We start from the raw sequence: 57,671 nt of genomic DNA, 5'->3' as shown, positions 1-57,671 counted from the left end.
GCACGGACCCGGCGGAGCAGGAAAGCATCAGGATGATGCAGCTTCAGGAAGAAGAAAGGGAAGCGCTCAGGCAAGAGCGAGGGATGGCGTCAGGAGATGCCCAGGATGTTTCAGGATTGAAACCAAGGACACCTCCAGGACGGAGATTGAGAGCCGGCGCAGGACTGTCGGCGGGTCAGGAAGGCTGAGGAACCGCGTCAGGACGATGCTGCAGGATGATGCAAGGACCACTTGGTCAGGATGGCCGCAGGAAAAGTTTTCAAGGATTGAGCAGGGAGCATGCTGTGTAGCGGGATGGCTATAAAACGAACCGGGGGCACTGTTAACGCAGTGCCCCCAACTTTTTGTTCTATTCCGCCGCGCGTGCGCCCCGTCTCAATCCTTCTTCCGCGTTAACCAATCGCGCCCAGCGTATCGCCTGCGCCCTGTTTTTTCGGCAGCAGGAACAGCGTGGCGTAGATATCCAGCAGGTAAATCGCCGCCAACAGGCTGATGGCGGCGGTAAACGATACCTGCGTCACCAGCGCGCCGATCACCAATGGCCCCAGGCCGCCGACGCCGCGTCCCAGATTGAACAGGATGTTTTGCGCGGTGGCGCGTGCTTGCACCGGGTAGGTATCGGAAATCAACGCGCCGTAACCGCCGATCATGCCGTTGACGAACATGCCCATCACTGCGCCGGCGAACAGCATCAGCATCGGATCGCTCAACTGGGCGTAGCCGATCACCATCACCACCGCGCCGACCTGATACAGCACGAAAATCTTCCAGCGGGCGAAGCGGTCGGCCAGGACGCCGAACAGCCAGATGCCGAACGTCATGCCGACCACCGTCACCGCCGTCCACAGGCCGGACTTGGTGAGCGAGAAGCCGAAGTTTTTCGCCAGATAAGTCGGCATCCAGATCATCAGCCCGTAGTAGCCGAAGTTCTGCACCGAACAGAGAATGAAGATGCCGATGCTGGCCTTGCTGGTGGCGCGATCCTTAAACAGCAGGCGCAAACGCTGAAGGAAGGAGAGCGGCTGCCCGGCGTCTTTCTGCCGCACGAATTCCTCCGGTTCGCCCAGCGTGCGGCGGATCAGGAATGACGCCAGCGCCGGCAGCAGGCCGACCAGGAACATGCCGCGCCAGCCGATATGTTCCAGCAGCAGCGGCGTCAGGAAAGCGGCCGCCAGCACCCCCAACTGCCAGCCCATGCCGACGTAGGCCGAAGCGCGGTTGCGTTTCTCCGCCGGCCAGGCTTCGGCGATCAGCGCCATGCCGATGCCGAACTCGCCGCCCAGCCCGATGCCCGCCAGCGTGCGATAGGCGAGTAGATCCCAATAGCCTTGCGCCACGGCGCACAGGCCGGTGAACAGGGAAAACATCAGGATGGTGATAGTCAGCACCCGGATGCGGCCGAAGCGATCGCTGAGATGGCCGAAGATCACGCCGCCCAGCACTGCGCCGATCAGCGTCCAGGTGACCAGCGAACCGGCGGCCGATGAGGTTAATCCTAATTCGATGCTGATGGCCGGCAGCATAAAGCCGAGGATCAGCAGGTCAAACCCGTCCATGGCGTAACCGGTGACCGAGGCCAGCATGGCCTTACCGGGCGTCGCGTGATTTTTTTTCTCTGTTATTACGGACATGAATCTTTATCTGTGTGGTGAATTCGGTGGGCCTATTGTGCAGCGCGGCGGCGCACGCCACCAGATAAAAACGGCAGCCGGTCTCGGGCGCGCCAAATTTGGGCTATAAAAATGCTATGCTTTGCCGCCTTTCAGCCAGCGAGCTGAATATCATGATGAAAAGAGATCGGGAATGCAGATGAGTATACATAATCAGGTTCGCCGCAGTTTGCAGGCGATTGAACAATCCATGCGCGATTTGGCCTTGTGGCAGGCCGCGCCGCCCGAGCCTGAGGCTTTCTCCAGCACCGAGCCGTTCTGCATCGACAGCATGTCGGCCGAGGCTTGGCTGCAGTGGGTGTTTCTGCCGCGCATGTATGCGCTGTTGGACGCCGAAGCGCCGCTGCCGACGCGTTTTGCCATCACGCCTTACTTCGAGGAGGCGTTGAAGGAGCGTGAGCCGAGCAGTCTGCCGCTGTTGGTGCTGCTGCAGCAGTTGGATTTGATGTTGAATAAAGAGCCGTAATTCGCCGGCGGCGCGCAGATTTTTGCCGCCCGGCAGTGTAGAGTACTCGCGCGGATGCCGGGCAGGAGAGCCGACGGCGTCTTTCGGCTCGGTTAAACCGCGGCGGTTGACCGGGGGCTGCATTAGGATGATGAGGTGCTGCAATAATGGATTTATTAAGGTTTATCCTTCGTTTGCCTTTTACCCTGGTTAAGGGCGTTTGCCGCCTGTTGGGTGGGGTCTTGTCGCTGTTGGGGCGGTTGCTGAGACCGCTGGTCGGCAACCTCAGCTGGCGCGCGCCGGCCTGGTGGGCTGCGCTGCCGCGCGGTTTTCTGCGGCTGGAAAGCGGCGTGGATAAACATCCGAAAGCGATCGGTCTGGGCCTGCTGCTGCTGGCAGGCGCCGCGGGCGGCGCGTTTTACGGTTGGCACTGGTGGCAAAATCGGCCCCAGCCGATCGAACCGGCGCCGATGGTGGTTCAGGAGGTCAGCGCATCGCTGGCTAACCCCGCGCCGATAGATTACACCGCCGCCCGGCAAGCGCCACAAACGGTGAGTCTGGCCTTCAGCGGCTCGGTCGCGCCGATCGCCGCGGTGGGTAAAACCGTGAGCGCCGGCATCACCCTCAAACCGACGGCGGAAGGGCAGTGGGCGTGGAACAATGAATCGACGCTGGTGTTCACGCCGAAAAAGCCGCTGCCGATGGGCGCGAAATATGACGTGACCCTCGAGCCCGCTACCTTGCTGGCGCCGCAGGTCAAACTCGCTAAAACCCGCTATGCCTTCACCGTGCCTGCGTTCGACTACCGTCTGGGGCAGGCCGAGTACTACCGCGATCCGCAGAATGCGCAGAAACGCAGCGCGATTTTCAATCTGCAGTTCAACGCGCCGGTCGACGTCGCCAGCTTTGAAAAACAGATTTCGCTGGGATTGAAAGAAGGCAGCGCCACCTCCGAGAAGAAGCTGAATTTCTCTCTGGTCTATGACGAGAAAAAACTGAACGCCTGGGTGCATTCCGAGCCGCTGCAGGCGCTGGATCAGGGCGGCGCGGTACATCTGACCGTCGGCAAGGGCGTTAAATCGACGGCGGCCGGCAACGCGGTCGAAGAGGCGAAAAGCAACTGGGTCAAGGTTCCTACCCTGTACAGCCTGGCGCTGAGCGACGCCAGCGCCCAGGTGGTGGACACCGACGGCGGCAAAGGGCAGCGTGCGCTGGTGGTTGGTTTCAGCGATGCGGTGAAGGATAAAGAGCTGGCGCGGGCCGCGAAAGCCTGGCTGCTGCCGCAGCACGATCCGAGCGATGCCGAGGCCGCCAATGATGCTGAAGACTTTTACCCATGGACGGTAGACAGCGTCGGCAAGAACGTGCTGGCGCAGGCGACGCCGCTGCCGTTGACGCTTAACGAGGCGGAAGAGGCCTATCAGCCGCAGTTCAGCTTTCGTTTTGACGCCCCGGCGCACCGCTTTATGCTGCTCGAGATCGATAACCAGCTGATCTCCGCCGGCGGTTACAAAATGCCGAAGAAGGTTTATCGGGTGGTCGAAGTGCCGGAGTTCCCGAAATCGCTGCAGTTCATGTCGCAGGGCTCGCTGCTGTCGGTCAACGGCGACAAGCAGATCAGCGTGGCGGCGCGCAACGTGGCGGGCCTGCGGCTGGACATCAAGCGGGTGATCCCGAGTCAGCTGCAGCACATTGTTTCCTTCAAAAGCCGGGAATACTCGTCCACGGAATTCAACCGGCTCAACGATGAGTATTTCACCGAGCATTTCAAATACCAGACGTCGCTCAACAACGAGCGGCCGGGGGAAGTGAACTATCAGGGCATCGATCTTTCCCGCTATCTCTCCACCAACGCCAGTTCCCATCGTGGGGTGTTTCTGTTGACGCTGTCGGAATGGCAGCCGAATCGCAAACCGGCGGCGGAAGAGGCGGGTGCCGAGCAGGAGCAGGAACAGGACGAGAGCGCAGGGGAAGAACAGCCCGACGTCGGCGATTCGCGTTTTGTGGTGGTGACCGATCTGGGCATCGTCGCCAAGAGCTCGCAGGATAAGACGCGCGACGTCTTCGTGCAGTCGATCCAAAGCGGTGCGCCGGTCAGCGGCGCCAACGTATCGGTGGTGGCCAAAAACGGCGTGACGCTGCTCAGCCAAACCACCGGCGCCGACGGCCACGTGCGTTTCCCGGCGCTGGATGTGTACACCAACGAGCGCCAGCCGGTGATGTTCCTGGTGGAGAAAGAAGGGGATGTCTCCTTCCTGCCGACCGGCAGCTATAACGATCGCGGGCTGGATTTCTCGCGCTTCGACGTTGCCGGTGAACAAACGCCGACCGATCCGCGCACGCTCAGCAGCTACCTGTTCTCCGACCGCGGCGTGTATCGGCCGGGAGATACCTTCAATATCGGCCTGATCACTCGCGCCGCTGACTGGCGCGTTGGCCTCGCCGGCGTGCCGGTGCGCGCCGAAATTCGCGATCCGCGCGACAAGCTGATGTCCACCGTGCCGCTGACGCTGGGCGCCAGCGGTTTCAACGAACTGAGCTATACCACCGATGAAAACTCGCCCACCGGCGAGTGGAACGTTTATCTGTATCTGATCGGCAAAAACAACGACACCTCCACGCTGCTCGGCCATACCGCAGTCAATGTGAAGGAGTTCGAGCCGGATCAGCTGAAAGTGAAGCTGGCGTTGACGCCGGACCGCCAGCAAGGCTGGGTCAAACCGTCTGAGCTGAAGGCCAGCATCGATGTGCAGAACCTGTTCGGCACCCCGGCGCAAGATCGCCGTGTGACCACCAGGCTGACGCTGCGGCCAATGTATCCAAGCTTCGATCGTTTCCCGGATTATGCGTTCTACGAAAACCGACAAAACAGCGACGGGTTCGAAACCGAGCTGGAAGATCGCACCACCGATGAACACGGCGCGGCTGATATTCCGCTCGATCTGAAATCTTACGCCGACGCCACTTATCAGCTGCAGCTGTTGTCGGAGGCGTTCGTTGCCGGCGGCGGTCGCTCGGTGGCGGCGACCGCCCGTACGCTGGTTTCGCCTTACGATTACCTGATTGGGGTGAAGGCCGACGGCGATCTGGGCTACATCAATCGCGATGCGGAGCGGCATCTGAACGTGATCGCCATTGATCCGGCCTTGAAACAGATCGCCATGCCGAACCTGAAGCAGGTGCTGATCGAACAGAAATACATTTCGGTGCTGACCAAACAGGATTCGGGCGTTTACAAATACCAGTCGAAGATGAAGGAAGTGCAGCTCTCGGAACAGCCGCTGGCGCTGGGCGATCAGGGCGCGGATCTGCGGCTGGCGACCGATAAGCCGGGCGACTTCGTGCTGGTGATCGAAGATGCGCAGGGCAAGACGCTCAACCGCGTCGCCTACAGCGTGGCCGGCAACGCCAACCTGAGCCGTTCGCTGGATCGCAACGCCGAACTGAAGCTAAAACTCAACCAGGCGGAATACCAGCCCGGTGAAGAGATCGAGGTGGCGATTAACGCGCCCTATACCGGCAGCGGCTTGATCACCATCGAGAAGGACAAGGTTTACGCCTGGCAGTGGTTCCACACCGACACCACCAGCTCGGTGCAGACGATCCGCGTGCCGGCCGGCATGGAGGGCAACGGCTACATCAACGTGCAGTTCGTGCGCGACATGAACTCCAGCGAGATCTTCATGAGCCCGCTGAGCTATGGCGTGATGCCGTTCAAGATCAGTACCAAGGCGCGCCAAAACAGCCTTGAGGTGACGGCACCGGAGGTCATCAAACCGGGTGAAAACCTGACGATGACGGTCAAGACCGATGCGCCGCAGCAGGTGGCGCTGTTCGCCGTCGATGAGGGCATTCTGCAGGTGGCGCGTTATCGCCTGAAGGATCCGCTGGAGTTCTTCTTCAGCAAGCGCGAACTGAACGTGAGCAGCTCGCAGATCCTCGATCTGATCCTGCCGGAATTCAGCAAGCTGATGGCGCTGACCGCGGCGCCGGGCGGCGATGCGGGCGAAGGGCTGGATCTCAATCTCAACCCGTTCAAGCGCAAGCGCGATAAGCCGGTGGCCTATTGGTCCGGCATTACCGAGGTCAGCGGCGAGAAACAGTTCGTCTATCCGGTGCCGGATTACTTCAACGGCAAGATCCGCGTCATGGCGATTTCGGTGACGCCGGAGAAAATCGGCAAGGCGCAAACCGCCGCTACGGTGCGCGACAGCTTCATCATGACGCCGAACGTGCCGGCGATGGTGGCGCCGGGCGATGAGTTCGACGTCAGCGTGGGCGTCAGCAACAACCTCGAAGGGCTGAACGGCCAGTCGGCAGCCATCAACGTCCTGCTGACGCCGCCGCCGCAATTGGAGGTGGTGGGCAACGCGACGCAAAGCCTGACGCTGGCGGAAAAACGCGAGGGCGTGATCGCCTTCCGTCTGCGCGCCAAAGCCGTTTTGGGCGATGCGCCGCTGGTGTTCGACGCCCGTTACGGCGGCCAGGCCAGCCGTCGCACCGTCAGCACCTCGGTGCGGCCGGCGGCGCCGTACCGTACTCAATCGGTGATGGGGCGCATGAGCGGCGGCAGCCAGAATGTCGATGGCCTGCGCCAGATGTTCGACGCCTTCGCGCAGCGCCGGGCGGCGGTGTCGAATTCGCCGCTGGTGCTGACCAGCGGGTTGGCGCAATACCTGGCGGATTATCCGTATTACTGTTCCGAGCAGATCGTCAGCCGTTCCATTCCGTTGATGTTGCAGAGCCGCCATCCCGAGATGAAAAGCAGCCTGAGCCAGGCGGAAGTCAGCAAGCAGCTGAGCAACCTGCTGGGCGTGCTGCGCGCCCGTCAGAACGACAGCGGGGCGATCGGCGCCTGGCGTTCGTCGCCGGATGCCGATCCTTTCGTCACGCCTTATGTGGTGCAATATCTGCTCGAGGCCAAAGCGGCGGGTTACGCCCTGCCGGAAGGCATGCTGGACGAAGCCAACGGCGCGCTGCGGGAGCTGGCGGCCAGCGGTTTCGACGATCTGTATCTGCTGCGCCTGCGCAGTTGGGCGGTCTACCTGCTGACGCTGCAGGGCGAAGTGACCACCAACTCGCTGGCGGCCGTGCAGGATACGCTGCAAAAACGCTATGGCGAAGGGTGGAAAACCGATCTGAGCGCGCTGTATCTGGCCTCTTCCTATCGCCTGTTGAAGATGGACGACGAAGCCGCCGCGCTGTTGCAACCGAGCTGGCAGCAACTGAGCAAAGCCTATGACAGCGCCTGGTGGACGCAGAACTATTTCGATCCGCTGGTGCAGGATGCGACGCGGCTGTATTTGATTACCCGTCACTTCCCTGAGAAGGTGGCGTCGATTCCGCCGCAGGTGCTGGAGAATATGGTCAAGGCACTGAAGGAAGAGCGTTATACCACCTACTCCTCTGCAATGAGCATCCTGGCGCTGGAAAGCTATTCGGCCCAGGTGGCGGCGCAATCCGCCAATGCGGACGCGTTAGGCATCGTGCAGGTGGGCAAAAGCGGCGGCGACCCGCAGCGCATCAGCGAGCTGCAGGGGCTGTTCGTTCAGGGGCAATTTAACGCCGACGCTACCGCCGTGCGCTTCACCAACGGCGGCAGCGCGCCGGCCTGGTATGTGGTGACGCAGGCCGGTTACGATCTGAATGCGCCACAAAAAGCGCTGTCGCGCGGGATTGAGATCGTCCGCGAGTACACCGACGAACAGGGCAAACCGGTGACGCAGGTGACGCTGGGGCAGAAGATCAACGTCCATCTGAAGGTGCGCGCCAACTCGAAAGAGGGGCAGAGCAACCTGGCGATTGTCGATCTGCTGCCGGGCGGGTTCGAAGTGGTGCAGCAGACGCCGCCGGAACCGGCCGATGCCGGTGAGGAGAGCGACGATCGCGGCGGCTGGCAGTCGCCGCTGGCCGCCACAGGCTCCACCTGGGCGCCGGATTACAGCGACATCCGTGAAGATCGGGTGATTATCTATGGCAGCGCCGGCACCGAGGTGCAGGAGTTCGTCTATCAGATCAAGGCCACCAATACCGGCAGCTTTATTATTCCACCGGCCTACGGCGAAGCCATGTATGACCGAGAAGTGCAGGCCATGTCGGCCGGCGGCGGCAAGCTGGTGGTGGTGCCGGCGGGCAACGACTAGGCCGTATCCGGCGCCAGGCCAGCGTCTGGCGCCGGAATGCTGAGAACGTATGAAGATCCTGACCGGGCGCGTGCTGCAAAACGGCTTGATGGCGGTGTTTTTACTGGCGCTGCTGTTGACCGCAATTCGGCTGTGGCCGCATCCGCCCCTGTGGCAGGGGCTGCCGCAGTCTTCCGTTTATTACGACAGGCACGGCGCGCTGCTGCGCATTACCCTGGCCAACGACGATCGCTACCGGCTGTGGACCCCGCTGGAGCAAGTGTCGCCGCTGGCGGTGCGCGGGTTGCTGCTGCACGAAGATCGTTGGTTCTACTATAACCCCGGCTTTAACCCCGTCAGCCTGATGCGCGGTTTCTGGCGCAGCTATGTCGCCGGCGGCAAAATGCAGGGCGGTTCGACCATCAGCATGCAGCTGGCGCGGATGCGCTGGCATCTCAATACCCGTACGCCGGGCGGCAAGGTGTTGCAGGTGCTGCGTGCGGTGCAGCTGGAACTGAGCTACTCCAAGCGCGATATCCTGGAAGCCTATTTGAATTACGCGCCCTACGGCCGCAACATTGAAAGCATCGGCGCCGCCAGCCTGATCTATTTCGCCAAGTCGCCGCGGGAGTTGACTCTGCCGGAGGCGCTGACGCTGGCGGTCTTGCCGCAGTCGCCCAGCTACCGTCTGGAGCCGAAAACCGGCGTGCTCGGCGCGGCGTTGACGCAGGCGCGCAATCGTCTGTTCCAGCGTTGGCAGCGGGTTTACCCCACCGACGCCAGCCAGCAAACGCTGTTCCGCCTGCCGTTGGCGCTGCGGCAGCCTGAACAAGTGCCTTATATCGCACCGCACTTTATCGAACAGCTGCGCCTGCAGACGCAGCAACTGGTGCAGCGCGATACCCGCGTAGACACGACGCTGGACGCCGGGCTGCAGCGGCTGGTCGAACGGCAGGTCAACGCTTTTATCGCCCGCAACCGCAGCCGCGGCATCCAAAACGCCGCGGTGCTGCTGGTGGACAGCCGCGATATGGGGGTGCGCGCGCTGGTGGGCTCGGCGGACTATTACAATCGTCCGATCCAGGGGCAGGTGAACGGCACCAACGCCAAGCGTTCGCCGGGATCGACGCTGAAGCCGTTCATCTACGCGCTGGGCATGGAGCAGGGCGTGCTGCATCCGATGACCATTCTGAAAGACGTGCCTTCGTCGTTCGGCGCCTATGCGCCGGAAAATTTCGACCGGCGTTTTCTCGGCCCGGTGACCGCCACCGACGCGCTGAATTTCAGCCGTAACATCCCGGCGGTCTATGTCGCCTCACAGCTGCGTCAGCCGACCTTTTATCAGTTTTTGCGCCTGACCGGCGTCGCCAATATGGCCAATGAGAGCCACTACGGACTGTCGCTGGTGCTGGGCGGCGGCGAGGTGACGGCGCAGGAGCTGGCGAAGCTGTACGCGTTGCTGGCGAACCGCGGCGAGCTGCGGCCGCTGCGATTGCGGCTGAACGAGGGTGAACCGAGGCCGGTGCGGCTGTTGAGCGAGGAGGCCAGCTTCATCACGCTGGATATGCTGCGCCAGCACCGGCGGCCGGGCGATACGCTGGCGCAGCGTTCTTCGTCGCTGCCGGTGTACTGGAAGACCGGCACCTCATGGGGCTTTCGCGACGCCTGGAGCGTCGGGATTTTCGGCCCTTACGTGCTGGTGGTGTGGGAAGGCAACTTCGATGGGCGCGGCAACAATGCGTTGGTCGGCGCCGAGGCGGCCGCGCCGCTGTTTTTCAATATCATCGACAGCGTCAACGCCAGCTATCCCGCCCTGCGGGAACCGAAACATCCGTTCCCCAAGCGGCTGCGGCGGGTAGACATCTGTCTCGCCAGCGGCGATCTGCCGACGCCGTGGTGCCAGCAAAAGGGCAAGACCTGGTTCATTCCCGGCAAGTCGCCGATCAAGGTAGACAGCGTCTACCGGCCGGTGGTGCTGGATATTCACAGCGGCGAGGTTGTTTGCCCGCCGTATGACGCGGCGCAGACCCGCACCGAAATTTTTGAATTCTGGCCTTCCGATTTGGCCAACGTGTTCGCCCAGGCCGGGCTGCCGAAGCGGGCGCCGCCGGTCAATCGCTGCAAGGACAACGGCATCGCCGTCGGCGGCAACGCGCCGCGCATCACCTCGCCGTTGAAAAACACCACTTATACCCTGCGCCAGTCGCAACAGGGACGGGACAAAATCGCCTTCAATGCGGTGACAGACGCCGACAGCAAGACGGTGTACTGGTTCGTCGACGATATCTATCTCGGCAGCAGCGCCAGTAAAAAACCGATCGACTGGCGGCCGATCAACAACGGGCGCTACCGCATTCGGGCGGTGGACGATCGCGGCCGCGCCGATACGCGCCTGGTGACCATCGAATGGGTGAACTAGCGTTGCGTCTCATGCCTGTTATACTCGCGCCCGAAACGGCTATTGACCTGGGAATGCGATGTGATTGAGATTTTGTATCAGGATGAACACCTGGTGGCGGTGAACAAACCGTCGGGCTGGTTGGTGCACCGCAGTTGGCTGGACCGTCATGAAACTCGCTTTATGATGCAGACGGTGCGCGATCAGCTCGGGAAGCACGTCTTTACCGTGCACCGTCTCGATCGTCCGACGTCCGGCGTGCTGCTGATGGCGCTCTCCAGCGAGGTGGCGCGCCTGCTGTCGCAGCAGTTCGAGCAGCATCAGGTGCAGAAAACCTACCATGCGGTGGTGCGCGGTTACGTGCAGGAGGAGGCGACCCTCGACTACCCGCTGACGGCGGAGCTGGATAAAATCGCCGATAAACATGCCGATGCCGACAAGGGGCCGCAGCCGGCCGTGACGCACTACCGGCCGTTGGCGCAGGTAGAGATGCCGGTGGCCGTCGGCCGCTACGACAGCGCGCGTTACAGTCTGGTGGAACTGCAGCCGGAAACCGGCCGCAAACATCAGCTGCGGCGCCATATGGCGCACCTGCGCCACCCGATCATCGGCGACAGCAAGCACGGCGATCTGCGGCAGAATCGCGGGATGGCGCAGCATTTCGGTTGCCCGCGCCTGATGCTGCACGCCAGCCATCTGCAGCTGACGCACCCGGTGACCGGCGAGCCGCTGCAGGTAACGGCGCGCTGGGACGAGGCCTGGCAAGGGGTGATGGCGCAGTTCGGCTGGGCGGGGGTATTCCCTGAACTTGCCGGGGTTGAGTTTAGCGCGGCTAACGGTCAGGATAGCTGACAATTTTTAAAGGTAATGAAGGGAGTAGGAGCCATGGCTCAGGTTGGTATCTTCGTGGGAACGGTCTACGGCAATTCGCTGCTGGTGGCGGAAGAGGCGCAAAACATCCTCAGCGAGCAGGGCCATGAGGTCAAACTGTTCGAAGAGGGCACGCTGGAGGCCTGGCAGTTTTATCGTCAGCACTACGCGCTGGTGATCACCTCCACCACCGGGCAGGGCGATCTGCCGGACAGCATCGCGCCGCTGTTCCACGCTATCCGCGATCAGGTTGGCTATCAGCCGGAGCTGCGCTATGGGCTGATCGCCCTCGGCGACAGCAGCTATGACCACTTCTGCGGCGCCGGGCGCACGTTCGATGCGCTGCTGCAGGAACAGGGCGCCACCCGCGTTGGCGAAGTGCTGGAAATCGATGCGATGGAACAGCCGGAGCCGGAAGTGGCCGCCTGCCCGTGGGTCGAGCAGTGGGGCACGCTGCTGCAGTCATAACGTAAAAAGGCGCCGTAACAGGGCGCCTTAACGATGATGCGGGTCAGCCGATCCGCATTATTTGCCGCGGGTGAGTTTTTCCAGATCGGCTTCGATCTCGGCAATCTTGTGCGACACCACGCCTTCGAGATGGCGCAGGTCGTCGAGGATTTTACGCTTCAGATCCACTTCCACCTGATCGCGCTGGCACAGCTGATCCAGCTCGTCGATCACGTAACGCAGGTTCGGGTTGATCTCGTGAATTTCCTTGTAGCCCTGGCCGGCGTTGTCCGCCACCACGGTTTTACGCTGGCGCGGATACTTGAACTTCACGCTCTTGGCGAAGAACTCGCCCTTGTCCTTGCGGAAATAGATCTTGAGGATGTCGTTGTTGGCCTCTTGACGCAGGCTATAGCGATCGACGTCTTCCGGTTGATTGATGCCCAAACTCTTCAAGTTATCGTACATACTGCGCCCTCTTTAGATGTGATCGTTATATTCCACGACTGCGATTATGGCGGAAAGCGAGATCTGCGACTGTGACTGCCAGCGAAACGCAGACAAAAAAATAGCGGGTGAATCACCCGCTATTTCAATTTAGTCGATAGTACGCAATAACTCATTAATGCCGACTTTACCGCGCGTTTTGGCGTCGACTTTCTTGACGATCACCGCGCAGTACAGGCTGTAAGAACCGTCTTTCGACGGCAGGTTGCCGGAAACCACCACCGAACCCGCCGGCACACGGCCGTAATGGATTTCGCCGGTCTCGCGGTCATAGATGCGGGTGCTCTGGCCGAGGTAGACGCCCATCGAAATCACCGAGCCTTCTTCCACGATCACGCCTTCCACCACTTCGGAACGCGCGCCGATGAAGCAGTTGTCTTCGATGATGGTCGGATTGGCCTGCAGCGGCTCCAGCACGCCGCCGATGCCGACGCCGCCGGACAGGTGAACGTTTTTGCCGATCTGCGCGCAAGAACCGACGGTGGCCCAGGTGTCGACCATGGTGCCTTCGTCGACGTAGGCGCCGATGTTAACGTAAGACGGCATTAGCACGGTGTTGCGAGCGATGAACGCGCCCTGGCGCACGGTGGCCGGCGGCACGACGCGGAAGCCTTCCTTCTGGAAGCGCGCTTCGTCGTAGTCGGCGAATTTCATCGGCACTTTGTCGTAGTAGCGGGTTTCCGCGCCGTCCATCACCTTGTTGTCGTTGATGCGGAAAGAGAGCAGCACGGCTTTCTTCAGCCACTGGTGGGTGACCCATTGACCGTCGATCTTCTCGGCGACGCGCAGGGCGCCGCTGTCCAGCAGGCCGATCACCTGGTTTACCGCTTCGCGCGTTACGGTGTCTACGTTCGCCGGGGTGATGTCCGCACGGCGTTCGAAGGCGCTTTCAATAACGTTCTGTAATTGCTGCATGCTGTTCTCTTTCCTGATGTTGTCGGTAAAAAGTTACTTGTATCACATTTTATCGTTTGGGGTGAGGGCCTCTGTCAACCGTTGCTCCAACTTTCTGCGCGTTTCTTGGTCGAGCGCGCGCCGCTCGCCGTCGGCCAGGATAAACAAATCCTCGACCCGCTCGCCGATGGTGGAAATGCGCGCGCCGTGCAGCGACAGCCCCAGATCGGCGAACACTTCGCCCACCCGCGCCAGCAGGCCGGGTTGGTCGAGCGCGGTCAGCTCCAGGTAGCTGCGGCGATCGGTGTGGGTCGGCAGGAAGGTGACCTCGGTCGGCACGCTGAAGTGGCGCAGCTTGGAAGAGGGGCGGCGCACGCGCGGCGGCTGGTACTCACGCTGGGTGATGGCCTGCAGCAGCGCCTGGCGGATCGCCGCGTGGCGATCCTGCGCCAGCGGGCTGCCGTCCGGCTCCAGCACGATAAAGGTGTCCATCGCCATACCGTCGCGGTTGGTGAAGATCTGGGCGTCGTGCACGCTCAGGTTGCGGCGATCCATCTCCCCGGCAACGGCGGCGAACAGATAAGGACGATCCGGGCTCCAGATGAAGATCTCGGTGCCGCCGCGCGTCGCCTGGCGGCTGACCAGCACCAGCGGCTGGGTGGAATCGTGGGCCAGCAGATGGCGGGCGTGCCAGGCCAGCTGATTCGGCGAGTGGCGCAGGAAATAGTCGGCGCGGCAGCGGCTCCAGATGCGGTGCAGCGCCTCTTCGTCGATGTTGTCCATGCGCAGCAGCGCCAACGCCTGCAGCCGGTGGTGGCGCACGCGTTCGCGCAGATCCGGGCTGTTTTGCATGCCGCGGCGCAGCTGTTTCTCGGTGGCGAAATACAGCTCGCGCAACAGGCTCTGCTTCCAGCTGTTCCACAGGGTTTCGTTGGTTGCGCAGATATCCGCCACCGTCAGGCATACCAGGTAGCGCAGGCGAGTTTCGCTCTGCACTTCGCTGCTGAACTGCTGGATCACCGTCGGATCCTGGATATCGCGGCGCTGCGCGGTGACCGACATCAGCAGGTGGCAGCGCACCAGCCAGGCCACCAGTTGGGTTTCTCGCGAGTTGAGGCCGTGCAACTCTGCGAACTCCACCACGTCCTCCGCGCCGAGGATCGAGTGATCGCCGCCGCGCCCTTTGGCGATATCGTGGAACAAGGCGGCCAGCAGCAGCAGTTCCGGGTGCGGCAGGCGCGGATACAGCTCCACGCACAGCGGATGGCGCGGCCGGGTTTGCGGATCGGCGAAGCTCTCCAGCTTCTGCAGCACCCGGATAGTGTGTTCGTCGACGGTATAGGCGTGGAACAGATCGAACTGCATCTGCCCGACGATCTTGCCCCACTGCGGCATATAGGCCCACAGCACGCTGTGACGGTGCATCGGCACCAGCGCGCGCGACACCGCGCCGGGATGGCGCAGGATGGCCATGAACAGATCGCGCGCTTCCGGGATGGTGCACAGCGGCTGTTTCAGGTGGCGGCGCGCATGGCGCAGCTGGCGCACGGTGGTGGAGTAAATGCCTTTGATCTCGCGGTTGCGCACCATCAGGTAGAACATGCGCATGATGGCTTGCGGCTCGCGGATGAACAGCGTTTCGTCACGCAGATCGATCAGATCGCCGCGCAGTTGGAAATCGTCGTTCAGCGGACGCGGTTTTTCGGTGGCGTCCAGCGCCAGGATGGCCTCGTCGAACAGCTGCAGCAGCATGTGGTTCAGCTCGCTGACGCGCCGCGTCATGCGGTAGAAGTCTTTCATCATGCGCTCGACCGGCTCGTTGCCTTCACCTTCATAGCGCAGCAGCTGCGCGACGCTGAGCTGGCGATCGAACAGCAGACGGTTGTCGTAACGCGGCAGCACCAGGTGCAGCGCAAAGCGGATGCGCCACAGGAAGCTCTGGCATTCGTTCAGCTCGTTGCGTTCGGCCTGGGTGAGAAAGCCGAAGCCGACCATTTCGTCCAGCGAGGTGGCGCCGAAGTGGCGGCGCGCCACCCACAGCAGCGTGTGGATGTCGCGCAGGCCGCCGGGGCTGCTTTTGATATCCGGCTCCAGGTTATAGCTGGTGCCGTGGTAGCGCTGATGACGTTCTTGCTGCTCGTTGATCTTGGCGTGGAAAAACTGCGGCGAAGGCCAAAAGCCGTCGCTGAAGATATGTTTTTGCATCTGCAGGAACAGCGCGACGTCGCCGCAGATCATGCGCGATTCGATCAGGTTGGTGGCCACGGTCAGATCCGCCAGCCCTTCCAGCAGACACTCTTCCAGGGTGCGCACGCTGTGGCCCACTTCCAGCTTGAGATCCCACAGCAGGGTGATGAATTCGCCGACCCGCTGCGACTGTTGCTCCGTCAGCCGGCGCTGGCTGAGCACCAGCACGTCGATATCCGACAGCGGGTGCAGCTCGCCGCGGCCGTAGCCGCCGACCGCCACCAGCGCGGTTTCCGGGATATCTTCAAAGCCGTAGAACGTCCACAGCCGGCGCAGCAGGCGATCGATGAAGTCGCTGCGCGCCGCCACCAGGCTTTCTGCGCTGGAGCCGGCGTCGAACGCCGCCGCCAGCCACAGCTGAAACTGTTCCAGCCGCTGTTTCAGCACCGGGCAGGTGAGCTCGTCGTCGCCGTAGGCGCTGGGGGAGGCGGGCGGCATCGGCACGGCCGGGGCCGCCTGTTGAAGAAGATTGTCAGACATAGTGCGCAGCCCATAAAAAAGGCCGGCATAAGCCGGCCTGGTGATATTCTGCACGCGGCGTTCGCCGCGGTGCTTACATCTCGTGCGTAATGATGTTGGGGATGGTGTCATCCTTGCGCAACGTCATTATCTCGCAGCCGTTATCAGTCACCACAATAGTATGCTCATACTGCGCCGACAAGCTGCGATCTTTGGTTTTTACCGTCCAGCCGTCTTTCATGGTGCGGATGCGGTAGTCGCCGGCGTTGACCATCGGTTCGATGGTGAAGGCCATGCCCGGCTGCAGCACCACGCCGCCGTCGTCCGCGTCATAGTGCAGCACCTGCGGCTCTTCGTGGAACACTTCGCCGATGCCGTGGCCGCAGTACTCGCGCACCACGGAGAACTTCTCGGCTTCGACGAATTGCTGGATAGCCTTGCCCAGGGTGCGCAGACGGATGCCCGGTTTGACCATCTTCAGCGCCAGATACAGGCTTTCCTGAGTAACGCGGCACAGGCGCTCGCCCAGAATGGTCGGTTTGCCGACGATGAACATCTTCGAGGTGTCGCCGTGGAAACCGTCTTTAATCACGGTCACGTCGATGTTGACGATGTCGCCGTCTTTCAGCGTTTTGTCGTCGCTCGGGATGCCGTGGCACACCACTTCGTTCACCGAAATGCACACGGATTTCGGGAAGCCGTGATAGCCGAGGCAGGCGGAAATGGCCTGCTGCTCGTTGGTGATGTACTCGTGACAGATACGGTCCAGCTCGCCGGTGGTCACGCCAGGTTTGACGTGCGGCTCGATGATCTCCAGCACTTCGGCGGCCAGGCGGCCGGCCACGCGCATTTTTTGGATGTCATCAGGTGTTTTAATTGAGATTGCCATGAAATTCGTCCGCAGGTGTCGTTATCGTCGACAATAAGAAGCAGTGACTTATGGTATCAGCCCGGCCGGGGGCTGCCAAATTTCATTTCCTGACGCCCGGCGAAACGCAACAAAAGTTGGTGTCGGCGGCGGGTTTATGGTATAAAGCGCGCCGGCGATCCGTGTCTTGGTTCTTGTGACCTGGCGGGAATGAGCCGAAAATACTTTAACTGCACTCATTTTGTGTAAATAACACACACGTATCGGCACATCCGCCGGGGTGCCCTGAGGTGACTTGTCGCCGCCAGGGTCGGCGTTATGGGATACGTGGAGGCATAACCCCAATTAATCTATAGAGGTTTAATCATGGCAACTGTTTCCATGCGCGACATGCTCAAGGCTGGTGTTCACTTTGGTCACCAGACCCGTTACTGGAACCCGAAAATGAAGCCTTTCATCTTCGGCGCTCGTAACAAGGTTCACATCATCAACCTGGAGCAGACCGTACCAATGTTCAACGCCGCTCTGGCTGAACTGAGCAAGATCTCTTCCCGTAAAGGCAAGATCCTGTTCGTTGGTACCAAACGCGCAGCAAGCGAAGCGGTAAAAGACGCTGCGAACAGCTGTGACCAGTTCTTCGTGAACCACCGCTGGTTGGGTGGCATGCTGACTAACTGGAAAACCGTTCGTCAGTCCATCAAGCGTTTGAAAGATCTGGAAATCCAGTCTCAAGACGGCACCCTGGACAAGCTGACCAAGAAAGAAGCGCTGATGCGCACTCGTGAACTGGCCAAGCTGGAAAACTCCCTGGGCGGTATCAAAGATATGGGCGGTCTGCCAGACGCACTGTTCGTTATCGATGCCGATCACGAGCACATCGCGATCAAAGAAGCCAACAACCTGGGTATCCCGGTATTCTCTATCGTTGATACCAACTCCAACCCAGACGGCGTTGACTTCATCATCCCTGGTAACGACGACGCAATCCGTGCAGTAAACCTGTACCTGACTGCTGTTGCTGCCGCTGTGCGTGAAGGTCGTTCTCAAGATCTGGCCGTTCAGGCGGAAGAAGGCTTCGTAGAAGCTGAATAATAAGGCAAGCTCGTCACTGAGCCCTTATTAACCAGGTATTGACATATGTTGGTTAGGGGGGCCTGTAAAGGCCCCCTTTGCTTATCTGAATGAGAACTGTCTCCACGCGAGATAACCGAGGAAAAATAAATGGCTGATATTACCGCTGCCCTGGTAAAAGAACTGCGCGAGCGTACCGGCGCTGGCATGATGGATTGCAAGAAGGCGCTGGTTGAATCCAACGGCGACATCGAACTGGCAATCGAAAACATGCGTAAGTCCGGTGCGATCAAAGCCGCTAAAAAAGCAGGCAACGTAGCTGCTGACGGCGTGATCAAAACCAAGATCGAAGGCAACTACGGCATCATTCTGGAAGTTAACTGCCAGACTGACTTCGTTGCGAAAGACGCCGGTTTCCAGGCGTTCGCCGACAAAGTGCTGGATGCCGCTATGGCCGGCAAAATCACTGACGTTGACGTGCTGAAAGCACAGTTCGAAGAAGAGCGCGTAGCGCTGGTGGCAAAAATCGGCGAAAACATCAACATTCGTCGCGTTGCTTCCCTGGAAGGCGACGTGCTGGGCAGCTACCTGCACGGCGCGCGCATTGGCGTTCTGGTTGCGGCTAAAGGCGCTGACGAAGAGCTGGTTAAGCAAATCGCAATGCACATTGCGGCGAGCAAGCCAGAGTTCGTGAAGCCAGAAGACGTGTCTGCTGAAGTGGTAGAAAAAGAGTACCAGGTTCAGCTGGACATCGCCATGCAGTCCGGCAAGCCGAAAGAAATCGCAGAGAAAATGGTTGAAGGCCGCATGAAGAAATTCACCGGCGAAGTTTCTCTGACCGGTCAGCCTTTCGTTATGGATCCGAGCAAATCCGTTGCTCAGGTGCTGAAAGAGCACAACGCTGACGTGACCAACTTCATTCGCTTCGAAGTGGGCGAAGGCATCGAGAAAGTCGAAACCGACTTCGCTGCTGAAGTTGCCGCGATGAGCAAACAGTCTTAATGACTGTCGATGGAACCGCCGTCTGGCGGTTCCATACTATCCAGCCAGAATTACACCGGTGGCAGGCCCTGCAGCGTGATGCTCACCTCAGGCGCGTTTCATCGGCTGAAATCCCCACTACTAATACTGCTTCTTAGGACAGAACACCATGGCAACCAATGCAAAACCCGTATATCAGCGTATTCTGCTTAAACTGAGTGGCGAAGCCCTGCAAGGTGCAGAAGGTTTTGGTATCGACGCCAGCGTTTTGGATCGCATGGCTCAGGAAGTGAAAGAGCTGGTCGAACTGGGAATTCAGGTCGGTGTAGTTATTGGCGGCGGGAACTTGTTCCGCGGCGCGGGGCTGGCGCAAGCCGGCATGAACCGCGTAGTGGGCGACCACATGGGAATGCTGGCTACCGTGATGAACGGCCTGGCTATGCGTGATGCACTGCACCGTGCCTATGTGAACGCCCGCCTGATGTCAGCGATCCCGCTGAACGGCGTATGTGATAATTACAGCTGGGCAGAGGCTATCAGCCTGCTGCGCAACAACCGCGTGGTGATCTTCTCCGCCGGTACCGGCAACCCGTTCTTTACTACCGATTCCGCTGCCTGCCTGCGCGGCATCGAGATCGAAGCGGACGTGGTGCTGAAAGCCACCAAAGTGGATGGCGTATACTCCGCCGATCCGGTGAAAAACCCGGATGCGACGCTGTATGAACAATTAACCTATCAGGACGTGCTGGAGCGCGAGCTGAAAGTGATGGATCTGGCGGCGTTTACGCTGGCCCGCGATCACGGTCTGCCGATCCGCGTGTTCAACATGAACAAGCCTGGTGCGCTGCGCCGCGTGGTGATGGGTGAGAACGAAGGTACGCTGATCAGCAAATAAGGCTGTTCACACCTCTTTTTCGGAGCGCGTGACGCCAGGCGCCGCGCGCTCTTCGAGTACGATTACGGGCTATACTTGAGTATCGCCTGCCAAGTAACCAGCTTCCAAGGGTTTGCAACGTGACTAATGAAATCAGAAAAGATGCTGATTCACGCATGGAAAAAAGCGTAGAAGCATTCAAAAACCAAATCAGCAAGATCCGTACCGGCCGTGCTTCTCCAAGCATTCTGGACGGCATCATGGTGGAATACTACGGCGCCGCTACGCCGCTGCGTCAGCTGGCCAACGTGACCGTGGAAGACTCCCGCACGCTGAAAATCAACGTATTCGACCGCAGCCTGAGCCAGGCCGTTGAGAAAGCGATCATGAGCTCCGATCTGGGCCTCAACCCGTCTTCCGCCGGTTCTGACATTCGCGTTCCGCTGCCTCCGCTGACCGAAGAACGTCGTAAGGATCTGATCAAGATCGTGCGCGGCGAAGCCGAGCAGGGCCGCGTAGCGGTGCGTAACGTGCGTCGCGACGCCAACGACAAGGTCAAGGCGCTGCTGAAAGATAAAGAGATCAGCGAAGACGAAGAGCGTCGTTCACAAGACGAGATTCAGAAAATGACCGACGCTTACATCAAGCTGGTCGACGCCGCGCTGGCGGAGAAAGAAAAAGAGCTGATGGAATTCTAATCAGCATCGCGCAGAAAAAAAGCGTCGCCTGGGCGGCGCTTTGTTTTTTGTGGCGCAGATCCCGTTTCATCGTACTGAAAGATCATGGACAAGCGGTGTCCAAGGTTCCACACTGGAGCACCTCCGATCTCATCAGACAGTTATTCAGAGTGAACTCATGAAGCAACTGACCATTCTTGGCTCGACCGGCTCGGTAGGGACCAGCACCCTGGCCGTGGTCAGGGCGAATCTCGACCGTTTTGCGATCAAAGCGCTGGTGGCCGGCCGCAACGTTGCGGTCATGGCACAGCAATGCATGGAATTTCGGCCCGCGTTTGCCGCGATGGCGGATGAAAGCGCCGCGCGCGAGCTGCGCGCTATCCTGGCGGAGAACGGTGTCGCTACCGAAGTGTTGGCCGGGGAACAAGCGGCCTGTGAATTGGCCGCTTTGGATGACGTCGATCAAGTGACGGCGGCCATCGTCGGCGCCGCGGGGCTGTTGCCGACGCTGGCGGCGATCCGCGCGGGCAAGCAGGTGCTGCTGGCCAACAAAGAGTCGCTGGTCACCTGCGGCCGTCTGTTTATGGACGCGGTGCGGCAAAGCCAGGCGCAACTGCTGCCGCTCGACAGCGAGCACAACGCGATTTTTCAGAGTTTGCCTGAGAACATTCAGCGTCAGTTGGGATACTCTTCACTGGACAGTCATGGTGTTTCGCGCATCGTGCTTACCGGTTCCGGCGGCCCGTTCCGCACCACGCCGTTGGAACAGTTCGCCGCGATGACGCCGGACCAAGCCTGCGCCCACCCAAACTGGTCGATGGGCCGCAAGATCTCGGTGGATTCCGCCACCATGATGAACAAAGGTCTGGAATACATTGAGGCCCGCTGGCTGTTTAACGCCTCGGCCGAGCAAATGGAAGTGATCCTGCACCCGCAGTCGGTGATTCACTCGATGGTGCGCTATGCCGACGGCAGCGTGCTGGCGCAGTTGGGGACGCCGGATATGCGCACGCCAATCGCTCACGCGATGGCGTATCCGCAGCGTGTGAATTCCGGTGTGGAAGCGCTGGACTTCTGCCGTATCGGTTCGCTGACCTTCGCCGAACCGGAGCGTGAGCGTTATCCTTGCCTGTATTTGGCGATCGAAGCGTTCGATGCCGGCCAGGCGGCCACCACCGCGCTGAACGCGGCCAACGAAATCGCCGTGGCGGCATTTTTGCAGCAGCAGATTCGCTTTACCGATATCGCGGCGGTCAATCGCCAGGTGGTGGAACGTCTCGCGCTGCAGGAACCGACGAGCATCGAAGCGGTCTTAGACATTGACCGTCAGGCGCGCGCCGCCGCTGAGGAGCGGGTTCGCGCGTTGTGCGGCCGATCACGGTGATTATCCGATTTTGCTCGTAATTCGCGTGCGCCGCAGCGGGGCCGTTTGTTCATGCCCCGCTGAGGTGGTATAGTCTGCGCCACCTGTCAGCGGTTATACCGTTGAATTATGGCCCGATTGGCGCCTTGTGCGTCAATGGCGGCCCGGCTGCGCCGGGTGTCGCAAGGGCAGGCTGAAAGCCGTGTCGGGCACACGGCTTTTTTTGCGCGTAAGGGCCTGATGTTCCGGAAAGGCAGTTATATTTCTATTGAGGAAATAAGTACGAGTTATGTCGTCCGCAAACCAACAAGAGGCTAATCCATCTTCCCCGGGGCCGCGCCATGTCGCCATTATCATGGACGGTAACGGACGCTGGGCCAAACGTCAGGGCAAGTTACGTGTCTTCGGTCATAAAGCAGGGGTGAAATCGGTTCGCCGCGCGGTCAGTTTTGCCGCCAGCCACCATTTAGATGCGCTCACGCTTTATGCCTTCAGCAGCGAAAACTGGAACCGTCCGGTGCAGGAAGTCTCTGCCCTGATGGAGCTTTTTGTCCGCGCTTTGGATAGTGAAGTAAAAAGCCTGCATAAACATAACGTCAGGCTGCGAGTGATCGGCGATATCAGCCGATTCAGCGCGCGTTTGCAGGAGCGGATCCGCCGCTCTGAAGCTCTGACGGAAAATAACGATGGCCTGACGCTCAATATCGCTGCCAACTACGGCGGCCGTTGGGATATCATTCAGGGAGTAAGGGAACTGGCCGAACAGGTACGGGTAGGCGAGTTGCACCCGGATCAGATCAGCGAGGAATTATTGAACGAGCGGGTTTGCATGAGCGACCTGGCGCCGGTGGATCTGGTTATCCGCACCGGTGGCGAGCATCGCATCAGTAATTTCCTGCTGTGGCAAATCGCCTATGCTGAACTTTACTTTACTGATGTGCTCTGGCCTGATTTCGATGAACTTGTCTTTGAAGGTGCGCTGAATGCATTTGCACAACGTGAGCGCCGCTTCGGGGGAACAACACCTAACGGCGCCGATGCGTCCTAGGGAGAACTTTTGCTGAAGTATCGCCTCATAACTGCTCTGATTTTAATCCCGATCGTTATCGCGGCGCTGTTCCTGTTGCCGCCGTTGGCCTTTGCTCTGGTAACGCTCGTCGTGTGCATGTTAGCTGCCTGGGAGTGGGGCCAATTGGCCGGTTTTACCTCCCGTTCGCAGCGCATCTGGTTGGCGATACTGTGCGGTTTTCTGCTTGCGCTGATGATGCTCAGCGTCCCCGCTTACCATCAATCCGTGCCGCAGATAAGCGGCTCGCTGTGGCTGTCGTTGGCCTGGTGGCTGGCGGCGTTGCTGTTGGTGCTGTTCTATCCCGGCTCGGCCGCTATCTGGCGCAATTCGCGCCCGCTGCGTCTGCTGTTTGGCCTGCTGACCATCGTGCCGTTCTTCTGGGGCATGCTGGCGCTGCGCCAGTTCGGCTACGAGCAAAACCCGTTTACCGGCGCCTGGTGGCTGCTGTACGTGATGTTGCTGGTGTGGGGCGCGGATTCCGGCGCCTACATGTTCGGCAAGCTGTTCGGCAAGCATAAACTGGCGCCGAAGGTCTCACCGGGCAAAACCTGGGAAGGTTTGATCGGCGGGTTGCTGACGTCGGCGGTGATCTCGTGGCTGTTCGGCCGCTATGCGCCGCTGAACGTGGTGCCGACCACGCTGCTGGCCTGTTCGGTGATCGCCGCGCTGGCTTCGGTGCTGGGCGATTTGACCGAAAGCATGTTCAAACGCGAAGCGGGCATCAAGGACAGCGGGCATTTGATTCCCGGTCATGGCGGCATACTGGATCGTATCGACAGCCTGACCGCGGCGGTGCCGGTGTTTGCCTGCCTGATGCTGTTGGTGTTTTAATCCGTCGATGACGGAAAGTGAGGGATGATGGTCAGCGTGCTTTGGAACCTGGTGGCGTTTCTGATTGCGCTCGGTATCTTGATTACCGTGCATGAGTTCGGACACTTTTGGGTTGCCCGTCGTTGCGGCGTGCGCGTTGAACGCTTCTCCATCGGCTTCGGCCGGGCGCTGTGGCGTCGAACCGATCGCCAGGGCACCGAGTACGTTATCGCTCTGATCCCGCTCGGCGGCTACGTGAAGATGCTGGACGAGCGCGTGGAGTCGGTGGCGCCGGAGATGCGCCACCAGGCCTTCAACAATAAAACCGTCTGGCAGCGCGCGGCCATCATCAGCGCCGGCCCCATCGCCAACTTCCTGTTTGCTATCCTTGCCTACTGGCTGGTGTTCATCATCGGCGTGCCGAGTTTCCGTCCGGTGATCGGCGAAATCGCGCCGCAATCGATCGCCGCCAAGGCTGAAATTTCGTCTGGCATGGAACTAAAGTCGGTTGACGGCATCGAAACGCCTGATTGGGAGTCAGTTCGTCTGGCGCTGGTGGCGAAGATTGGCGATGCGCAAACCGAAGTCGGCGTAGCGCCGTTCGGCTCTTCGCAGGTGGTGACCAAAACCCTGGACTTGCGCCAGTGGAACTTTGAACCGGACAAGCAGGATCCCGTTGTCGCGCTGGGGATTATGCCGCGCGGCCCGCAGATCGAATCCGTGTTGGCGGAAGTGCAGCCGAACTCGGCGGCGCAAAAGGCGGGTTTACAAGCGGGGGACAGGATCGTTAAAGTCGATGGTCAGCCGTTGGGTCGTTGGCAGACGCTGGTGAAGCGTATCCACGATGGCCCGGGGCAACCGCTGGCTTTGGAGATTGAAAGAAACGGCGCCCCCTTGTCTTTGACGCTGATACCGGATACAAAGCCGGTGGGAAAAGACAAATCGGTGGGGTTTGCAGGCATCATTCCAAAGGTGCTGCCGCTGCCGGAAGAGTATAAGACGATTCGCCAGTATGGACCGTTCCCGGCGCTGTATCAGGCCGGCGACAAGACCTGGCAGCTGATGCGGCTGACGGTCAACATGCTGGGCAAATTAATAACCGGTGATGTAAAGCTGAACAACCTGAGTGGCCCGATCTCGATTGCACAGGGAGCTGGGGCGTCAGCCGGAGTCGGATTCGTGTATTATCTGATGTTCCTGGCGTTGATTAGCGTCAACCTGGGGATCATCAACCTGTTCCCATTACCGGTGTTAGATGGTGGGCATCTCCTCTTCCTGGCGATAGAAAAGCTGAAGGGTGGGCCGGTTTCCGAGCGAGTACAGGACTACAGCTACCGCATAGGTTCGATCGTGCTGGTGTTGTTGATGGGTCTTGCACTTTTCAATGATTTTTCCCGCCTTTAGGGGCGGGGATAGGTTAGGAAGAACGCATAACAACGATGGCGATGAAAAAGTTGCTCATAGCGTCGCTGCTGTTTGGCAGCGCCACCGTATACGGTGCAGACGGGTTCGTAGTGAAAGACATTCATTTCGAAGGCCTGCAGCGAGTTGCCGTCGGTGCGGCGTTACTCAACATGCCGGTTCGCGTCGGCGATACCGTCACTGACGATGACATCAGTAATACCATTCGTGCCTTGTTTGCCACCGGCAACTTCGAGGACGTGCGCGTACTGCGCGATGGTAATACCTTGATCGTGCAGGTGAAGGAACGTCCTACCATCGCCAGCATCACTTTCTCCGGCAACAAGTCGGTGAAGGATGACATGCTCAAGCAAAACCTGGAAGCCTCCGGCGTCCGGGTGGGCGAGGCGCTCGACCGCACCACGATTTCCAGCATTGAAAAAGGGCTGGAAGACTTCTACTACAGCGTCGGTAAATACAGCGCCTCGGTGAAAGCCGTAGTCACGCCGTTGCCGCGCAACCGTGTCGACCTGAAGCTGGTGTTCACGGAAGGGGTCTCCGCCAAGATTCAACAAATCAACATCGTCGGCAACCACGCCTTCACCAACGACGAACTGATCTCGCGCTTCCAGCTGCGTGACGAAGTGCCGTGGTGGAACCTGGTCGGCGATCGCAAATACCAGAAGCAAAAACTGGCGGGCGATCTCGAAACCCTGCGCAGCTTCTATCTGGATCGCGGCTATGCCCGCTTTAACATCGATTCTACCCAGGTGAGCCTGACGCCGGATAAAAAAGGCATCTACATCACCATCAACATCACCGAAGGCGATCAGTACAAGCTTTCTGATGTTGTCGTGAACGGCAACCTGGCCGGCCACTCGGCGGAAGTCGCTCAGATCACCAAAATCGAGCCGGGCGAGCTGTATAACGGCAGCAAAGTGACCAAAATGGAAGACAACATCAAAACGATGTTGGGCCGTTATGGTTACGCCTACCCGCGCGTCGGCACCCAGCCGGAGATCAATGACGCGGATAAAACCGTCAAGCTGCACGTCAACGTTGACGCGGGCAACCGTTTCTACGTGCGCCGCATCAAGTTCGAAGGCAACGACACCAGCAAGGATTCCGTACTGCGTCGCGAAATGCGCCAGATGGAAGGCGCCTGGCTCGGCAACGAGCAGGTCGAGCAGGGCAAGGAGCGTCTGAACCGCCTGGGCTACTTCGAAACGGTCGATGTGGAAACCCAGCGCGTGCCGGGCACTGCCGATCAGGTCGACGTGACCTACAAGGTGAAAGAACGCAATACCGGTACCTTTAACTTCGGCGTCGGTTACGGCACCGAGAGCGGCGTCAGCTTCCAGGCCGGCGTGCAGCAGGATAACTGGTTGGGTACCGGCTACTCGGTCGGCATCAGCGGCACCAAGAACGATTACCAGACGTATACCGAATTCTCGGTCACCAACCCGTACTTCACCGTTGACGGTGTGAGCCTGGGCGGCCGCGTCTTCTACAACGACTTTAAAGCGGATAACGCGGACCTGTCCGACTACACTAACAAGAGTTACGGTGTTGACGGCACGCTGGGCTTCCCGATCAACGAAAACAACTCGTTGCGCACCGGCCTGGGCTATGTCCACAACGGCCTGTCGAACATGCAGCCGCAGATCGCCATGTGGCGTTACCTCGACTCGATGGGGGTGGATGCGAACAAGACCGACCGCGCCAGCTACTCGACGGACGACTTTACCCTGAACCTGGGCTGGACCTACAACAACCTGGACCGCGGCTACTTCCCGACTTCGGGTAACCGCACCACGTTGAACGGCAAGGTCACCATTCCGGGCTCGGACAACGAATACTACAAGGTGACGCTGGACAGCGTACAGTACGTGCCGATCAACGACGACCGCACCTGGGTGCTGTTGGGTCGCGGCCGTCTGGGTTACGCGGATGGGCTGGGCGGCAAGGAAATGCCGTTCTACGAGAACTTCTACGCCGGTGGTTCGAGCACCGTGCGTGGCTTCCAGTCCAACACCATTGGTCCGAAGGCGGTGTACTACAACTCCAATTCGTACCAGTGCCAGTTCAACGCCGGCAGCACCACCGATCGTCAGAGCATCTGTGGCTCGGATGACGCGGTGGGCGGTAACGCCATGGCGGTCGCCAGCCTGGAGCTGATCACCCCAACGCCGTTCATCAGCGACAAATACGCCAACTCGGTGCGGACCTCGCTGTTCATCGATGCGGGTACCGTGTGGGATACCAAGTGGAAGAATACCAACGAGACGCTGATGTACGGCGTGCCGGACTACAGCAAGGCCAGCAATATTCGTTCTTCCGCCGGTATCGCGCTGCAGTGGATGTCGCCATTGGGGCCATTGGTGTTCTCTTACGCCAACCCGATCAAGAAATACGAAGGCGACAAGTCCGAACAGTTCCAGTTTAACATCGGTAAGACCTGGTAACGGGTCTCGCCTCTGGGCATAACAGTTATTAAGAATCGCAATGGCCAGGCGCCCGCCGGCAGAGGGAGATGATTCTCATTGTTTGGTGGGACAAGTCTGGCAAATTGTGTACTTCAGTGTCATATGACACAAATGGGTGATGGTAAGGAGTTTATAGTGAAAAAGTGGTTGTGTGCCGCAGGCCTCGGTTTAGCAATGGCTGCTTCAGCTGGCGTTCAGGCAGCAGATAAGATCGCTGTCGTTAACGTCTCCAGCATTTTCCAACAGCTGCCGGCCCGTGAAGCGGTCGCTAAACAGCTGGAAAACGAGTTTAAAGGCCGTGCAAGCGAACTCCAGAACATGGAACGTAGCCTGCAGACCAAAATGCAACGTCTGCAGCGTGACGGCGCTACCATGAAAGCCAGCGACCGCAGCAAGTTGGAAAAAGACGTGATGGCGCAGCGCGAGCAGTTCTCTCAGAAAGCCCAGGCTTTCGAGCAGGACAACCGTCGTCGCCAGATGGAAGAGCGTAACAAGATCCTGAGCCGCATTCAGGACGCGGTGAAATCTGTCGCGAGCAAAGGCGGTTATGACGTGGTGATCGACGCCAACGCCGTTGCCTATGCAGACTCTTCCAAAGATATCACTGCTGACGTGCTGAAACAGGTTAAATAACACATGCTTTCAATTCGACTGGCTGATTTAGCGCAGCAGTTGGATGCACAATTGCACGGTGATGGCGATCTCGTCATCACCGGCATTGCTTCTATGCATTCGGCACAGCCTGGCCAAATCACGTTTTTGTCAAACAGCCGCTATCAAGAGCAGCTGTCTTCCTGCCAGGCAAGCGCCGTGGTGCTTACCGAAGCGGATTTACCACACTGCCGTGCTGCGGCGCTGGTGGTTAAGAACCCTTACCTGACCTATGCGCGCATGGCGCAGCTGATGGACACCACGCCGTCGCCGGCTCAGGATATCGCGCCAAGCGCGGTGATCTCGCCTGAAGCGCAGCTGGGGCAGAATGTCGCCATTGGGGCGAACGCGGTGATCGAGTCGGGTGCGGTGCTTGGCGATAACGTGGTTATCGGCCCGGGCTGCTTCATCGGCAAACACGCACGCATCGGCGCGGGAACGCGTCTGTGGGCGAACGTAACGATTTATCATGCGGTCGAAATCGGCCAGCGCTGCCTGATTCAGTCGGGCACCGTGATCGGCGCAGACGGTTTCGGCTATGCGAATGAGCGCGGCGAGTGGATCAAGATCCCTCAGTTGGGCACGGTGATTATCGGCGATCGCGTCGAAATCGGCGCTTGCACCACCATTGACCGCGGCGCTTTGGATAACACCCAAATCGGGAATGGTGTTATCATCGACAACCAATGCCAGATTGCACATAACGTCGTGATTGGCGACAATACCGCCGTCGCCGGCGGTGTGATCATGGCCGGCAGCCTGAAAATCGGCCGCTACTGCCAGATTGGCGGCGCCAGCGTGATCAACGGTCACATGGAAATTGCCGACAAGGTTGTTGTTACCGGAATGGGAATGGTTATGCGACCAATCACCGAACCTGGGGTATACTCTTCGGGCATTCCGTTGCAGCCTAACAAGGTTTGGCGTAAAACCGCTGCGTTGGTAATGAATATCGATGAGATCAGCAAGCGCTTGAAAGCTGTCGAACGTAAAGTCGGAAAAGACTAGTCATTGCCGCCCGCTCTCGCGGGTACAAAACGAAACGCGTTGGTCGTGAGACCAAAAGCGCAAAGAGATGTTAATTTGCGGCCTGCATGATGATCTCCTTTTGGGGTCAGCGCAGGCCGTGTTGTTGATGCCATCAGTTTTTAGAGACAGGAAGAGTATTTTGACTACTGACACTCATACTCTGGATATTGCAGAAATTTTGGATCTGCTTCCTCACCGTTACCCGTTCTTGCTGGTCGACCGCGTCCTCGAGTTTGAAGAGCACAAATATCTGCGTGCGGTGAAGAACGTATCGGTGAATGAACCGTTTTTCCAGGGCCACTTCCCTGGCAAACCGATTTTCCCAGGCGTATTGATCCTGGAAGCCATGGCGCAGGCCACCGGCATCCTGGCGTTTAAAAGCGTCGGCAAACTGGAACCGGGCGAGCTGTATTACTTCGCCGGTATCGATGAAGCTCGCTTCAAGCGCCCTGTGGTGCCAGGCGATCAGATGGTCATGGAAGTCACCTTCGAGAAAACTCGCCGCGGTCTGACTCGCTTCAAAGGCGTGGCGACCGTTGACGGTAAAATTGTCTGCGAAGCAACCATGATGTGTGCCCGCAGCCGGGAGGCTTAATCCGTGATTGACCAAACCGCCTTTATCCATCCTAGCGCGATAGTCGAAGAAGGCGCCGTGATTGGCGCCGGCGTGCATATCGGCCCTTTCTGCTACGTCGGCTCCCAGGTGGAAATCGGCGCCGGCACGGTGCTGAAATCCCACGTGGTGGTGAACGGCATTACCAAGATTGGCCGCGATAACCAGATTTATCAGTTCGCCTCTATCGGCGAAGTGAATCAGGATCTGAAATACGCGGGCGAGCCGACGCGTGTGGAAGTGGGCGATCGCAATCGCATCCGCGAAAGCGTCACCATCCACCGCGGCACCGCGCAGGGCACCGGCCTGACCAAAGTGGGCAACGATAACCTGCTGATGGTCAACGTGCACGTCGCCCACGACTGTGTAGTTGGCAACGCTTGCGTGCTGGCCAACAACGCCACGCTGGCGGGGCATGTGGAAATCGACGATCACGCCATCATCGGCGGCATGACGGCGATCCATCAGTTCTGCATTATCGGCGCGCATGTGATGGTAGGCGGTTGTTCCGGTGTCGCTCAGGATGTGCCTCCGTTCGTCATCGCTCAGGGCAACCACGCTACGCCGTTCGGCGTCAACGCGGTCGGCCTCAAGCGCCGCGGTTTTGACAAGGATGAAATGCAGGCGATCCGCAACGCCTACAAAATCCTGTATCGCAGCGAAAAAACGCTGGATGAAGCGAAAGCGGAAATCGAAGCCCTGGCCAAAGAGCAGCCGGTGGTGCAGCAGTACCTCGATTTCTTCACCCGTTCTACCCGTGGCATCATTCGCTGAGTTATGTCGAATCGTCCATTGACTATCGGATTGGTCGCCGGAGAAACCTCCGGTGACATTCTCGGCGCCGGTTTGATCCGTGCGCTCAAGGCGCAGATCCCTGACGCGCGTTTCGTTGGCGTCGCCGGCCCGCTGATGCAGGCCGAAGGGTGCGAAGCCTGGTACGAAATGGAAGAGCTGGCGGTAATGGGCGTGGTGGAAGTGCTCGAGCGCTTGCCACGCCTGTTGAAGATCCGCAAGGATCTCACCCGCCGCTTCGGTGAGCTGCGGCCGGACGTGTTTGTCGGCATCGACGCGCCGGACTTCAACATCACGCTGGAAGGCCGCCTCAAGCAGCGCGGCATTCGCACCATCCACTATGTCAGCCCTTCCGTGTGGGCCTGGCGACAAAAGCGCGTTTTCAAAATAGGCAAAGCCACCGATTTGGTGCTGGCCTTTCTCCCTTTCGAAAAAGCGTTTTACGATCGTTTCAACGTCCCCTGCCGGTTTATCGGTCACACCATGGCGGACGCTATGCCGCTGCAGCCCGATCGGTTGGCGGCGCGCGCTCAGCTTGGCATCGCTCCGCAGGCGCGCTGTTTGGCCTTGTTGCCGGGCAGCCGCGGTGCCGAAGTCGAGATGCTGAGCGCCGACTTCCTCAAAACCGCGCAGCTGCTGCGTACGCGTTATCCCGAGCTGGAAGTGGTGGTGCCGCTGGTCAACGCCAAACGGCGTGAGCAGTTTGAGCGCATCAAGGCCGAAGTGGCGCCGGATCTGACCGTACACCTGCTGAATGGGCAGGGGCGTGAAGCGATGATCGCCAGCGACGCGGCGCTGCTGGCATCCGGCACGGCGGCGCTGGAATGCATGCTGGCCAAGTGCCCGATGGTCGTGGGCTATCGCATGAAGCCGTTCACTTTCTGGTTGGCGCAGAAGCTGGTGAAAACGCCTTATGTCTCGCTGCCGAATCTGCTGGCGGGGCGGGAGATCGTCACCGAACTGCTGCAGCATGACTGCGTCCCGGACAAACTGGCTGCCGCCGTGATGCCGCTGCTGGAAGAGAGCCCGGAAACCGACGCGCTGAAACAGACTTTCCTTACCTTGCACCAAAGCATCCGTTGCGGTGCGGACGAACAGGCCGCTCAGGCTGTGTTGGAGCTGGCGAAAGCATGATTGAACCCTTTATCTATCCCGCTGCCACGCTGATTGCCGGTGTGGACGAAGTGGGCCGCGGCCCGTTGGTCGGCGCAGTGGTCACCGCCGCCGTGATCCTCGATCCGGCGCAGCCGATCGTCGGGCTGGCAGACTCCAAAAAGCTCAGTGAAAAACGCCGTCTGGCGCTGTATGACGAAATCGTCGCCAAAGCGCTCTCCTGGAGCCTGGGGCGCGCCGAACCGGCGGAAATCGACCAGCTGAACATTTTGCACGCCACCATGTTGGCGATGCAGCGCGCGGTGGCCGGGTTGCATATCGCGCCGGACATGGTTTTAATCGACGGTAACCGTTGCCCGAGCTTGCCGATGCGTTCGCAGGCGGTGGTGAAGGGCGACAGCCGCGTGGCGGAGATCAGCGCGGCGTCCATTCTGGCGAAGGTCACGCGCGATCGCGAAATGGCCGAGCTGGACAGCGAGTTCCCGGACTACGGTTTCGCGCAGCATAAAGGCTACCCGACCGCCTTCCACCTGGAGCGGCTGGCCGCGCTGGGCGCCACCGAGCATCATCGCCGCAGCTTCGCGCCGGTGAAAAGGGCGCTCGCGCTGTAGCCTGCGAGCCTGACCGGCTCGACGATAGCATTAACCCGGGCTCAGCACGCTGAGCCCCTTCAATCAGGTATCTGGAGATGGCCGAACCTCGTTTTATTCACCTGCGCGTCCACAGTGACTACTCCATGATTGATGGATTGGCCAAGACGGCGCCGCTGGTGAAAAGAGCCGCCGCGTTAGCCATGCCTGCTCTGGCAATCACCGATTTCACCAACCTGTGCGGGCTGGTGAAGTTCTACGGCAGCGCGCACGGCGCCGGGATCAAACCGATCATCGGCGCGGATTTCCATGTGCAAAGCGAAGTCTTGGGCGACGAACTCGCTCAACTGACGGTGCTGGCCAGCAACAACGAAGGCTACCAGAACCTGACGCTGCTGATTTCCCGCGCCTATCAGCGCGGCTACGGCGCCGCCGGCCCGATCATCGATCGCGACTGGCTGATTGAACATCGCGAAGGGCTGATCCTGCTTTCCGGCGCGCGTCAGGGCGACGTCGGCAAGTTCCTGCTGCGCGGCAACCAGGCGCAGGTGGATCAGTGTCTGGATTTCTACCAGCAATATTTCCCGGACTGCTACTACCTGGAGTTGATCCGCACCGGCCGCCCGGACGAAGAGAACTATCTGCATGCGGCGGTGGCGCTGGCCACCGAGCGCGGTTTGCCGGTGGTGGCCACCAACGACGTGCGTTTCCTGGTGGAAGATGACTTCGACGCTCATGAGATCCGCGTCGCCATCCACGACGGCTTTACGCTGGACGATCCCAAGCGGCCGCGCAACTACAGCCCGCAACAATACATGCGCAGCGAAGACGAGATGTGCGAGCTGTTCGCCGACATCCCGGAAGCGCTGCTGAACAGCGTCGAAATCGCCAAACGCTGTAACGTCACCATTCGCCTCGGCGAGTACTTCCTGCCGCAGTTCCCGACCGGCGATATGAGCACCGAGGATTTCCTGGTACTCAAATCGAAAGAGGGGCTGGAAGAGCGCCTCGAGTTCCTGTTCCCCGATCCTGAAGTGCGCGCGCAGCGCCGCCCGGAATACGACGAGCGTCTGGACGTCGAGCTGAAAGTGATCAACCAGATGGGGTTCCCCGGCTACTTCCTGATCGTGATGGAATTTATCCAGTGGTCGAAGGACAACAACGTGCCGGTGGGCCCAGGGCGTGGCTCCGGCGCCGGTTCGCTGGTGGCCTATGCGTTGAAAATCACCGACCTCGATCCGCTGGAATTCGACCTGCTGTTCGAACGCTTCCTGAACCCGGAACGTGTCTCGATGCCCGACTTCGACGTCGACTTCTGCATGGAGAAACGTGACCAGGTAATCGAGCACGTGGCGGAGATGTACGGCCGCGAAGCGGTATCGCAGATCATCACCTTCGGCACCATGGCGGCGAAAGCGGTTATCCGTGACGTAGGCCGCGTGTTGGGGCACCCGTACGGGTTCGTCGATCGCATTTCCAAACTGGTGCCGCCGGATCCGGGCATGACGCTGGAGAAAGCCTTCGCCGCCGAACCGCAGCTGCCGGAGATTTACGAGGCCGACGAAGAGGTCAAGGCGCTGATCGACATGGCGCGCAAGCTGGAAGGGGTGACGCGCAACGCCGGGAAACACGCCGGTGGCGTGGTGATCGCGCCGACCAAGATCACCGACTTCGCGCCGCTGTACTGCGATGCCGAAGGGAACCACCCGGTGACCCAGTTCGACAAGAACGACGTGGAATACGCCGGGCTGGTGAAGTTCGACTTCCTCGGTCTGCGCACCCTGACCATCATCGACTGGGCGCTGGAGATGATCAACGCCCGGCGCGCCAAGACTGGGCTGGAACCGATTGACATCGCCGCCATCCCGCTCGATGACAAGAAAAGCTTCGACATGCTGCAGCGTTCGGAAACCACGGCGGTGTTCCAGCTTGAATCGCGCGGCATGAAAGATTTGATCAAACGTCTGAAGCCCGACTGCTTCGAAGACATGATCGCACTGGTTGCGCTGTTCCGTCCGGGGCCGCTGCAGTCGGGCATGGTGGATAACTTCATCGACCGCAAACACGGCCGCGAAGAGATCTCCTACCCGGACATTCAGTGGCAGCATGAGTCGCTCAAGCCGGTGCTGGAGCCGACCTACGGCATCATCCTGTATCAGGAACAGGTGATGCAGATTGCCCAGGTGCTGGCCGGCTATACGCTGGGCGGCGCGGACATGCTGCGCCGCGCAATGGGTAAAAAGAACCCGGTCGAAATGGCCAAGCAGCGCGGCGGCTTTGAAGACGGCGCTAAAGCGCGCGGCATCGACGGCGAACTGTCGGTGAAAATCTTCGACCTGGTGGAGAAATTCGCCGGTTATGGCTTCAACAAATCGCACTCCGCCGCCTACGCGCTGGTGTCGTACCAGACGCTGTGGCTGAAGGCGCACTATCCGGCCGAGTTTATGGCGGCGGTGATGACCGCCGATATGGACAACACCGACAAAGTGGTGGGGCTGGTGGACGAATGCTGGCGCATGGGGCTGAAGATCCTGCCGCCGGACATCAACAGCGGCCTGTATCACTTCCACGTCAACGACGACGGCGAGATCGTTTACGGCATCGGCGCCATCAAGGGCGTGGGGGAAGGGCCGATCGAAGCCATTATCGAAGCGCGCAACAGCGGCGAGCAAGGTTATTTCAAAGACCTGTTCGATCTCTGCGCGCGCTCCGACATCAAGAAACTGAACCGCCGCATTCTGGAAAAACTGATCATGTCCGGGGCGTTCGATCGCCTTGGGCCACACCGCGCCGCGCTGATGAATTCGCTCGGCGACGCGTTGAAAGCGGCGGATCAGCATGCGAAAGCCGAAGCTATCGGCCAGGTGGACATGTTTGGCGTGCTGGCGGAAGCGCCGGAGCAGGTGGAGCAATCCTACGCCAACATCGCGCCCTGGCCGGAGCAGGTGGTGTTGGACGGTGAACGGGAAACGCTGGGGCTGTACCTGACCGGCCACCCGATCACCCAATACCTCAAGGAGATCGAACGTTACGCCGGTGGCCAGCGTTTGAAAGACATGCACCCGACGGATCGGGGCAAAATGACTACCGCCGTCGGGTTGGTGGTCGCCGCGCGGGTGATGGTGACCAAGCGCGGCAACCGCATCGGCATCTGTACGCTGGATGACCGTTCGGGCCGTCTGGAAGTGATGCTATTCACCGAAGCGTTAGAAAAATACCAGCATTTGTTGGAAAAAGACCGTATCCTTATCGCCAGTGGACAGGTCAGCTTTGATGACTTTAGCGGCGGGCTTAAAATGATGGCCCGCGAGGTAATGGACATCAGTGAAGCCCGGGAAAAATACGCTCGCGGGCTTGCTATCTCGCTGACTGACAGGCAAATTGATGACCAGCTTTTGAACCGTCTCCGTCAGTCGTTGGAACCCCATCGCTCGGGGACGATTCCAGTGCATCTCTACTATCAACGGGAAGATGCGCGAGCCAAGCTGCGTTTTGGCGCAACCTGGCGCGTGACGCCCACCGACCGCTTGTTGATAGACTTGCGGACGTTGGTAGGCAATGAGCAGGTGGACTTGGAATTTGACTAAAATAGGAATGCTATGAGTCTGAATTTTCTTGATTTTGAACAGCCGATTGCAGAGCTGGAAGCGAAAATTGACTCGCTGACTGCAGTCAGCCGTCAAGACGAAAAATTAGATATTAATCTGGACGAAGAGGTTCAGCGCCTGCGTGAAAAGAGCGTTGAGCTGACGCGCAAGATTTTTGCCGATCTTGGGGCCTGGCAGATTGCCCAATTGGCACGCCACCCGCGCCGTCCTTATACCCTGGATTATATCAAACACATCTTTACCGACTTCGAAGAGTTGGCGGGCGATCGCGCTTACGCCGACGACAAAGCGATCGTCGGGGGGATTGCGCGTCTGGATGGCCGCCCGGTGATGATCATCGGGCACCAGAAAGGCCGTGAGACCAAAGAGAAGATCCGCCGCAACTTCGGCATGCCGGCGCCGGAAGGCTACCGCAAGGCGCTGCGCCTGATGGAAATGGCCGCCCGCTTCAAAATGCCGATCATCACCTTTATCGATACCCCGGGCGCTTATCCGGGCGTGGGCGCGGAAGAACGCGGCCAGTCGGAAGCCATCGCGCGCAACCTGCGTGAGATGTCGCGCCTGAACGTACCGGTCATCTGCACCGTCATCGGTGAAGGCGGCTCGGGCGGCGCGCTGGCGATCGGCGTGGGCGACAAGGTGAACATGCTGCAGTACAGCACCTACTCGGTGATTTCGCCGGAAGGCTGCGCCTCCATCCTGTGGAAGAGCGCCGACAAGGCGCCGCTGGCCGCGGAAGCGATGGGCATCACCGCGCCGCGTCTGAAAGAGCTGAAGCTGATCGACTCGGTGATCCCGGAGCCGCTGGGTTCCGCGCACCGCGACGTGCCGGCGATGGCCGCCGCGCTGAAAGCGCAGCTGCTGGCCGATCTGAAAGATCTGGATGGCCTGAACGACGAAGAGTTGCTCAACCGCCGTTACCAGCGTCTGATGAACTACGGCTACTGCTGAGTTGCGATCTTCACGGTAATAAACCGCCTTCGGGCGGTTTTTTTTTGGCTACACACCGCCGGATTTTCGTGGTGTTATAGAGACTTGGCCGTTAACTGACAGGAGCTGCCGATGAATATCATCGCCATCATGGGCCCGACGGGCGTCTACTACAAAGATGAGCCGATCCGCGAGCTCCACGCGGCGCTGGGCGCGATGGGATTCCAGCTGGTATACCCCAAAAACAGCGGTGACCTGCTGAAGCTGATCGAAGCCAATGCCCGCATCTGCGGCGTGATCTTCGACTGGGACGATTACAGCCTGGAGCTGTGCAGCGAGATCAACGAGCTTAACGAATACCTGCCGCTGTACGCCTTTATCAATACTCACTCCACCTTCGACGTCAGCCTGCATGAAATGCGCATGGTGCTCTATTTCTTCGAGTATGGCCTGAATGCGGCGGACGATATCGCGCAGCGCATCCAGCAATACACGGCGGAATACATCGACACCATTACGCCGCCGCTGACCAAGGCGCTGTTCAACTACGTGCGCGAAGGAAAGTACACCTTTTGCACGCCGGGCCACATGGCCGGCACCGCGTTCCAGAAAAGCCCGGTGGGCTGCCTGTTCTATGACTTCTTCGGCGCCAATACCCTGAAGGCCGACATCTCGATTTCGGTCACCGAGCTCGGGTCGCTGCTGGATCACACCGGCCCGCATCTGGAGGCCGAAGAGTACATCGCGCGCACCTTCAATGCCGAGCAGAGCTATCTGGTCACCAACGGCACCTCCACCGCCAACAAGATCGTCGGCATGTATTCAGCGCCGGCGGGCAGCACGGTGCTGATCGACCGCAACTGCCACAAATCGCTGTGCCACCTGCTGATGATGAGCGATATCGTGCCGATCTATCTGCGCCCGCTGCGCAACGCCTACGGCATCCTCGGCGGCATTCCGCAGCGCGAGTTTACCCGCGCCAGCATCGCCGCCCGGGTGCAGGAGACCCCGAACGCCACCTGGCCGGTGCATGCGGTGATCACCAATTCCACCTATGACGGCCTGCTGTACAACACCGACTACATCAAGCAGACGCTGGAGGTGCCGTCGATCCACTTCGACTCCGCCTGGGTGCCTTACACCAACTTCCACCCGATTTACGACGGCAAGAGCGGCATGAGCGGCGATCGGGTGCCCGGTAAGGTTTTCTACGAAACCCAATCCACCCACAAGCTGCTGGCGGCCTTCTCGCAGGCCTCGATGATTCATATCAAGGGCGACTACGACGAGAGCACCTTCAACGAAGCCTACATGATGCACACCACCACTTCGCCGCACTACGGCATCGTGGCGTCGATGGAGACCGCCGCCGCCATGCTGCGCGGCAATCCGGGGCGCCGCTTGATCAACCGTTCGGTGGAGCGCGCGCTGCATTTTCGCCGTGAAGTGCAGCGGCTGCGCGAGGAAAGCGACAGCTGGTTCTTCGATATCTGGCAGCCGGAAGAGATCGATGAAGCGCAGTGCTGGCCGCTGGATCCGGACGATAACTGGCACGGTTTCGGCCAGACCGATCGCGATCATATGTATCTCGATCCGATCAAGGTGACGATCCTGACGCCGGGCATGAATGAGCTGGGGGCGCTGGAGGAAGAGGGGATCCCGGCGGCGCTGGTGGCGAAGTACCTCGACGAGCGCGGCATCGTGGTGGAGAAGACCGGGCCGTACAACCTGCTGTTCCTGTTCAGCATCGGCATCGATAAAACCAAGGCGATGAGCCTGCTGCGCGGCCTGACCGACTTCAAGCGCGCCTACGATCTCAACCTGCGGGTGAAGAACATGCTGCCGGATCTGTACGCCGAGGATCCGGATTTCTATCGCCATATGCGCATCCAGGATCTGGCCGCCGGCATTCATCGCCTGATCTGCCAACACGATCTGCCGCGCCTGATGCAGCGGGCGTTTGACGTGCTGCCGGAAATGAAGCTGACGCCGCACCAGATGTTCCAGGAGCAGGTGCGCGGCAATGTGGAAACCTGCGAGCTGGATCAGTTGGTGGGCAAGGTGGCGGCCAATATGATCCTGCCTTATCCGCCGGGCGTGCCGCTGGTGATGCCGGGGGAAATGATCACCGAAGAGAGCCGGGCGGTGCTCGATTTCCTGCTGATGCTGTGCTCGATCGGCGAGCGCTATCCCGGTTTTGAAACCGATATCCACGGCGCCAAGCTGACGGAAGACGGACGCTATCTGGTGAAGGTGCTGAAAGCCCCGCAGCCATAAGGCCATAATGCGCCCGGCGGTTTGGAAAGATGCGCCGGGCTTCCTCATTGACGGCCTCATCGCCGCCGGATACCGTGCACCATCAGAATGAACAGGAGAGGGTTTCTATGCTGGCATTACGTCAGGTGCATCACATCGCGATCATTGGCGCGGACTACGCCGCCAGTAAGCATTTCTATTGCGACATTCTCGGCTTTACCCTGCTGAGTGAAGTTTACCGCGAGGAGCGTGACTCCTGGAAAGCGGATCTGGCGCTCAACGGGCAATACACCCTCGAGCTGTTTTCTTTCCCTTCGCCGCCGGCCCGCGTCAGCCGCCCGGAGGCTTGCGGCCTGCGCCATCTGGCGTTCAGCGTTGACGATATCGAGCAGGCCATCGCCCATCTGCAGGCGGCCGGCATCGCCTGTGAACCGGTACGCGTCGATCCTTATACTCAATCTCGTTTTACCTTTTTCAGCGATCCCGATGGTTTACCGTTAGAATTATACGAGAGTTAACGGCTTAATCGCCTCCCGGCGGCCACAGCCGGGGGCGATTATGCTATGATCGCGCCCTTGCCCCACATGCCTACAGAGTTATTTCCGCCATGCAAGAGCCTGCTTTTCGCGTCGGGGAGTGGCTGGTTACCCCTGCCGACAATACCATCAGCCGTGACGGCCGCCAGAAAACGCTGGAACCGCGCCTGATCGACATGCTGTGCTATTTCGCCCGGCACCCCGATGTGGTGTTGAGCCGCGACGAGCTGATCGATAGCGTTTGGAAGCGCAATATCGTCACTAATCACGTGGTGACCCAATGCATTTCAGAACTGCGCAAATACCTGAAAGACGGCGACAGCGACAGTCCGGAATACATTATCACCGTGCCTAAGCGCGGGTATAAGTTGGCGGCTTCGGTGATCTGGTGTGAAGACGGGGAGTCGCAGCCCGCCCCTGCGCCGGCGCCGCAGATTGCGGTGATCATGCATGAGCCGGAAGACGGCAGCGATGATGAAGACGATACGCCGTACGTGCCGCCGAGCCGGACCCGAACGCCGGTTGCCGCGCCCGGCGAAAAGCAGCCGCGCTTTTATCGCCGCTCGGCGTTCTGGGTGTGGCTGGCGTTTCTGGCGGCGCTCAGCGTCTGCGTGGCGTTTGTCGGCATCGCCACGCTGTCGCAGCGCGTGCCGGTATCGACCATGCCGGTGCTGCTCAATCCGCGCGATATCGATATCCGCATTCAGGGCGGCGAGAGCTGCAGCAACTGGATGCCGCAGCTCTCCTATGTGGTGGGCGTCAGCGAGCTGATCACTGATTCGCTCAACACCTACTCGACCTTCCTGGTGCACGACCAAACCAATTACAACTATTCCGGCCCCAGCAACTCCGGCAAGTCGCTGTATATCGAGTTCGTCAATCAGCGCCACTACCGCGCCCAGCAGTGTTTCCTGTCCGTGCGGCTGGTGGATAACGCCGACAGCTCAATCATGTTGGACAAGCGTTACTTCATTACCGCCGATAACCAGCTGAAGATCCAAAGCGACTTCCTCGCCAGCCTGTCCGCCGCGCTGAAACAGCCCTGGCCGCCGCAGCTGGAACAGCGTCTGGCGCAGCTGCTGCCGGACAACGGGCCGCTGCTGCAGCGCTTCTACCAGGCGCATCAATTGTTGATCCATGGCGACGCCGATTCGTTGACTCGAGCCAGCGCGCAGCTGAGCGAGCTGATTAAAAGCGCGCCGAATTTCCACTACCTGCTGGCGGAAAAAGCGCTGGTGGATGTGCTGCGCAACTCTTATCAACCGTTCGACAGCCAGGGGCTGGCGCAATTGCGCGCCGATATCAGCCATCTGGCGACGATCCCCGAATTGAAAAATACGCCGATCGTGCAGCAAGTTCTGGCGGTTGATGCGCTGGCGCAGGGACGCATTGACGATGCGCACCGGGCGATCGAGCTGGGGATTGAGTTGCAAATGTCGTGGCTGAATTATGTGCTGCTGGGCAAAGTGTATGAAATGCAGGGGCAGAATCATTTGGCGGCGGATTCTTATATTACCGCGTTCAACCTGCGCCCCGGTGAAGATACCTTGCATTGGATCACCAATGGCGTATTCCAGACGTCATTGACCAACGTGGTGCCTTATTTAAATAACTATCAGCGCCAATAATTCACCAGAACCACGCTGCCATTATTCTCAGGGAATTCCGGCGGCGTTATTTATTGGTGAAGACATGTTGCGCCATTGTGTTATTTTGCTGCGCAATATCGTTCCTTTTCTGCCGTTTGTTATTCGTGATTAACCTGGTTATTGTCCTGTTTTTTAACGATGTTTATCTTTTCTTTAGCTTACCTTTTTATCTTGATGTGTTAATCAAAAACCTCAGATTATCATTTGTATGATCATGAGCGTAATCTCACTTTATCTTTAGGACTTTATTTCTGCCGATGGTTAGCATCCTGACTATCAAGCCGGCTCATTAAAATCTTTTATTTATGGGTGTGGCTTATAAGAAACGTAAATCAGGAGAAACTGACCATGGCTTCACCCAAGAAAATAGGGCTTATTGCCTGCACCGGCGTAGTCGCCGGTAATATGATGGGGAGCGGGATTGCCTTATTGCCCGCCAACCTGGCGAGTCTCGGATCCATCGCCATTTGGGGATGGGTGATCTCGATTATCGGGGCGATGTCGCTGGCCTACGTGTACGCCCGCCTCGCGACCAAAAACCCGCAGCAGGGCGGCCCTATCGCCTACGCCGGTGAAATTTCCCCGGCGTTCGGCTTCCAGACCGGCGTGCTTTATTACCATGCCAACTGGATCGGCAACCTGGCCATCGGCATTACCGCCGTTTCTTATCTCTCCACCTTCTTCCCGGCGTTGAACAACCCGGTGCCTGCCGGCATCGCCTGTATCGCCATCGTGTGGATCTTCACCTTCGTCAACATGCTGGGCGGGACCTGGGTCAGCCGCTTGACCACCCTGGGCCTGGTGCTGGTGCTGATCCCGGTGATCGTAACCGCTACCCTCGGCTGGCACTGGTTTGACGCCGCCACCTACCAGGCTAACTGGAATACCTCCGGCACCACCGACAGCCATGCGGTCATCAAAAGTATTCTGCTGTGCCTGTGGGCGTTCATCGGCGTGGAATCCGCGGCGGTCAGCACCGGCATGGTGAAAAACCCGAAACGCACCGTGCCGCTGGCGACCATGCTTGGCACCGGTTTGGCGGGCATCATCTACATCGCCGCCACCCAGGTGATCAGCGGCATGTTCCCGGCGTCTGAAATGGCCGCCAGCGGCGCGCCGTTCGCCATCAGCGCCTCGGCGATTATGGGCAACTGGGCGGCACCGATGGTTTCCGCGTTCACCGCCTTCGCCTGCCTGACCTCGCTCGGGTCATGGATGATGCTGGTCGGCCAGGCCGGGGTGCGCGCCGCCAACGACGGCAACTTCCCGAAAGTGTACGGCGAGCTGGATAAAAACGGCATTCCGAAAAAAGGCCTGCTGCTCGCGAGCTGCAAAATGACCGCGCTGATGGTGCTGATCACCCTGATGAGCTCCGCCGGCGGCAAGGCTTCCGATCTGTTCGGCGAGCTGACCGGCATCGCGGTGCTGCTGACCATGCTGCCTTACTTCTACTCCTGCGTAGACCTGATTCGCTTCGAAGGGGTCAACGTGCGCAACCTGCTGAGCCTGATCGCTTCGGTGTGCGGCTGCGGCTTCTGCTTTATCGCGCTGATGGGCGCCAACTCTTTCGAACTGTCCGGCACCTTTATCATCAGCCTGATTATCCTGATGTTCTACGCCCGGAAAATGAATACCCGCCAGGCTGCCAATGCAGCGGCGGTCGATGAAAACACCACGGCCAAAGCGCACTGATTCGCGTCCGCTGACCGACTGAATTTACCCAGCCCCTTTCTTTCCGACCTGTCAGCCGCGACGGGAAGGGGCTTGCTTTGCCAGGAGAAATGCATATGAACGTTATCGCCATCATGAATCACATGGGTGTCTACTTCAAAGAAGAGCCTATCCGTGAACTGCATCAGGCGCTGGAAAGTCTGGATTTCCGCATCGTTTACCCTAACGATCGCGAAGACCTGCTGAAACTGATCGAGAACAACGCCCGTCTGTGCGGGGTGATCTTCGACTGGGACAAATACAATCTGGAGCTGTGCGAAGAGATCAGCCAGCTGAACGAATACATGCCGCTGTACGCATTCGCCAACACCTATTCCACGTTGGACGTCAGCCTGAACGATCTGCGCATGCAGGTGCGCTTCTTCGAGTATGCGCTCGGCGCGGCAACCGACATCGCCGCCAAGATCAAACAGAATACCGACGAGTATATCGACACCATCCTGCCGCCGTTGACCAAGGCGCTGTTCAAATACGTGCGCGAAGGCAAATACACTTTCTGTACGCCGGGCCACATGGGCGGCACAGCCTTCCAGAAAAGCCCGGTGGGCAGCCTGTTCTACGATTTCTTCGGCCCGAACACCATGAAGTCGGATATCTCGATTTCGGTGTCCGAGCTTGGGTCGCTGCTGGATCACTCCGGCCCGCACAAAGAGGCGGAAGAGTACATTTCCCGCGTGTTCAACGCCGAGCGCAGCTACATGGTGACCAACGGCACCTCCACCGCCAACAAGATCGTCGGCATGTATTCGGCGCCGGCGGGCAGCACGGTGCTGATTGACCGTAACTGCCACAAGTCGCTGACTCACCTGATGATGATGAGCGACATCACGCCGATCTACTTCCGCCCGACCCGCAATGCCTACGGCATCCTCGGCGGCATTCCGCAGAGCGAGTTCCAGCGCGCCACCATCGCCAAACGCGTGAAGGAGACCCCGAACGCCACCTGGCCGGTGCATGCGGTGATCACCAACTCCACCTATGACGGCCTGCTGTACAACACCGACTTTATCAAGAACACTCTGGACGTGAAGTCGATCCATTTCGACTCCGCCTGGGTGCCTTACACCAACTTCCATCCGATCTATAAAGGCAAGTGCGGCATGAGCGGCGGCCGCGTGGAGGGCAAGGTGATCTATGAAACCCAGTCCACCCACAAACTGCTGGCGGCCTTCTCGCAGGCTTCGATGATTCATGTGAAGGGCGATATCAACGAAGAGACCTTCAACGAAGCCTACATGATGCACACCACCACTTCGCCGCACTACGGCATCGTGGCGTCGACCGAAACCGCCGCGGCGATGATGAAAGGCAACGCCGGCAAGCGCCTGATCAACGGCTCTATCGAGCGCGCGATCAAGTTCCGCAAAGAGATCAAACGCCTGAAAGTCGAGTCCGACGGCTGGTTCTTCGACGTCTGGCAGCCGGAGCATATCGATGAGCCGGAATGCTGGCCGCTGCGCTCCGACAGCGCCTGGCACGGTTTCAAGAACATCGACAACGAACACATGTATCTGGACCCGATCAAGGTCACTATCCTGACCCCGGGGATGAGCAAGGAAGGCGAGATGCAGCCGTTCGGCATCCCGGCCAGCATCGTGGCGAAATACCTCGACGAGCGCGGCATCATCGTCGAGAAAACCGGGCCTTACAACCTGCTGTTCCTGTTCAGCATCGGCATCGATAAAACCAAGGCGCTCAGCCTGCTGCGCGCGATGACCGACTTCAAACGCTCGTTCGACCTGAACCTGCGGGTGAAAAACATGCTGCCTTCGCTGTATCAGGAAGCGCCTGATTTCTATGAAAACATGCGCATTCAGGATCTGGCGCAGAACATTCACCGCCTGGTGGAACAACACAACCTGCCGGACCTGATGTACCGCGCGTTCGAAGTGCTGCCAACCATGGTGATGAATCCGTACCAGGCGTTCCAGAAAGAGCTGCACGGCGAAGTGGAAGAGGTCTATCTGGAAGAGATGGTCGGTAAGGTCAATGCCAACATGATCCTCCCATACCCACCGGGCGTGCCGCTGGTGATGCCGGGCGAGATGCTGACCGAAGAGAGCCGGCCGGTGCTGGAGTTCCTGCAGATGCTGTGCGAAATCGGCGCGCATTATCCGGGCTTTGAAACCGACATTCACGGCGCCTATCGCCAGGCGGACGGACGTTATCGGGTGAAAGTGCTGAAGGCGAAATAACCGCAGCCAATAAGAGGGGAGGCGCTCGCGCTTCCCCTTTGTCGTTCACCGACTGATGGGAGACCACCATGAAAACACCCTCACAGCCGCGCGCAATCTACTATGTCGTAGCGATACAAATTTGGGAATATTTCAGCTTTTACGGCATGCGTGCGTTATTGATCCTCTATCTGACCCACCAACTCGGCTATACCGACAGCCACGCCATCGATCTCTACAGCGCTTACGCTTCGTTAGTTTACGTCACTCCTATTCTTGGCGGCTGGCTCGCCGACCGCCTGCTGGGCAACCGCGTCGCGGTGATCGCCGGCGCGGCGCTGATGACCCTGGGGCATATCGTGCTCGGCCTGAGCGCGGTCTCCACCCAGTCGCTTTATCTGGCGCTGGCGATCATCATCTGCGGCTACGGCCTGTTCAAATCCAATATCAGCTGCCTGCTGGGCGAGCTGTATCCGGCGCAGGACTCGCGGCGCGAAGGGGGCTTCTCGCTGCTGTACGCCGCCGGCAACGTCGGTTCCATTTTGGCGCCGATCGCCTGCGGGCTGGCGGCCGAGCGCTATGGTTGGCACGTCGGCTTTGCGTTGGCCGGGATCGGCATGTTCGCCGGTCTGGTGATTTTTCTGCTGGGCGGACGCCATTTCCGCCACACGCGCGGCGTGAATGCACCGCTGATGCGCGCCAGGAGCCTGGGCCTGCCGCACTGGGGATGGCTGCTGGCGGCGTTGCTGACGTCGCCGCTGTTCTTCACGCTGCTGTTTGAACGCGGCTGGGCCGGCTATTTGCTCGGGTTGGTGTGCGTGGCGGCGGTGGCGCTGGTGGCGCGCATTATGCTGCGTGCGGACGCCGGCCAGCGCCGGGGGCTGTGGCAGATCATCGTACTGATGCTGCTGGGCACGTTGTTCTGGGCTTTTGCCCAGCAGGGCGGCAGCTCCATCAGCCTGTTTATCGATCATTTCGTTGACCGGCGCTGGTTCGGCTGGACGGTGCCGACCGCGCTGTTCCAGTCGGTTAACGCCTGCGCGGTGATGCTGGGCGGCGTGGCGCTGGCCTGGCTGGCGAGCGGCGATGGCGATCGCACGCTGCGCATCTGGTGCAAGTTCGCCTTCGGTCTGCTGTTGATCGGCGTCGGCTTTACGCTGATGGCGCTCAATACGCGGCTGCACGGGCCGGGATCGATGGGGCTGATGATCGCCGGTTTGGCGGTGATGGGCTTTGCCGAACTGTTTATCGATCCGGTGGCGATGGCGCAGATCACCCGGCTGAATATCCCCGGCGCCACCGGCGTGTTGACCGGCATCTATATGTTGGCGACCGGTTCGATCGCCAACTATCTGGCGGGCATTATCGCCAATCAGACCGCCGAGGATCACATCGAAGGGGCGGCGATGCAGGCGTATGGCCGCATTTTCGCCCAGATCGGCTGGGGAGCGGCCGGATGTGCGCTGGCGGTGATCACGGTGCTGGGCGGCTGGTGGCTGCTGACGCGACGCCAGGCCCGGACGGTTAATGCTTGATTGATGGCGGTAGGCGGGGTTAACGTGCAGCTATGTAGAAGTGACAAAGCCTACCGATGGATACTGATCAATTAACGACGCAGGTGGCGGACCAGCTGGGCGCGCAGCAGCGGCTGCTGGTGGCGTTTAGCGGCGGCCTGGATTCCAGCGTGCTGCTGCATCTGCTGGCGGCGTTGCGCCGCCAACGTCCGGCGCTGCAGCTGCGCGCGCTGCACGTGCACCATGGCCTGAGCGCCTTTGCCGACCGTTGGGTTGAGCATTGCCGCAGCCGGTGCGCCGAGTGGCGGATCCCGCTGACGGTGACGCACGTGCAGGTGGATGCCCGCCAGGGCGGCATCGAAGCGGCGGCGCGTGCGGCGCGCTATGCCGCTTTCAGTGCAGCATTGGCGGAGGGCGAAGCGCTGCTCACCGCCCAACACCTTGACGATCAAAGCGAAACTTTCCTGTTGGCGCTCAAGCGCGGCAGCGGGCCGGCGGGGTTGTCGGCGATGGCGGCGCGCGCCACGCTGGGCGAGCACCTGCTGTTGCGGCCGCTGCTGGGCTGCTCGCGTCAAACGCTGGAAAATTACGCGCAACGCCACGGTTTGGCCTGGATAGACGACGACAGCAATCAGGACACGCGCTTCGATCGCAATTTCCTGCGGTTGCAGGTGTTGCCGCAGCTCAATCAACGTTGGCCGCACTTCGCCTCGGCGGTGGCGCGTAGCGCCAGCCTGTGCGCCGAACAGGAACAATTGTTGGACGAGCTGCTGGCGGAACCGCTGCAAAGCCTGTTGGCGGCGGATCGCTCATTGGCGATCGACGGTTTGACGGCCTGTTCGCCGGTGCGGCGCTTCGCTCTGTTGCGGCGCTGGATCGCATTGTTCAACGTTACCATGCCGGCGCGTGAGCAGTTGCAGCGTCTGTGGGATGAGGTGGCGCTCAGCCGGGAAGATGCCGAACCGCAGCTGCAGCTCGGCGCCTATCAGATCCGCCGCTTCCGAGGCCGATTGCACCTGTTGCCGCCGCTGGCGGCGCTGCGCGATGTGCATCTGCCCTGGCAGCCTGACCTGCCGCTGACGTTGCCGGACGGGATGGGGCAGTTGGTTGCCGGTGAGGGCGATCTGGCGCTGCGCGCGCCGCTGCCATCGCAGCAGATTAGCATTCGTTTCGGCGGCGTGCAGGGCGCGGTGCGCATCGTGGGGCGCGCCCATTCGCGGCCGATAAAAAAACTGTGGCAGGAGCTGGGTATTCCTCCCTGGCAGCGTGAACGCATCCCGTTGATTTATTATGATGAGCAGCTGATCGCCGCGCTGGGCGTATTCGTCTGTGAGGCGGGGCAGGTGCCGGAAGGCGAACGCCCGTGGCGGCTGCGCTGGGAAAAAAATCATAATCGTGAGGAGCAATGATGAAGTTTGTGGAAATCGCGCTGTTGGCCGCCGGCCTGTTCAGCCTGCCGGCGTTGGCGGCGGGGGATGCGGCCGCCGGTCAGGCCAAAGCCGCCGCGTGCGCGGCCTGCCACGGCGCGCAGGGCAAGGTGACGGTGCCGATGTACCCGAATCTGGCCGGGCAAAACGCCATGTACCTGCAGCACGCGTTGCAGGCGTACAAGAAAGGGGAACGCAACGGCGGCCAGGCCGAGGTGATGAAAGCCTATGTGTCGGGATTGTCGGATGACGATATCGCCGATCTGGCGGCTTATTACGCCAGCCTGAAGCCCTAAATGACGAGGGCAGCCGTTGGGCTGCCCTGTTGGGATGGGGTTACCGCTGCTCAGTCCGACAGACTGACGACCACGGTACCGATTTCCGGATGACTGAAACTGCTGATATGGTCCAGACGCAGGTCGCGCTGCTGGCCGTTCTGTTCGATGGTCAGATACTCAACGCGTTTCTTTTGCAGCAGGTCGATCGCCTTGGCCTCGATCACTTCTCCGTCGCGTAACTCCAGCTTCAGAATAAGTTTATGCTGACAGGCGAGTTCCAGGTTGTCGTAGTCATCGCAATTGATGGGTTGGTACTCATCATTCATCAACATAGTCGCTCACCAATAAGTTAGCGGCGGCAAAGGCCGCCTGTTCCCTAACGGAGGACGGTAGCGCGTGGTTCGCTGCGACATCGTCCAATGCCTTTAACGCACAAGCCAGCGCATCAGGCACGTAGCCAAGATCTCCACTGCCAATCTCGGCGTAAGTACGGCGTACTAACTCACAGTATTGTTGCACAGTTTCCTCCCTTAAGAACCTCTGCATCATCAAGACTACTATCGCGATGAGGCGCAGGCTCTCGGAGTTTTATCCTATCCTAGACGACTATAGCACAGCTGTTATGGAGTTATCAGCACCCCGGCACGCCTTTCGCACTGCCGCAGCCTGGCCGCGCTGGCGGGGTTTGGCCCTGATCAAGTACACTGTCGCCGGATAATAATGAGGTCACCCATGGCGCTGAAAGCAACCATTTATAAAGCCGCGGTCAATATTGCTGATATGGATCGTCACTTCTACCACGACGCCACGCTGACGCTGGCGCAACACCCGTCCGAAAATGAGCAGCGCATGATGCTGCGCCTGTTGGCCTGGATCTGTCACGCCGACGAGCGGCTGGTGTTCACCAAAGGGCTGAGCGCCGACGACGAGCCGGAGATCTGGCAGCGCAACGACCACAACGGGTTGGAAATGTGGATCGAGATGGGATTGCCCGACGAGAAACGCATCCGCAAGGCCTGCAACCAGTCGCCGCGCGTGGTCTTGTACGCTTACGGCGAGCGCGCCGCGCACGTTTGGTGGCAGGCGATGCAGGGAAAAGTGGCCGGCTACAAGAACCTGAGCGTGCGCTTCCTCGATGACGAACAGCTGGCGCGCCTGACGGCGCTGGCCAGCCGCACCATGACGCTGCAGGCAACGCTGCAGGAGGGAACTATTTGGCTGTCTGATGCTCAGAATAGTCTGGAAATCCAGTTTGCCGAGTGGCAGCAGGCACAGGTGTGACCGGTGCTGGAACTGTCAAGAAACGTAGCCATACCGGATAATGAGCTGGAATTGACGGCGATCCGCGCGCAGGGCGCGGGTGGCCAGCACGTGAACAAAACCTCAACGGCGATCCATTTGCGCTTTGACATCCGGGCATCCAGCCTGCCAGAGTATTATAAGGAAAGGCTGCTGGCGCTGAATCATCATCTCATTACCGCTGATGGCGTAGTGATTATCAAGGCGCAAGAGTATCGCAGTCAGGAATTGAATCGCGAAGCGGCGTTGGCCAGATTGGTCGCGCTGATTCAGCAGGCGATGGTGGTGGAAAAAATGCGCAAGGCGACCAAGCCGACCAAAGGGGCAAAATTGCGCCGTTTGGAAGGCAAGGCGCGTAAGGGCGCCACCAAGGCGCTGCGTGGCAAGGTTCGCACTTAGGAATACATGAACACAGTAGGAGAATAACTGTGAAGAAAATTACGGTAGCCCTGTTCTTGGCGGCAGGCGCACTCTCGTTGTTGGGATGCAACAATCATTATCAACCGAAGGAACAACCGCTGCAGGCGATGCCGCAGAGTTATCAAGGGCTGTTGCCTTGCGCCGATTGCGGCGGGCTGGATACGGCGCTGTTCCTGGATGAGGACGGCACCTTTGTGCTGCAGGAAACTTATCGCGGCACCAAAGACGGCGATCAGACCTTCGCCGACTACGGCAAATGGGCGCGCACCGCGGATAAGCTGGTGCTGACTGACAGCACCGGGGAAAAACGCTACTTCCGCCCGGTGGGCAAGAGTCTTGAGATGCTGGATCGCAGCGGCGCGCCGATCGCCTCCAAGCTGAATTATCGTCTGGAGCCGGTCGAGAAGCCATTGCCTAAAACGCCGATGGTGATGAAAGGCAGCTACACCTATATGGCCGACGCGGCGGTGTTCAAAGATTGCGCCACCGGCATCACGTTCCCGGTGGATAACAACATCGCGCTGGAGCAAGGTTACGCCAAAGCCAATAAGAATGCCGGTGAGCCGGTGTTTCTGACTTTCAACGCGCACTTCAGCGTGCAGCCGTCGATGGAAGAGGGGCAGATAGAGAAGGCGGTGGTGCCGGACGGTAAAATCGCGTTCGACCGCAGTAAAAGCTGCAGCAACAACTAACTTCCCCTGTCCCCATGGACATAAAAAAACCCGCCTAGGCGGGTTTTTTATTCGCTGACGCTCGGTGTTCAGCGTTTGATCTGGCCCAGCAGGAAATCAACGATTTCACCGGTTTTGATCATGTGCTTCTCGCCGACGCGGCGGTTTTTGTACTCGATCTCTTCGTTGTCGAGGTTACGGTCGCCGATAACGATAGAGTGCGGCACGCCGATCAGCTCCATATCCGCGAACATCACGCCCGGGCGCTCTTTGCGGTCATCGAGGATCACGTCGATGCCGTGGGAGCGCAGGGTGTTGTACAGCTCTTCGGCCAGCGCCTGCACGCGGAACGACTTGTGCATGTTCATCGGCAGAATAGCGACCTGGAACGGCGCGATGGCGTCTGGCCAGATAATGCCGCGTTCGTCGTGGTTCTGCTCGATGGCGGCGGCCACGACGCGCGTCACCCCGATGCCGTAGCAACCCATGGTCAGCACCTGGTTGCGGCCGTCTTCACCCTGTACGGTCGCTTTCATCGCTTCCGAATACTTGGTGCCGAGCTGGAAGATATGGCCCACTTCGATGCCGCGTTTGATCAGCAGCGTGCCCTGACCGTCCGGGCTGGCGTCGCCTTCCACCACGTTACGGATGTCGGCCACCTGCGGCAGCGGCAGATCGCGCTCCCAGTTGATGCCGAAGTAGTGTTTGCCGTCGACGTTGGCACCGGCGCCAAAGTCGCTCATCGCCGCCACGCTGCGGTCGGCAACCACCGGCATCTGCAGGTTGACCGGGCCGAGGGAACCCGGGCCGGCGCCGACGATGGCGCGGATCTCTTCTTCAGTGGCGAAGGTCAGCGGCGCGGCAACCTGCGCCAGCTTCTCGGCCTTGATTTCGTTCAGCTCGTGATCGCCGCGCACCAGCAGGGCGACCAGTTTATGGCCGCTCTCTTCGGTGGCGCGCACCATCAGCGTCTTCACGGTTTTTTCCACCGGCAGCTGGAATTGCTCCACCAGCTCGGCGATGGTTTTGGCGTTTGGCGTATCCACCAGGCGCAGCTCTTCGCTGGCCGCCGCGCGCGGCGCTGCCGGAGCGACCGCTTCCGCCAGCTCGATGTTGGCGGCGAAGTCGGAACCGGTGGAGAACACGATATCGTCTTCACCGCTGTCTGCCAGCACCTGGAATTCGTGCGACGCACTGCCGCCGATCGAGCCGGTATCGGCCTGCACCGGGCGGAAATCCAGGCCCATGCGGCTGAAGATTTTGCTGTACGCTTCGTACATCGCGTCGTAAGTCTCCTGCAGAGACTCCTGCGAGGTATGGAAGGAGTAGGCATCCTTCATCAGGAACTCACGGGAACGCATCACGCCGAAACGTGGGCGCACTTCATCACGGAACTTGGTCTGGATCTGGAAGAAGTTCAGCGGCAGCTGCTTGTACGAGCTGATCTCGTTGCGGATCAGATCGGTGATCACTTCTTCATGCGTCGGGCCCAGCACGAAAGGACGGTCGCCGCGGTCGACGAAGCGCAGCAGCTCGGGGCCGTATTGCTCCCAACGGCCGCTTTCCTGCCACAGGTCGGCAGGCTGAACCACCGGCATGGACACTTCGATCGCGTTAGCATTGTTCATTTCTTCGCGAACGATGTTTTCAACCTTTTTCAGAACGCGCAGGCCGGTCGGCAGCCAGGTGTAAAGACCTGAGGCCAGCTTGCGGATCATCCCGGCGCGCAGCATCAGCTGGTGGCTGATCACTTCGGCGTCGGCAGGTGTCTCCTTCAGAGTGGAGAGCAGATATTGGCTAGTACGCATGGTGTTTTGGTTCCGTTAGAACTGCAAATTGCATCGGGCTGCCAGAGTGGCGGCCAAAAAGTGATTTAGTTTACCAGCGCGAGCGGGTCGCCAAAAGAGAGGCGGCGGAATTTTAACGCGGGTCGAGCGACAGCACTTCGGTGTGGCCGTCCACGACGCGCCAGCGCACGTTGAAATCCAGCAGCCAGACGGCGTAATCCCGTTCGACGTCCTCTCCTTTACGATAGGCGGGACGGGGGTCCTGTGCCAGCACCTGGCTGATAAAACGCCTTAATTGCGGGTAGCGCGCCTGATGTTGCTGCAGCTGCTGTTCCGCCTGCGGCGCGAAACGCACCGGCATATCGCCGGCGGGCGCGGCCTGGGCAAAGCCGGCGCGGGCCTGCGGTTGGCTCTCGGCGAACGGGAGATAAGGCTTGATGTCCACCACCGGGGTGCCGTCGACCAGATCGAGGCTGCCCAGTTCCAGCGCCACTTCCCCGTTTTTCACCCGTACGCCTTTGAGCTCAATGAGCGACATGCCGAGCGGGTTGGGACGGAAGGTGGAGCGGGTGGCGAACACGCCCATGCGGGCATTGCCGCCTAAACGCGGTGGGCGTACCGTCGGGCGCCAGCCGCCTTCCATGGTTTGATGGAAAATGAACATCACCCACAGATGGCTGAAATCGCTGAGACCGCGAACCGCTTCCGCCTGGTTGTAGGGCGGCAGCAGCAGCAGTTCGCCGCCACCGTCTTCGACCAGCCCCGGTTGGCGGGGCACGGCGAATTTCTCTTTATACGGCGAGCGGATCACGCCGATCTGCTCGAAAACGAATTCGGTCATTTAGACGAGACGTTAAGCGCCGAGCCCTGGCAAACGGCCTGCTGGTAACAACCGGCGACGCCGCTGACAATCTGGCAGTCGTGCAGCAGCACGGCGTTGGCCTTCATGTAAGACGCACGGATTTGCATGCGTTTACGGGCGGTAGCCAGATTCGGTGGGGAGTCTTGTACGGTGGTTTGGCACGATTCGCCGGACACTTCACCCAGATCGCGGAATGGTTTACCCACGAGTTCTTCTGCACTTTTATACAGTTTTACCGGAGCGGGGCGGGCGGCCGGCGTGGTCTTGGCCGGGGCGGTCGTGGTCGGCTTGCTGGTGCTGTTTGTTGAGGATGGCGCGATACGTTGCGATGAACATCCGGCCAGCGCGAGCGCTAACAAACAGAGAGGTAAAACACGCATTGAGATTCCTCTGCCTTAATGAAAGTGGCGCTATTGAAGCAATCTATGGCGGAAATAACAAGACGGGCCTTGGCCCGTCTTGCAATTATAGGAATAAAATTGGTGAATAAGCGCTTACCAGCCTTTCACGGCACCGCCGTTGAAGATTTTGTTGGCGGCGGCGTCAACTTCGTCAGACTGGTAGGCCTGGACGAATTTCTTCACGTTTTCCGCGTCTTTATTATCTTCGCGCGCAACCAGCAGGTTGACGTAAGGCGAGTCTTTATCTTCCACAAACAGACCGTCTTTCGCCGGCGTCAGGCCGATCTGGCTGGCATAGGTGGTGTTGATCACCGCCAGCGCGATCTGCTGATCGTCCAGAGAGCGCGGCAGCTGAGGGGCTTCCAGCTCAACCAGCTTCAGGTTTTTCGGGTTCTCGGTCACGTCCAGTACGGTCGGCAGCAAGCCAACGCCGTCTTTCAGTTTGATCAGACCGACTTTCTGCAGCAGCAGCAGCGAACGGCCCAGGTTGGTCGGATCGTTCGGCAGTGCGATCTGAGAACCCTCTTTCAGTTCGTCCAGCGATTTGATTTTCTTGGAGTAACCGGCGATCGGGTAAACAAAGGTGTTGCCGACCGGCACCAGCTTGTAGCCGCGATCTTTGATTTGCTGATCCAGATACGGTTTGTGCTGGAAGGCGTTCAGGTCGATATCGCCTTTGCTCAGCGCTTCGTTAGGCAGCACGTAGTCGTTGAAGGTGACCAGCTCAACGTCCAGACCGTATTTCTCTTTCGCCACTTTCTGCGCCACTTCGGCCACTTGCTGTTCAGCGCCGACGATCACGCCGACCTTGATGTGGTTTGGATTCTTTTCATCCTGGCCGCAGCCCGCCAGAGCCAGAGTGCCGATCAGTGCGCCAATTGTCGCGATGGATTTAAATGTTAACGACATATCCCTTCCTCATTAGACTCGCATTAATATGCTGTGAAACTATTTATGGGTAACGGCTTTGACGATGCGATCGCCGCAGAATTGGATCAGATAAACCAAAACTACCAGTAATACTAATACGGTATTCATAACTGTGGCGTTATAACCGATATAACCGTATTGGTAACCGATTTGGCCCAGGCCGCCGGCGCCGACCGCGCCGCCCATGGCGGAGTAGCCCACCAGGGTGATCAGGGTGATGGTCGCGGCGTTGACCAGGCCAGGCAGGGCTTCCGGCAGCAACACTTTCTTGATGATCTGCATCGGCGTGGCGCCCATGGCGCGCGCCGCTTCCACCAGACCGGACGGGATCTCCAGCAGGGCGTTTTCCACCATGCGCGCGATGAACGGCGCGGCGCCGACGGTCAGCGGCACGATCGCCGCTTGCAGACCGATCGAGGTGCCGACGATCATGCGGGTAAACGGAATCATCCAAACCAACAGGATAATGAACGGGATGGAACGGAAGATGTTCACCAGCCCGGACAGGATCTTATACAGCGAATTGTTGGCGATGATCTGCCCCGGGCGGGTGACATACAGCAGCACGCCTACCGGCAGACCGAGCACGAAACCGAAAAAGCCGGAGACAAAGGTCATCATGACGGTTTCCCACACGCCACGCGCCATCAACCACATCATTGCCTCAGACATAACCCAGAACCTCTACTTTTACCTGATTTTCTTGCAGGAACTTAATCGTTGCCAGCGCGTCTTCGTCGCTGCCGTGCAGCTCCGCCAGCATCACGCCGAATTTCACGCCGCCGGCATAATCCATCTGGGCGCTGATAATGTTGTTGTTCACGTTGAAGCGGCGAGCGGCTTCAGACAGCAGCGGCGCATCGACCGACTGACCGGTGAACTCCAGGCGCAGCAGCGGCTGACGGTCGCCCTGACGCTCCGGCGACAGGCGCGCGGCGTAGTCGTCCGGGATATCCAGATGCAGCGTGGACTGAATGAACTGTTGGGCCAGCGGTGTTTTCGGGTGCGAGAACACTTCGCTGACGCTGTCTTTTTCGATCAGCTGCCCCTGGCTGATGACCGCGACCTGGTCGCAGATGCGTTTCACCACGTCCATTTCATGGGTGATGAGCAGAATGGTCAGGCCCAGACGGCGGTTGATGTCTTTCAGCAGTTCCAGGATGGAACGGGTGGTGGCCGGATCCAGCGCGCTGGTGGCCTCGTCGCACAGCAGCACTTTAGGGTTGCTGGCCAGCGCGCGCGCGATCGCCACACGCTGTTTCTGGCCGCCGGACAGGTTGGCCGGGTAGGCGTCGTGCTTGTCCGCCAGGCCGACCAGTTCCAGCAGTTCGGTCACGCGCTTTTTGATCTCGGCGCGCGGCGTATTGTCCAGCTCCAGCGGCAACGCCACGTTGCCGAACACCGTACGGGAAGAGAGCAGGTTAAAGTGCTGGAAGATCATGCCGATTTGGCGACGGGCGCGCGTCAGTTCGCTTTCCGACAGAGACGTCAGATCCTGGCCATCGACCAGCACCTGGCCGGAGGTGGGGCGCTCAAGCATGTTGGCGCAGCGGATCAGCGTGCTTTTACCGGCGCCGGAGGAACCGATGACGCCATAGATTTGCCCGGCAGGAACGTGAAGGGTCACGTCAGAGAGCGCGGTAATGGTGCGCGAACCCTGCTGGAACACTTTAGTGATGTTAGAAAGTTTAATCATATTCTTCTTATTTTAGCGTGGTTGCCCGTGGCTAGATAAAAGTAAACCTCGGCGTGGAACCAAGGTATGCCTCAGATGTTAAGGCGTCTAGACGTCTAAGTCAACGACCAACGACGTTCTCCGGCGTTCTCAGCGTGGGGTAAAACATGCGATACTGTCAGCGTATACAGGCCCTCAGGAGCAAAGCGGTGACACAAAGCGTTCCAGCAATTTTTCTCGATCGTGACGGCACGATTAATGTTGACCATGGCTATGTCCATGAAATCGACAACTTCCACTTTATCGACGGCGTGATCGACGCCTGTCGCGAGCTCAAAAAGATGGGCTTCGCGCTGGTGATGGTGACCAACCAGTCCGGCATTGCGCGCGGCAAGTTCAGCGAAGACCAGTTTATGTACCTGACCGAGTGGATGGACTGGTCGCTGGCCGATCGCGACGTCGACTTCGACGGCATCTATTTCTGCCCGCATCATCCGGAGGCGGCAGTAGAAGAGTATCGCCAGGTGTGCGACTGCCGTAAGCCGCAGCCGGGCATGTTGCTGCAAGCGCAGCAGGAATTGAACATCGATATGGCCGCTTCTTATATGGTGGGCGATAAACCGGAAGACATGCAGGCGGCGATCGCGGCCGGCGTCGGCACCAAGGTGCTGGTGCGTACCGGCAAGCCGGTGACGGAGCAGGGCGAAAAACTGGCCGATTGGGTGCTAAACAGCCTGGCGGACCTGCCGGCAGCCATCAAAAAGCGGGTTTAATAGGCGTTACGAATGAATAGTGAGCGGTCAGATAAAAAATGCATATTAACGCTTGTCATTCTGAACCGGCTCCCTATAATGCGCCTCCATCGACACGGAACATGTGAACAACTTCACAGAGTATCCGGGGGTCGCAGAGAAAAAATCCTGAAAATTAGGGTTGACTCTGAAAGAGGAAAGCGTAATATACGCCACCTCGAGTTAGCAAGCGAAAGCGCCTAACTCACTGCTCTTTAACAATTTATCAGACAATCTGTGTGGGCACTCCACAAGACGATATCCAGCATCTTCGGATGCAAAAAA

General features: G+C 59.5%; 47 protein-coding genes. 34 read left to right on the top strand and 13 right to left on the bottom strand.

Annotated features, from left to right (window positions below; translation table 11 throughout):
• Nucleotides 1-392: 392 nt before the first annotated feature.
• Nucleotides 393-1,631, bottom strand: coding sequence for an MFS transporter (locus tag ACSBQS_RS21665; protein WP_033644867.1), 1,239 nt, complete (start codon nt 1,629-1,631; stop codon nt 393-395).
• Between the two features lie 178 nt (nt 1,632-1,809).
• On the opposite strand from ACSBQS_RS21665, the gene ACSBQS_RS21660 reads away from it, so the two are divergent.
• From ACSBQS_RS21660 to ACSBQS_RS21640, 5 genes are all read left to right on the top strand, one after another.
• The gene (locus ACSBQS_RS21660; protein WP_033644943.1) at nt 1,810-2,136 is read left to right on the top strand and encodes a YqcC family protein; all 327 of its coding nucleotides are present in this window, start codon (nt 1,810-1,812) and stop codon (nt 2,134-2,136) included.
• A 146-nt stretch (nt 2,137-2,282) separates the two neighbouring features.
• Nucleotides 2,283-8,258: an alpha-2-macroglobulin gene (locus ACSBQS_RS21655; protein WP_434991336.1), complete on the top strand. Its 5,976-nt coding sequence runs from the start codon at nt 2,283-2,285 to the stop codon at nt 8,256-8,258.
• Nucleotides 8,259-8,307: 49 nt separating this feature from the next.
• The gene (gene pbpC / locus ACSBQS_RS21650) at nt 8,308-10,656 is read left to right on the top strand and encodes a penicillin-binding protein 1C (protein WP_047026599.1); all 2,349 of its coding nucleotides are present in this window, start codon (nt 8,308-8,310) and stop codon (nt 10,654-10,656) included.
• Between the two features lie 60 nt (nt 10,657-10,716).
• Complete coding sequence (gene truC, locus ACSBQS_RS21645; RefSeq protein ID WP_042785783.1) at nt 10,717-11,487, top strand: tRNA pseudouridine(65) synthase TruC; 771 nt, start codon at nt 10,717-10,719, stop codon at nt 11,485-11,487.
• 33 nt (nt 11,488-11,520) lie between these two features.
• Nucleotides 11,521-11,973 carry a flavodoxin gene (locus ACSBQS_RS21640; RefSeq protein WP_033644870.1) on the top strand — a complete coding sequence of 151 codons (453 nt, stop codon included), beginning with the start codon at nt 11,521-11,523 and terminating at the stop codon, nt 11,971-11,973.
• Between the two features lie 57 nt (nt 11,974-12,030).
• Here the strand turns inward: ACSBQS_RS21640 and ACSBQS_RS21635 are convergent, their stop codons facing one another.
• The 4 genes from ACSBQS_RS21635 to map form a co-directional block, all read right to left on the bottom strand.
• Nucleotides 12,031-12,420 (bottom strand): DUF3461 family protein, encoded by a 390-nt coding sequence (locus ACSBQS_RS21635; RefSeq protein WP_004931929.1) that lies wholly within the window; start codon nt 12,418-12,420, stop codon nt 12,031-12,033.
• Nucleotides 12,421-12,549: 129 nt separating this feature from the next.
• Nucleotides 12,550-13,374 (bottom strand): 2,3,4,5-tetrahydropyridine-2,6-dicarboxylate N-succinyltransferase, encoded by an 825-nt coding sequence (gene dapD, locus ACSBQS_RS21630; RefSeq protein WP_004931932.1) that lies wholly within the window; start codon nt 13,372-13,374, stop codon nt 12,550-12,552.
• 42 nt (nt 13,375-13,416) lie between these two features.
• Nucleotides 13,417-16,080 carry a bifunctional uridylyltransferase/uridylyl-removing protein GlnD gene (glnD, locus tag ACSBQS_RS21625; protein ID WP_033652507.1) on the bottom strand — a complete coding sequence of 888 codons (2,664 nt, stop codon included), beginning with the start codon at nt 16,078-16,080 and terminating at the stop codon, nt 13,417-13,419.
• Nucleotides 16,081-16,153: 73 nt separating this feature from the next.
• A complete protein-coding gene (gene map, locus ACSBQS_RS21620; protein WP_028127527.1) occupies nt 16,154-16,948 on the bottom strand; it encodes a type I methionyl aminopeptidase in 795 nt (264 codons plus the stop codon).
• Nucleotides 16,949-17,293: 345 nt separating this feature from the next.
• On the opposite strand from map, the gene rpsB reads away from it, so the two are divergent.
• The 25 genes from rpsB to ACSBQS_RS21495 all read left to right on the top strand — a co-directional run bounded on the left by rpsB (nt 17,294) and on the right by ACSBQS_RS21495 (nt 48,568).
• On the top strand, nt 17,294-18,019 hold the full coding sequence (rpsB, locus tag ACSBQS_RS21615; RefSeq protein WP_016929891.1) for a 30S ribosomal protein S2: 726 nt from the start codon (nt 17,294-17,296) through the stop codon (nt 18,017-18,019).
• A 129-nt stretch (nt 18,020-18,148) separates the two neighbouring features.
• The gene (tsf, locus tag ACSBQS_RS21610; RefSeq protein ID WP_033644872.1) at nt 18,149-19,000 is read left to right on the top strand and encodes a translation elongation factor Ts; all 852 of its coding nucleotides are present in this window, start codon (nt 18,149-18,151) and stop codon (nt 18,998-19,000) included.
• A 148-nt stretch (nt 19,001-19,148) separates the two neighbouring features.
• Nucleotides 19,149-19,874 (top strand): UMP kinase, encoded by a 726-nt coding sequence (pyrH, locus tag ACSBQS_RS21605; protein ID WP_004931940.1) that lies wholly within the window; start codon nt 19,149-19,151, stop codon nt 19,872-19,874.
• Between the two features lie 119 nt (nt 19,875-19,993).
• Complete coding sequence (frr, locus tag ACSBQS_RS21600) at nt 19,994-20,551, top strand: ribosome recycling factor (RefSeq protein ID WP_025160240.1); 558 nt, start codon at nt 19,994-19,996, stop codon at nt 20,549-20,551.
• A 157-nt stretch (nt 20,552-20,708) separates the two neighbouring features.
• Entirely contained in the window at nt 20,709-21,914 is a 1,206-nt protein-coding gene (ispC, locus tag ACSBQS_RS21595; RefSeq protein WP_046687715.1) for a 1-deoxy-D-xylulose-5-phosphate reductoisomerase, read from the top strand.
• Between the two features lie 268 nt (nt 21,915-22,182).
• Complete coding sequence (gene ispU, locus ACSBQS_RS21590) at nt 22,183-22,941, top strand: (2E,6E)-farnesyl-diphosphate-specific ditrans,polycis-undecaprenyl-diphosphate synthase (protein WP_033644874.1); 759 nt, start codon at nt 22,183-22,185, stop codon at nt 22,939-22,941.
• A gap of 9 nt (nt 22,942-22,950) precedes the next feature.
• On the top strand, nt 22,951-23,793 hold the full coding sequence (cdsA, locus tag ACSBQS_RS21585) for a phosphatidate cytidylyltransferase (protein ID WP_033644875.1): 843 nt from the start codon (nt 22,951-22,953) through the stop codon (nt 23,791-23,793).
• 27 nt (nt 23,794-23,820) lie between these two features.
• The gene (gene rseP, locus ACSBQS_RS21580; RefSeq protein ID WP_025304033.1) at nt 23,821-25,176 is read left to right on the top strand and encodes a sigma E protease regulator RseP; all 1,356 of its coding nucleotides are present in this window, start codon (nt 23,821-23,823) and stop codon (nt 25,174-25,176) included.
• A gap of 35 nt (nt 25,177-25,211) precedes the next feature.
• Nucleotides 25,212-27,638 carry an outer membrane protein assembly factor BamA gene (bamA, locus tag ACSBQS_RS21575; RefSeq protein WP_072627074.1) on the top strand — a complete coding sequence of 809 codons (2,427 nt, stop codon included), beginning with the start codon at nt 25,212-25,214 and terminating at the stop codon, nt 27,636-27,638.
• 156 nt (nt 27,639-27,794) lie between these two features.
• Entirely contained in the window at nt 27,795-28,292 is a 498-nt protein-coding gene (skp, locus tag ACSBQS_RS21570) for a molecular chaperone Skp (RefSeq protein ID WP_004931958.1), read from the top strand.
• A 3-nt stretch (nt 28,293-28,295) separates the two neighbouring features.
• Nucleotides 28,296-29,318 carry a UDP-3-O-(3-hydroxymyristoyl)glucosamine N-acyltransferase gene (gene lpxD / locus ACSBQS_RS21565; RefSeq protein WP_025304030.1) on the top strand — a complete coding sequence of 341 codons (1,023 nt, stop codon included), beginning with the start codon at nt 28,296-28,298 and terminating at the stop codon, nt 29,316-29,318.
• Between the two features lie 160 nt (nt 29,319-29,478).
• Complete coding sequence (gene fabZ, locus ACSBQS_RS21560; RefSeq protein ID WP_004931962.1) at nt 29,479-29,934, top strand: 3-hydroxyacyl-ACP dehydratase FabZ; 456 nt, start codon at nt 29,479-29,481, stop codon at nt 29,932-29,934.
• A 3-nt stretch (nt 29,935-29,937) separates the two neighbouring features.
• A complete protein-coding gene (gene lpxA, locus ACSBQS_RS21555) occupies nt 29,938-30,726 on the top strand; it encodes an acyl-ACP--UDP-N-acetylglucosamine O-acyltransferase (RefSeq protein WP_033644878.1) in 789 nt (262 codons plus the stop codon).
• Nucleotides 30,727-30,729: 3 nt separating this feature from the next.
• Nucleotides 30,730-31,878 carry a lipid-A-disaccharide synthase gene (lpxB, locus tag ACSBQS_RS21550; RefSeq protein WP_004931967.1) on the top strand — a complete coding sequence of 383 codons (1,149 nt, stop codon included), beginning with the start codon at nt 30,730-30,732 and terminating at the stop codon, nt 31,876-31,878.
• Nucleotides 31,875-32,468: a ribonuclease HII gene (gene rnhB / locus ACSBQS_RS21545; protein WP_019455763.1), complete on the top strand. Its 594-nt coding sequence runs from the start codon at nt 31,875-31,877 to the stop codon at nt 32,466-32,468. Before lpxB ends, rnhB begins: the two co-directional genes overlap by 4 nt.
• A gap of 77 nt (nt 32,469-32,545) precedes the next feature.
• Nucleotides 32,546-36,034, top strand: coding sequence for a DNA polymerase III subunit alpha (gene dnaE / locus ACSBQS_RS21540; RefSeq protein ID WP_033652500.1), 3,489 nt, complete (start codon nt 32,546-32,548; stop codon nt 36,032-36,034).
• A 12-nt stretch (nt 36,035-36,046) separates the two neighbouring features.
• Entirely contained in the window at nt 36,047-37,006 is a 960-nt protein-coding gene (gene accA, locus ACSBQS_RS21535) for an acetyl-CoA carboxylase carboxyl transferase subunit alpha (protein ID WP_004931972.1), read from the top strand.
• 111 nt (nt 37,007-37,117) lie between these two features.
• A complete protein-coding gene (locus tag ACSBQS_RS21530; protein ID WP_042785262.1) occupies nt 37,118-39,262 on the top strand; it encodes a lysine decarboxylase LdcC in 2,145 nt (714 codons plus the stop codon).
• 107 nt (nt 39,263-39,369) lie between these two features.
• Entirely contained in the window at nt 39,370-39,759 is a 390-nt protein-coding gene (locus ACSBQS_RS21525; protein WP_197750062.1) for a VOC family protein, read from the top strand.
• Nucleotides 39,760-39,848: 89 nt separating this feature from the next.
• Nucleotides 39,849-41,405 carry a lysine decarboxylation/transport transcriptional activator CadC gene (cadC, locus tag ACSBQS_RS21520; protein WP_197666789.1) on the top strand — a complete coding sequence of 519 codons (1,557 nt, stop codon included), beginning with the start codon at nt 39,849-39,851 and terminating at the stop codon, nt 41,403-41,405.
• 369 nt (nt 41,406-41,774) lie between these two features.
• Nucleotides 41,775-43,118, top strand: coding sequence for a cadaverine/lysine antiporter (cadB, locus tag ACSBQS_RS21515; RefSeq protein ID WP_033644886.1), 1,344 nt, complete (start codon nt 41,775-41,777; stop codon nt 43,116-43,118).
• A gap of 95 nt (nt 43,119-43,213) precedes the next feature.
• Nucleotides 43,214-45,352, top strand: a complete 2,139-nt coding sequence (cadA, locus tag ACSBQS_RS21510) for a lysine decarboxylase CadA (RefSeq protein ID WP_033635725.1) — start codon at nt 43,214-43,216, stop codon at nt 45,350-45,352.
• Nucleotides 45,353-45,420: 68 nt separating this feature from the next.
• Entirely contained in the window at nt 45,421-46,866 is a 1,446-nt protein-coding gene (dtpD, locus tag ACSBQS_RS21505; RefSeq protein ID WP_197666790.1) for a dipeptide permease DtpD, read from the top strand.
• A gap of 56 nt (nt 46,867-46,922) precedes the next feature.
• The gene (gene tilS / locus ACSBQS_RS21500; protein WP_046687710.1) at nt 46,923-48,254 is read left to right on the top strand and encodes a tRNA lysidine(34) synthetase TilS; all 1,332 of its coding nucleotides are present in this window, start codon (nt 46,923-46,925) and stop codon (nt 48,252-48,254) included.
• Nucleotides 48,254-48,568 carry a c-type cytochrome gene (locus ACSBQS_RS21495; RefSeq protein WP_025304017.1) on the top strand — a complete coding sequence of 105 codons (315 nt, stop codon included), beginning with the start codon at nt 48,254-48,256 and terminating at the stop codon, nt 48,566-48,568. The genes tilS and ACSBQS_RS21495 overlap by 1 nt, the downstream gene beginning before the upstream one ends.
• Before the next feature lie 50 nt (nt 48,569-48,618).
• Here the strand turns inward: ACSBQS_RS21495 and rof are convergent, their stop codons facing one another.
• Together rof and ACSBQS_RS21485 are read right to left on the bottom strand one after the other, a co-directional pair.
• Nucleotides 48,619-48,882, bottom strand: coding sequence for a Rho-binding antiterminator (gene rof / locus ACSBQS_RS21490; protein ID WP_004931991.1), 264 nt, complete (start codon nt 48,880-48,882; stop codon nt 48,619-48,621).
• On the bottom strand, nt 48,869-49,069 hold the full coding sequence (locus ACSBQS_RS21485) for a YaeP family protein (protein WP_033652508.1): 201 nt from the start codon (nt 49,067-49,069) through the stop codon (nt 48,869-48,871). Before ACSBQS_RS21485 ends, rof begins: the two co-directional genes overlap by 14 nt.
• Before the next feature lie 213 nt (nt 49,070-49,282).
• On the opposite strand from ACSBQS_RS21485, the gene ACSBQS_RS21480 reads away from it, so the two are divergent.
• The 3 genes from ACSBQS_RS21480 to nlpE are packed head-to-tail and all read left to right on the top strand — an operon-like array spanning nt 49,283 to nt 50,961.
• On the top strand, nt 49,283-49,831 hold the full coding sequence (locus ACSBQS_RS21480; protein WP_033644891.1) for a YaeQ family protein: 549 nt from the start codon (nt 49,283-49,285) through the stop codon (nt 49,829-49,831).
• A gap of 3 nt (nt 49,832-49,834) precedes the next feature.
• Nucleotides 49,835-50,248 (top strand): alternative ribosome rescue aminoacyl-tRNA hydrolase ArfB, encoded by a 414-nt coding sequence (arfB, locus tag ACSBQS_RS21475; protein WP_033644893.1) that lies wholly within the window; start codon nt 49,835-49,837, stop codon nt 50,246-50,248.
• Nucleotides 50,249-50,277: 29 nt separating this feature from the next.
• The gene (gene nlpE, locus ACSBQS_RS21470) at nt 50,278-50,961 is read left to right on the top strand and encodes an envelope stress response activation lipoprotein NlpE (RefSeq protein ID WP_033644894.1); all 684 of its coding nucleotides are present in this window, start codon (nt 50,278-50,280) and stop codon (nt 50,959-50,961) included.
• A gap of 68 nt (nt 50,962-51,029) precedes the next feature.
• Here nlpE and proS read toward each other — a convergent pair whose 3' ends face one another.
• The 6 genes from proS to metN form a co-directional block, all read right to left on the bottom strand.
• Nucleotides 51,030-52,748, bottom strand: coding sequence for a proline--tRNA ligase (proS, locus tag ACSBQS_RS21465; RefSeq protein ID WP_047026595.1), 1,719 nt, complete (start codon nt 52,746-52,748; stop codon nt 51,030-51,032).
• A 112-nt stretch (nt 52,749-52,860) separates the two neighbouring features.
• On the bottom strand, nt 52,861-53,568 hold the full coding sequence (gene tsaA / locus ACSBQS_RS21460; RefSeq protein WP_033644898.1) for a tRNA (N6-threonylcarbamoyladenosine(37)-N6)-methyltransferase TrmO: 708 nt from the start codon (nt 53,566-53,568) through the stop codon (nt 52,861-52,863).
• On the bottom strand, nt 53,565-53,969 hold the full coding sequence (gene rcsF, locus ACSBQS_RS21455; protein ID WP_025304011.1) for an Rcs stress response system protein RcsF: 405 nt from the start codon (nt 53,967-53,969) through the stop codon (nt 53,565-53,567). The genes tsaA and rcsF overlap by 4 nt, the downstream gene beginning before the upstream one ends.
• Nucleotides 53,970-54,083: 114 nt before the next feature.
• Nucleotides 54,084-54,899, bottom strand: a complete 816-nt coding sequence (locus ACSBQS_RS21450) for a MetQ/NlpA family lipoprotein (RefSeq protein WP_033644900.1) — start codon at nt 54,897-54,899, stop codon at nt 54,084-54,086.
• A 39-nt stretch (nt 54,900-54,938) separates the two neighbouring features.
• Entirely contained in the window at nt 54,939-55,592 is a 654-nt protein-coding gene (locus ACSBQS_RS21445; protein WP_004932010.1) for a methionine ABC transporter permease MetI, read from the bottom strand.
• Complete coding sequence (metN, locus tag ACSBQS_RS21440) at nt 55,585-56,616, bottom strand: methionine ABC transporter ATP-binding protein MetN (protein ID WP_004932012.1); 1,032 nt, start codon at nt 56,614-56,616, stop codon at nt 55,585-55,587. The genes ACSBQS_RS21445 and metN overlap by 8 nt, the downstream gene beginning before the upstream one ends.
• A 188-nt stretch (nt 56,617-56,804) precedes the next feature.
• On the opposite strand from metN, the gene gmhB reads away from it, so the two are divergent.
• The gene (gmhB, locus tag ACSBQS_RS21435; RefSeq protein WP_025304009.1) at nt 56,805-57,368 is read left to right on the top strand and encodes a D-glycero-beta-D-manno-heptose 1,7-bisphosphate 7-phosphatase; all 564 of its coding nucleotides are present in this window, start codon (nt 56,805-56,807) and stop codon (nt 57,366-57,368) included.
• The last annotated feature ends 303 nt before the right edge of the window (nt 57,369-57,671 follow it).

It is taken from the genome of Serratia sp. H402Y, from assembly GCF_051172415.1.
GTDB classification, from domain to species: Bacteria; Pseudomonadota; Gammaproteobacteria; order Enterobacterales; family Enterobacteriaceae; genus Serratia; species Serratia ureilytica.
The sequence above is the reverse complement of the archived record's forward strand: the minus strand, read 5'-3'. Positions and strand labels throughout refer to the sequence as shown.

Coding starts and splice junctions, on each gene's coding strand:
- cadB (WP_033644886.1), top strand. CDS start 41,775: ATGGCTTCACCCAAGAAAATAGGGCTTATTGCCTGCACCGGCGTAGTC.
- lpxD (WP_025304030.1), top strand. CDS start 28,296: ATGCTTTCAATTCGACTGGCTGATTTAGCGCAGCAGTTGGATGCACAA.
- rseP (WP_025304033.1), top strand. CDS start 23,821: ATGGTCAGCGTGCTTTGGAACCTGGTGGCGTTTCTGATTGCGCTCGGT.
- ACSBQS_RS21530 (WP_042785262.1), top strand. CDS start 37,118: ATGAATATCATCGCCATCATGGGCCCGACGGGCGTCTACTACAAAGAT.
- cadC (WP_197666789.1), top strand. CDS start 39,849: ATGCAAGAGCCTGCTTTTCGCGTCGGGGAGTGGCTGGTTACCCCTGCC.
- dnaE (WP_033652500.1), top strand. CDS start 32,546: ATGGCCGAACCTCGTTTTATTCACCTGCGCGTCCACAGTGACTACTCC.
- ACSBQS_RS21525 (WP_197750062.1), top strand. CDS start 39,370: ATGCTGGCATTACGTCAGGTGCATCACATCGCGATCATTGGCGCGGAC.
- lpxB (WP_004931967.1), top strand. CDS start 30,730: ATGTCGAATCGTCCATTGACTATCGGATTGGTCGCCGGAGAAACCTCC.
- bamA (WP_072627074.1), top strand. CDS start 25,212: ATGGCGATGAAAAAGTTGCTCATAGCGTCGCTGCTGTTTGGCAGCGCC.
- ACSBQS_RS21640 (WP_033644870.1), top strand. CDS start 11,521: ATGGCTCAGGTTGGTATCTTCGTGGGAACGGTCTACGGCAATTCGCTG.
- rpsB (WP_016929891.1), top strand. CDS start 17,294: ATGGCAACTGTTTCCATGCGCGACATGCTCAAGGCTGGTGTTCACTTT.
- cadA (WP_033635725.1), top strand. CDS start 43,214: ATGAACGTTATCGCCATCATGAATCACATGGGTGTCTACTTCAAAGAA.
- pbpC (WP_047026599.1), top strand. CDS start 8,308: ATGAAGATCCTGACCGGGCGCGTGCTGCAAAACGGCTTGATGGCGGTG.
- rnhB (WP_019455763.1), top strand. CDS start 31,875: ATGATTGAACCCTTTATCTATCCCGCTGCCACGCTGATTGCCGGTGTG.
- ACSBQS_RS21480 (WP_033644891.1), top strand. CDS start 49,283: ATGGCGCTGAAAGCAACCATTTATAAAGCCGCGGTCAATATTGCTGAT.
- accA (WP_004931972.1), top strand. CDS start 36,047: ATGAGTCTGAATTTTCTTGATTTTGAACAGCCGATTGCAGAGCTGGAA.
- ispU (WP_033644874.1), top strand. CDS start 22,183: ATGTCGTCCGCAAACCAACAAGAGGCTAATCCATCTTCCCCGGGGCCG.
- ACSBQS_RS21660 (WP_033644943.1), top strand. CDS start 1,810: ATGAGTATACATAATCAGGTTCGCCGCAGTTTGCAGGCGATTGAACAA.
- tsaA (WP_033644898.1), bottom strand. CDS start 53,568: ATGACCGAATTCGTTTTCGAGCAGATCGGCGTGATCCGCTCGCCGTAT.
- glnD (WP_033652507.1), bottom strand. CDS start 16,080: ATGTCTGACAATCTTCTTCAACAGGCGGCCCCGGCCGTGCCGATGCCG.
- rcsF (WP_025304011.1), bottom strand. CDS start 53,969: ATGCGTGTTTTACCTCTCTGTTTGTTAGCGCTCGCGCTGGCCGGATGT.
- pyrH (WP_004931940.1), top strand. CDS start 19,149: ATGGCAACCAATGCAAAACCCGTATATCAGCGTATTCTGCTTAAACTG.
- map (WP_028127527.1), bottom strand. CDS start 16,948: ATGGCAATCTCAATTAAAACACCTGATGACATCCAAAAAATGCGCGTG.
- ACSBQS_RS21655 (WP_434991336.1), top strand. CDS start 2,283: ATGGATTTATTAAGGTTTATCCTTCGTTTGCCTTTTACCCTGGTTAAG.
- dtpD (WP_197666790.1), top strand. CDS start 45,421: ATGAAAACACCCTCACAGCCGCGCGCAATCTACTATGTCGTAGCGATA.
- tilS (WP_046687710.1), top strand. CDS start 46,923: ATGGATACTGATCAATTAACGACGCAGGTGGCGGACCAGCTGGGCGCG.
- ACSBQS_RS21665 (WP_033644867.1), bottom strand. CDS start 1,631: ATGTCCGTAATAACAGAGAAAAAAAATCACGCGACGCCCGGTAAGGCC.
- ACSBQS_RS21495 (WP_025304017.1), top strand. CDS start 48,254: ATGAAGTTTGTGGAAATCGCGCTGTTGGCCGCCGGCCTGTTCAGCCTG.
- ispC (WP_046687715.1), top strand. CDS start 20,709: ATGAAGCAACTGACCATTCTTGGCTCGACCGGCTCGGTAGGGACCAGC.
- ACSBQS_RS21445 (WP_004932010.1), bottom strand. CDS start 55,592: ATGTCTGAGGCAATGATGTGGTTGATGGCGCGTGGCGTGTGGGAAACC.
- ACSBQS_RS21635 (WP_004931929.1), bottom strand. CDS start 12,420: ATGTACGATAACTTGAAGAGTTTGGGCATCAATCAACCGGAAGACGTC.
- tsf (WP_033644872.1), top strand. CDS start 18,149: ATGGCTGATATTACCGCTGCCCTGGTAAAAGAACTGCGCGAGCGTACC.
- dapD (WP_004931932.1), bottom strand. CDS start 13,374: ATGCAGCAATTACAGAACGTTATTGAAAGCGCCTTCGAACGCCGTGCG.
- rof (WP_004931991.1), bottom strand. CDS start 48,882: ATGTTGATGAATGATGAGTACCAACCCATCAATTGCGATGACTACGAC.
- proS (WP_047026595.1), bottom strand. CDS start 52,748: ATGCGTACTAGCCAATATCTGCTCTCCACTCTGAAGGAGACACCTGCC.
- metN (WP_004932012.1), bottom strand. CDS start 56,616: ATGATTAAACTTTCTAACATCACTAAAGTGTTCCAGCAGGGTTCGCGC.
- ACSBQS_RS21450 (WP_033644900.1), bottom strand. CDS start 54,899: ATGTCGTTAACATTTAAATCCATCGCGACAATTGGCGCACTGATCGGC.